Source organism: Cupriavidus sp. GW821-FHT07C08 (assembly GCF_059419025.1).
Genome location: NZ_JBWKQZ010000018.1, coordinates 56,607 through 109,805 on the forward strand (window position 1 = coordinate 56,607; position 53,199 = coordinate 109,805).

General features: G+C 67.6%; 60 protein-coding genes and 1 pseudogene (2 of these 61 running past the window's edge). 26 read left to right on the forward strand and 35 right to left on the reverse strand.

The features are described from left to right. The 13 genes from AC07UK_RS21895 to AC07UK_RS21955 form a co-directional block, all read right to left on the reverse strand. Positions 1 to 534 carry the 5' portion of a DsbE family thiol:disulfide interchange protein gene (locus tag AC07UK_RS21895; protein ID WP_494686431.1) on the reverse strand. 9 nt of this gene lie to the left of the window's left edge, so the window shows 534 of its 543 coding nt (coding positions 1–534); the start codon lies at positions 532 to 534; the stop codon falls past the left edge of the window. Further along, on the reverse strand, positions 531 to 2,549 hold the full coding sequence (locus AC07UK_RS21900) for a heme lyase CcmF/NrfE family subunit (protein ID WP_494686432.1): 2,019 nt from the start codon (positions 2,547 to 2,549) through the stop codon (positions 531 to 533). The genes AC07UK_RS21895 and AC07UK_RS21900 overlap by 4 nt, the downstream gene beginning before the upstream one ends. Then, positions 2,546 to 3,019 (reverse strand): cytochrome c maturation protein CcmE, encoded by a 474-nt coding sequence (gene ccmE, locus AC07UK_RS21905; protein ID WP_436223833.1) that lies wholly within the window; start codon positions 3,017 to 3,019, stop codon positions 2,546 to 2,548. Before ccmE ends, AC07UK_RS21900 begins: the two co-directional genes overlap by 4 nt. Continuing rightward, positions 3,016 to 3,159: a heme exporter protein CcmD gene (gene ccmD / locus AC07UK_RS21910; protein WP_436223832.1), complete on the reverse strand. Its 144-nt coding sequence runs from the start codon at positions 3,157 to 3,159 to the stop codon at positions 3,016 to 3,018. The genes ccmE and ccmD overlap by 4 nt, the downstream gene beginning before the upstream one ends. Further along, complete coding sequence (locus tag AC07UK_RS21915) at positions 3,156 to 3,947, reverse strand: heme ABC transporter permease (RefSeq protein ID WP_436223831.1); 792 nt, start codon at positions 3,945 to 3,947, stop codon at positions 3,156 to 3,158. Before AC07UK_RS21915 ends, ccmD begins: the two co-directional genes overlap by 4 nt. After that, a complete protein-coding gene (gene ccmB / locus AC07UK_RS21920; protein WP_035819421.1) occupies positions 3,944 to 4,621 on the reverse strand; it encodes a heme exporter protein CcmB in 678 nt (225 codons plus the stop codon). The genes AC07UK_RS21915 and ccmB overlap by 4 nt, the downstream gene beginning before the upstream one ends. After that, complete coding sequence (ccmA, locus tag AC07UK_RS21925; RefSeq protein ID WP_494686433.1) at positions 4,618 to 5,298, reverse strand: cytochrome c biogenesis heme-transporting ATPase CcmA; 681 nt, start codon at positions 5,296 to 5,298, stop codon at positions 4,618 to 4,620. Before ccmA ends, ccmB begins: the two co-directional genes overlap by 4 nt. A 3-nt stretch (positions 5,299 to 5,301) precedes the next feature. Then, positions 5,302 to 5,889, reverse strand: a complete 588-nt coding sequence (locus AC07UK_RS21930) for a cytochrome c3 family protein (protein ID WP_189374239.1) — start codon at positions 5,887 to 5,889, stop codon at positions 5,302 to 5,304. A 12-nt stretch (positions 5,890 to 5,901) separates the two neighbouring features. Beyond that, a complete protein-coding gene (locus AC07UK_RS21935) occupies positions 5,902 to 6,390 on the reverse strand; it encodes a nitrate reductase cytochrome c-type subunit (protein ID WP_436223829.1) in 489 nt (162 codons plus the stop codon). A 24-nt stretch (positions 6,391 to 6,414) separates the two neighbouring features. Next, a complete protein-coding gene (gene napA / locus AC07UK_RS21940; RefSeq protein WP_436223828.1) occupies positions 6,415 to 8,910 on the reverse strand; it encodes a periplasmic nitrate reductase subunit alpha in 2,496 nt (831 codons plus the stop codon). Then, complete coding sequence (locus AC07UK_RS21945; protein WP_436223827.1) at positions 8,907 to 9,245, reverse strand: chaperone NapD; 339 nt, start codon at positions 9,243 to 9,245, stop codon at positions 8,907 to 8,909. The genes napA and AC07UK_RS21945 overlap by 4 nt, the downstream gene beginning before the upstream one ends. Before the next feature lie 108 nt (positions 9,246 to 9,353). After that, positions 9,354 to 9,521, reverse strand: a complete 168-nt coding sequence (napE, locus tag AC07UK_RS21950) for a periplasmic nitrate reductase, NapE protein (RefSeq protein ID WP_013952465.1) — start codon at positions 9,519 to 9,521, stop codon at positions 9,354 to 9,356. 94 nt (positions 9,522 to 9,615) lie between these two features. Continuing rightward, positions 9,616 to 9,792: a response regulator transcription factor gene (locus AC07UK_RS21955; RefSeq protein WP_436223826.1), complete on the reverse strand. Its 177-nt coding sequence runs from the start codon at positions 9,790 to 9,792 to the stop codon at positions 9,616 to 9,618. Here AC07UK_RS21955 and AC07UK_RS21960 point away from each other — a divergent pair. Beyond that, the gene (locus tag AC07UK_RS21960; RefSeq protein ID WP_494686434.1) at positions 9,791 to 10,666 is read left to right on the forward strand and encodes a tripartite tricarboxylate transporter substrate-binding protein; all 876 of its coding nucleotides are present in this window, start codon (positions 9,791 to 9,793) and stop codon (positions 10,664 to 10,666) included. The two genes, AC07UK_RS21955 and AC07UK_RS21960, sit on opposite strands and share 2 nt — an antisense overlap. 62 nt (positions 10,667 to 10,728) lie before the next feature. On the opposite strand, the gene AC07UK_RS21965 is transcribed toward AC07UK_RS21960, so the two are convergent. The 6 genes from AC07UK_RS21965 to AC07UK_RS21990 all read right to left on the reverse strand — a co-directional run bounded on the left by AC07UK_RS21965 (position 10,729) and on the right by AC07UK_RS21990 (position 15,454). Next, entirely contained in the window at positions 10,729 to 11,076 is a 348-nt protein-coding gene (locus tag AC07UK_RS21965; protein WP_436223824.1) for a hypothetical protein, read from the reverse strand. A gap of 170 nt (positions 11,077 to 11,246) precedes the next feature. After that, entirely contained in the window at positions 11,247 to 12,464 is a 1,218-nt protein-coding gene (serA, locus tag AC07UK_RS21970; RefSeq protein ID WP_436223823.1) for a phosphoglycerate dehydrogenase, read from the reverse strand. Between the two features lie 110 nt (positions 12,465 to 12,574). Continuing rightward, positions 12,575 to 13,108, reverse strand: a complete 534-nt coding sequence (locus AC07UK_RS21975; protein WP_436223822.1) for a hypothetical protein — start codon at positions 13,106 to 13,108, stop codon at positions 12,575 to 12,577. A 128-nt stretch (positions 13,109 to 13,236) separates the two neighbouring features. Continuing rightward, positions 13,237 to 13,431 carry a hypothetical protein gene (locus tag AC07UK_RS21980; protein ID WP_436223821.1) on the reverse strand — a complete coding sequence of 65 codons (195 nt, stop codon included), beginning with the start codon at positions 13,429 to 13,431 and terminating at the stop codon, positions 13,237 to 13,239. Between the two features lie 108 nt (positions 13,432 to 13,539). Beyond that, positions 13,540 to 14,199, reverse strand: coding sequence for a Vgb family protein (locus tag AC07UK_RS21985; RefSeq protein ID WP_494686435.1), 660 nt, complete (start codon positions 14,197 to 14,199; stop codon positions 13,540 to 13,542). A 34-nt stretch (positions 14,200 to 14,233) separates the two neighbouring features. Beyond that, the gene (locus AC07UK_RS21990; protein ID WP_494686436.1) at positions 14,234 to 15,454 is read right to left on the reverse strand and encodes a helix-turn-helix domain-containing protein; all 1,221 of its coding nucleotides are present in this window, start codon (positions 15,452 to 15,454) and stop codon (positions 14,234 to 14,236) included. A gap of 98 nt (positions 15,455 to 15,552) precedes the next feature. Between AC07UK_RS21990 and AC07UK_RS21995 the strand changes: the two genes are divergently transcribed. Both AC07UK_RS21995 and AC07UK_RS22000 read left to right on the forward strand, forming a co-directional pair. Then, positions 15,553 to 16,329: a DUF899 domain-containing protein gene (locus AC07UK_RS21995; protein ID WP_436223818.1), complete on the forward strand. Its 777-nt coding sequence runs from the start codon at positions 15,553 to 15,555 to the stop codon at positions 16,327 to 16,329. A gap of 8 nt (positions 16,330 to 16,337) precedes the next feature. Further along, positions 16,338 to 17,174 (forward strand): DUF2182 domain-containing protein, encoded by an 837-nt coding sequence (locus AC07UK_RS22000; protein ID WP_494686437.1) that lies wholly within the window; start codon positions 16,338 to 16,340, stop codon positions 17,172 to 17,174. A gap of 132 nt (positions 17,175 to 17,306) precedes the next feature. On the opposite strand, the gene AC07UK_RS22005 is transcribed toward AC07UK_RS22000, so the two are convergent. Then, entirely contained in the window at positions 17,307 to 18,179 is an 873-nt protein-coding gene (locus AC07UK_RS22005; protein WP_494686438.1) for a Na/Pi cotransporter family protein, read from the reverse strand. On the opposite strand from AC07UK_RS22005, the gene AC07UK_RS22010 reads away from it, so the two are divergent. After that, positions 18,160 to 18,723: a LysR substrate-binding domain-containing protein gene (locus AC07UK_RS22010; RefSeq protein WP_436223815.1), complete on the forward strand. Its 564-nt coding sequence runs from the start codon at positions 18,160 to 18,162 to the stop codon at positions 18,721 to 18,723. The genes AC07UK_RS22005 and AC07UK_RS22010 overlap by 20 nt on opposite strands. Positions 18,724 to 18,797: 74 nt before the next feature. Here AC07UK_RS22010 and AC07UK_RS22015 read toward each other — a convergent pair whose 3' ends face one another. Continuing rightward, a complete protein-coding gene (locus AC07UK_RS22015; RefSeq protein WP_114134451.1) occupies positions 18,798 to 19,193 on the reverse strand; it encodes a hypothetical protein in 396 nt (131 codons plus the stop codon). Positions 19,194 to 19,349: 156 nt separating this feature from the next. Then, complete coding sequence (locus tag AC07UK_RS22020; protein WP_436223814.1) at positions 19,350 to 20,057, reverse strand: Crp/Fnr family transcriptional regulator; 708 nt, start codon at positions 20,055 to 20,057, stop codon at positions 19,350 to 19,352. Between the two features lie 110 nt (positions 20,058 to 20,167). Between AC07UK_RS22020 and AC07UK_RS22025 the strand changes: the two genes are divergently transcribed. The 3 genes from AC07UK_RS22025 to AC07UK_RS22035 all read left to right on the forward strand — a co-directional run bounded on the left by AC07UK_RS22025 (position 20,168) and on the right by AC07UK_RS22035 (position 22,867). Then, positions 20,168 to 20,938, forward strand: coding sequence for a class II aldolase/adducin family protein (locus tag AC07UK_RS22025; protein ID WP_494686439.1), 771 nt, complete (start codon positions 20,168 to 20,170; stop codon positions 20,936 to 20,938). A gap of 2 nt (positions 20,939 to 20,940) precedes the next feature. Then, positions 20,941 to 21,870, forward strand: coding sequence for a 2-hydroxyacid dehydrogenase (locus AC07UK_RS22030; RefSeq protein ID WP_436223813.1), 930 nt, complete (start codon positions 20,941 to 20,943; stop codon positions 21,868 to 21,870). A 163-nt stretch (positions 21,871 to 22,033) separates the two neighbouring features. Beyond that, the gene (locus tag AC07UK_RS22035) at positions 22,034 to 22,867 is read left to right on the forward strand and encodes a universal stress protein (RefSeq protein WP_436223812.1); all 834 of its coding nucleotides are present in this window, start codon (positions 22,034 to 22,036) and stop codon (positions 22,865 to 22,867) included. A 73-nt stretch (positions 22,868 to 22,940) separates the two neighbouring features. On the opposite strand, the gene AC07UK_RS22040 is transcribed toward AC07UK_RS22035, so the two are convergent. From AC07UK_RS22040 to AC07UK_RS22050, 3 genes are all read right to left on the reverse strand, one after another. After that, positions 22,941 to 23,963 carry a Bug family tripartite tricarboxylate transporter substrate binding protein gene (locus AC07UK_RS22040; protein ID WP_436223811.1) on the reverse strand — a complete coding sequence of 341 codons (1,023 nt, stop codon included), beginning with the start codon at positions 23,961 to 23,963 and terminating at the stop codon, positions 22,941 to 22,943. Between the two features lie 9 nt (positions 23,964 to 23,972). Next, a complete protein-coding gene (locus tag AC07UK_RS22045; protein WP_436223810.1) occupies positions 23,973 to 25,226 on the reverse strand; it encodes an alkyl sulfatase dimerization domain-containing protein in 1,254 nt (417 codons plus the stop codon). A gap of 222 nt (positions 25,227 to 25,448) precedes the next feature. Then, on the reverse strand, positions 25,449 to 26,381 hold the full coding sequence (locus AC07UK_RS22050) for a LysR family transcriptional regulator (RefSeq protein WP_436223809.1): 933 nt from the start codon (positions 26,379 to 26,381) through the stop codon (positions 25,449 to 25,451). Between the two features lie 199 nt (positions 26,382 to 26,580). Between AC07UK_RS22050 and AC07UK_RS22055 the strand changes: the two genes are divergently transcribed. The 6 genes from AC07UK_RS22055 to AC07UK_RS22080 all read left to right on the forward strand — a co-directional run bounded on the left by AC07UK_RS22055 (position 26,581) and on the right by AC07UK_RS22080 (position 33,125). After that, entirely contained in the window at positions 26,581 to 27,804 is a 1,224-nt protein-coding gene (locus AC07UK_RS22055; RefSeq protein ID WP_436223808.1) for a CaiB/BaiF CoA transferase family protein, read from the forward strand. After that, entirely contained in the window at positions 27,801 to 28,490 is a 690-nt protein-coding gene (locus tag AC07UK_RS22060) for an enoyl-CoA hydratase/isomerase family protein (RefSeq protein WP_494686440.1), read from the forward strand. Before AC07UK_RS22055 ends, AC07UK_RS22060 begins: the two co-directional genes overlap by 4 nt. Before the next feature lie 14 nt (positions 28,491 to 28,504). Next, positions 28,505 to 29,728, forward strand: a complete 1,224-nt coding sequence (locus AC07UK_RS22065) for an acyl-CoA dehydrogenase family protein (protein WP_436223806.1) — start codon at positions 28,505 to 28,507, stop codon at positions 29,726 to 29,728. A gap of 55 nt (positions 29,729 to 29,783) precedes the next feature. Beyond that, positions 29,784 to 30,929, forward strand: a complete 1,146-nt coding sequence (locus AC07UK_RS22070; RefSeq protein WP_436223805.1) for an acyl-CoA dehydrogenase family protein — start codon at positions 29,784 to 29,786, stop codon at positions 30,927 to 30,929. A 106-nt stretch (positions 30,930 to 31,035) separates the two neighbouring features. Next, positions 31,036 to 32,043 carry a Bug family tripartite tricarboxylate transporter substrate binding protein gene (locus AC07UK_RS22075; RefSeq protein WP_436223804.1) on the forward strand — a complete coding sequence of 336 codons (1,008 nt, stop codon included), beginning with the start codon at positions 31,036 to 31,038 and terminating at the stop codon, positions 32,041 to 32,043. 56 nt (positions 32,044 to 32,099) lie between these two features. Next, positions 32,100 to 33,125 (forward strand): porin, encoded by a 1,026-nt coding sequence (locus tag AC07UK_RS22080; protein WP_494686459.1) that lies wholly within the window; start codon positions 32,100 to 32,102, stop codon positions 33,123 to 33,125. Positions 33,126 to 33,269: 144 nt separating this feature from the next. On the opposite strand, the gene AC07UK_RS22085 is transcribed toward AC07UK_RS22080, so the two are convergent. From AC07UK_RS22085 to sorA, 4 genes are all read right to left on the reverse strand, one after another. Beyond that, on the reverse strand, positions 33,270 to 33,755 hold the full coding sequence (locus tag AC07UK_RS22085; protein ID WP_494686441.1) for an SRPBCC family protein: 486 nt from the start codon (positions 33,753 to 33,755) through the stop codon (positions 33,270 to 33,272). Further along, positions 33,745 to 34,131 carry an ArsR/SmtB family transcription factor gene (locus AC07UK_RS22090; protein ID WP_013952497.1) on the reverse strand — a complete coding sequence of 129 codons (387 nt, stop codon included), beginning with the start codon at positions 34,129 to 34,131 and terminating at the stop codon, positions 33,745 to 33,747. Before AC07UK_RS22090 ends, AC07UK_RS22085 begins: the two co-directional genes overlap by 11 nt. Positions 34,132 to 34,229: 98 nt before the next feature. Beyond that, entirely contained in the window at positions 34,230 to 34,889 is a 660-nt protein-coding gene (locus AC07UK_RS22095; RefSeq protein ID WP_494686442.1) for a c-type cytochrome, read from the reverse strand. 10 nt (positions 34,890 to 34,899) lie between these two features. Continuing rightward, on the reverse strand, positions 34,900 to 36,171 hold the full coding sequence (gene sorA, locus AC07UK_RS22100; RefSeq protein WP_494686443.1) for a SorA family sulfite dehydrogenase catalytic subunit: 1,272 nt from the start codon (positions 36,169 to 36,171) through the stop codon (positions 34,900 to 34,902). 301 nt (positions 36,172 to 36,472) lie between these two features. On the opposite strand from sorA, the gene AC07UK_RS22105 reads away from it, so the two are divergent. The 3 genes from AC07UK_RS22105 to AC07UK_RS22115 are packed head-to-tail and all read left to right on the forward strand — an operon-like array spanning position 36,473 to position 40,000. Continuing rightward, a complete protein-coding gene (locus tag AC07UK_RS22105; RefSeq protein WP_494686444.1) occupies positions 36,473 to 37,822 on the forward strand; it encodes a uracil-xanthine permease family protein in 1,350 nt (449 codons plus the stop codon). Positions 37,823 to 37,841: 19 nt separating this feature from the next. Continuing rightward, positions 37,842 to 39,290 carry an amidohydrolase family protein gene (locus AC07UK_RS22110; protein WP_494686445.1) on the forward strand — a complete coding sequence of 483 codons (1,449 nt, stop codon included), beginning with the start codon at positions 37,842 to 37,844 and terminating at the stop codon, positions 39,288 to 39,290. A gap of 2 nt (positions 39,291 to 39,292) precedes the next feature. Then, positions 39,293 to 40,000 carry a sulfite exporter TauE/SafE family protein gene (locus tag AC07UK_RS22115; RefSeq protein ID WP_494686446.1) on the forward strand — a complete coding sequence of 236 codons (708 nt, stop codon included), beginning with the start codon at positions 39,293 to 39,295 and terminating at the stop codon, positions 39,998 to 40,000. Here the strand turns inward: AC07UK_RS22115 and AC07UK_RS22120 are convergent. Next, the gene (locus tag AC07UK_RS22120; RefSeq protein ID WP_494686447.1) at positions 39,997 to 41,034 is read right to left on the reverse strand and encodes a LacI family DNA-binding transcriptional regulator; all 1,038 of its coding nucleotides are present in this window, start codon (positions 41,032 to 41,034) and stop codon (positions 39,997 to 39,999) included. The two genes, AC07UK_RS22115 and AC07UK_RS22120, sit on opposite strands and share 4 nt — an antisense overlap. Before the next feature lie 59 nt (positions 41,035 to 41,093). After that, positions 41,094 to 41,246, reverse strand: a complete 153-nt coding sequence (locus tag AC07UK_RS22125) for a hypothetical protein (RefSeq protein ID WP_494686448.1) — start codon at positions 41,244 to 41,246, stop codon at positions 41,094 to 41,096. Between the two features lie 107 nt (positions 41,247 to 41,353). Here AC07UK_RS22125 and AC07UK_RS22130 point away from each other — a divergent pair, with 107 nt between their 5' ends. Then, on the forward strand, positions 41,354 to 41,602 hold the full coding sequence (locus tag AC07UK_RS22130) for a GNAT family N-acetyltransferase (RefSeq protein ID WP_436223795.1): 249 nt from the start codon (positions 41,354 to 41,356) through the stop codon (positions 41,600 to 41,602). A 244-nt stretch (positions 41,603 to 41,846) separates the two neighbouring features. Here the strand turns inward: AC07UK_RS22130 and AC07UK_RS22135 are convergent, their stop codons facing one another. Both AC07UK_RS22135 and AC07UK_RS22140 read right to left on the reverse strand, forming a co-directional pair. Beyond that, positions 41,847 to 42,167 (reverse strand): 4Fe-4S binding protein, encoded by a 321-nt coding sequence (locus AC07UK_RS22135; protein WP_436223794.1) that lies wholly within the window; start codon positions 42,165 to 42,167, stop codon positions 41,847 to 41,849. A gap of 60 nt (positions 42,168 to 42,227) precedes the next feature. After that, positions 42,228 to 42,644, reverse strand: a complete 417-nt coding sequence (locus AC07UK_RS22140) for a cupin domain-containing protein (protein ID WP_494686449.1) — start codon at positions 42,642 to 42,644, stop codon at positions 42,228 to 42,230. 254 nt (positions 42,645 to 42,898) lie between these two features. Between AC07UK_RS22140 and AC07UK_RS22145 the strand changes: the two genes are divergently transcribed. The 4 genes and pseudogenes from AC07UK_RS22145 to AC07UK_RS22160 all read left to right on the forward strand — a co-directional run. Continuing rightward, a complete protein-coding gene (locus tag AC07UK_RS22145) occupies positions 42,899 to 44,239 on the forward strand; it encodes an MFS transporter (protein ID WP_494686450.1) in 1,341 nt (446 codons plus the stop codon). 159 nt (positions 44,240 to 44,398) lie between these two features. Further along, positions 44,399 to 45,097, forward strand: coding sequence for a helix-turn-helix domain-containing protein (locus AC07UK_RS22150; RefSeq protein WP_114134425.1), 699 nt, complete (start codon positions 44,399 to 44,401; stop codon positions 45,095 to 45,097). A gap of 79 nt (positions 45,098 to 45,176) precedes the next feature. After that, entirely contained in the window at positions 45,177 to 45,830 is a 654-nt protein-coding gene (locus tag AC07UK_RS22155; RefSeq protein WP_494686451.1) for a DJ-1/PfpI family protein, read from the forward strand. A 96-nt stretch (positions 45,831 to 45,926) separates the two neighbouring features. Beyond that, positions 45,927 to 46,274: pseudogene (locus AC07UK_RS22160) on the forward strand (GTP-binding protein); the annotation flags it as partial. A gap of 18 nt (positions 46,275 to 46,292) precedes the next feature. Here AC07UK_RS22160 and AC07UK_RS22165 read toward each other — a convergent pair. Continuing rightward, positions 46,293 to 47,204, reverse strand: a complete 912-nt coding sequence (locus AC07UK_RS22165) for a YihY/virulence factor BrkB family protein (RefSeq protein ID WP_114134423.1) — start codon at positions 47,202 to 47,204, stop codon at positions 46,293 to 46,295. 200 nt (positions 47,205 to 47,404) lie between these two features. Between AC07UK_RS22165 and AC07UK_RS22170 the strand changes: the two genes are divergently transcribed. Both AC07UK_RS22170 and AC07UK_RS22175 read left to right on the forward strand, forming a co-directional pair. Next, entirely contained in the window at positions 47,405 to 48,754 is a 1,350-nt protein-coding gene (locus tag AC07UK_RS22170) for a serine hydrolase domain-containing protein (protein ID WP_494686452.1), read from the forward strand. Between the two features lie 165 nt (positions 48,755 to 48,919). Then, positions 48,920 to 50,032: a porin gene (locus AC07UK_RS22175; RefSeq protein WP_494686453.1), complete on the forward strand. Its 1,113-nt coding sequence runs from the start codon at positions 48,920 to 48,922 to the stop codon at positions 50,030 to 50,032. A gap of 7 nt (positions 50,033 to 50,039) precedes the next feature. On the opposite strand, the gene AC07UK_RS22180 is transcribed toward AC07UK_RS22175, so the two are convergent. Beyond that, positions 50,040 to 50,960, reverse strand: coding sequence for a LysR family transcriptional regulator (locus tag AC07UK_RS22180; RefSeq protein WP_436223788.1), 921 nt, complete (start codon positions 50,958 to 50,960; stop codon positions 50,040 to 50,042). A gap of 152 nt (positions 50,961 to 51,112) precedes the next feature. On the opposite strand from AC07UK_RS22180, the gene gtdA reads away from it, so the two are divergent. From gtdA to maiA, 3 genes are all read left to right on the forward strand, one after another. Beyond that, complete coding sequence (gene gtdA, locus AC07UK_RS22185; RefSeq protein ID WP_436223787.1) at positions 51,113 to 52,159, forward strand: gentisate 1,2-dioxygenase; 1,047 nt, start codon at positions 51,113 to 51,115, stop codon at positions 52,157 to 52,159. Between the two features lie 94 nt (positions 52,160 to 52,253). Beyond that, entirely contained in the window at positions 52,254 to 52,952 is a 699-nt protein-coding gene (locus tag AC07UK_RS22190) for a fumarylacetoacetate hydrolase family protein (RefSeq protein WP_316154253.1), read from the forward strand. A 36-nt stretch (positions 52,953 to 52,988) separates the two neighbouring features. After that, on the forward strand, positions 52,989 to 53,199 hold the start of the coding sequence (gene maiA, locus AC07UK_RS22195) for a maleylacetoacetate isomerase (RefSeq protein WP_494686454.1). The gene runs 431 nt beyond the window's last position; 211 of the gene's 642 nt are visible here — the first part of the coding sequence; its start codon is at positions 52,989 to 52,991; its stop codon lies off the right edge, out of view.

Sequence of the window (53,199 nt, forward strand, 5' to 3'; positions counted from 1 at the left end):
GCTGTCTCCCTGTCGTTCCAGCTGCTCGATCAGCGGGATCAGCTTGCGCTCCAGCACCTCGCGCGTGACCGGGCCCACCTGGCGGTAGCGCACCACGCCGTGCTGGTCGATGACAAAGGTCTCGGGCACGCCGTAGACGCCGTAGTCGATGCCGACGCGGCCGTCGTCATCGACCAGCGATGCCGCATAGGGATTGCCCAGCCGCTGCAGCCAGTCGCGCGCGGCGCCGGTCTCGTCCTTGTAGTTGAGGCCATACAGCGGCACCGGCGAGCGCGCGGCAAAATCCACCAGCAGCGGATGCTCGGTGCGGCAGGCCGCGCACCACGACGCCCACACATTCAGCAGCCAGACCTTGCCGCGCATGTCGGCGCTGGCCAGCGTGCGGCCTTCGGGTTCGAGCAGCGGCAGGCGGAACGCCGGCGCGGCCTTGCCGACCAGCGGCGAGGGCAGTTCGCGCGGGTCGTGGCGCAGCCCGGCGGCCAGCGCGACGGCAAGGGCGAGGAAGGCAGCCAGCGGCAGCAGGAATCGCGTCATGCGGGCGTCTCCTCATGGGCGGAGGCCAATGCCGGCACTGCGGGCACATCCGGCGCGGCTGGCGCGGTGGCAGGATTGGCGGCACGGCGGCGCAGCCGGTAACGCTTGTCGCAGACGGCCAGCAGCCCGCCCAGCGCCATCAGCACGCAGCCGGCCCAAATCCAGTCGACAAAGGGCTTGACGTGGATGCGCACGGCCCAGGCGCTGCCATCAACGTTCTCGCCCAGCGCCACGTAGAGGTCGCGCGCCACGCCGCTGTCGATCGCGGCCTCGGTGGTGGGCATGTCCTGGCTGCGGTAGATGCGGCGCTCGGGATGGAGCTCCGCAACCCGCCGGCCATCGTGCGAAGCCACCAGCGTGCCGCGCAGCGCGTCGTAGTTGGGCCCGCCGGCCTGGGTCACGCCCGCAAAGCGGAAGTCATAGCCGCCCACGCTGACACTGTCGCCGGCGCGCATCGGCAGCTCGCGCAGGCTTTCCTGGCCGGATACCAGCGTCACGCCGGCGATAAAGACGCCCACGCCGGCGTGGGCGAGCAGCATGCCCCAGTAGCTGGGCGTGAACTGGCGCAGCGCGGCCAGGCGGCGCCCCTGTTGTTGGCGCAGCCGTGCCGCCAGGCTGGCCACGGCGCTCAGCACGCACCAGGCCGCCAGCAGCAGCCCCAGCCCGCTCAGCGCCGACGCATTGCGCAGCACCAGCAGCAGCGCCAGCCCGATGGCCGCGCTGGCCACGGCGGCCCAGCGCAGCCGCCGCGCCATGTCGGGCAGGCTGCCGTGGCGCCAGCGCGCCAGCGGCGCGGCGCCCATCAACAGCACCGCGGGGGCCATCAAGGGCACGAAGACCTGCTCGAAGTAGGCCGGGCCGACCGAGATCTTGCCCAGCCCCAGCACATCGACCAGCAGCGGGTAGAGCGTACCCAGCAGCACCGTGGCGGCGGCCACCGCCAGCAGCACATTGTTGGCCAGCAGCATCGACTCGCGCGAGACCGCCGCGAACGCCACGCGCCGCGCCAGCCGCGGCGCGCGCCACGCATACAGCGCCAGTGCCAGCCCGGTAACCAGCCCCAGCAGCGCCAGGATGAAAATGCCGCGCTTCGGGTCCACGGCGAAGGCGTGGACGGAGGTCAGCACGCCGGAACGGACCAGGAAGGTGCCCAGCAGGCTCAGCGAGAAGGTGAAGATGGCGAGCAGCACGGTCCAGGCGCGGAAGGCGCCGCGCTTCTCGGTGACCGCCAGCGAATGCATCAGCGCGGTGCCGGCCAGCCACGGCATGAACGAGGCGTTCTCGACCGGGTCCCAGAACCACCAGCCGCCCCAGCCCAGCTCGTAGTAGGCCCAGGCGCTGCCCAGCATGATGCCCAGCGTCAGGAAGGCCCACGCCACCGTGGTCCACGGCCGCGACCAGCGTGCCCAGGCGGCATCGACGCGCCCGGCCAGCAGCGCCGCCACGGCAAAGGCAAAGGTCACCGAGAAGCCGACGTAGCCCATGTAGAGCAGGGGCGGGTGGAACACCATGCCCGGGTCCTGCAGCAACGGGTTGAGGTCGCGGCCTTCCATCGCGGGCGGCAGCAGCCGCACGAAGGGGTTGGAGGCGAACAGCAGGAATGCCAGGAAGCCGGCGCTGATCGCGCCCATCACGGCCAGCACGCGGGCCACGGCGGCCAGCGGCAGCTGCCGGCTGCACGCGGACACGGCCAGCGACCACAGGCCCAGCATCAGCGTCCACAGCAGCATCGAGCCCTCGTGCCCGCCCCAGACCGCGGCGATGCGGTACGCCAGCGGCAGCGCGCTGTTGGCGTTGGCGGCGACATAGCGCACGCTGAAGTCGTTGCTGACGAAGGACCAGGTCAGCGCGGCGAAGGACAGCGCCACCAGCAGGCACTGCACGCGCGCGGCGGGGCGCGCCAGCGCCATCCACGCCAGCTGGCCGCGCGCGGCCCCGGCAAGCGGCACCACGGCCTGCACCAGCGCGACCAGCAGCGCCACGATCAGCGCGAAATGGCCGAGTTCCGCGATCACTGGCGCACTCCCTGTGCCGGCGCGGCTTCGGCCATGCGGCGGTTCACCTGCGCGGCCTGCCTGAGCGCGTCGGCGGCTTCCGGCGGCATGTAGTTTTCATCGTGCTTGGCCAGCACCTCGCTGGCGATGAAGGTGCCGTCCGCCTGCAGCTGGCCGCGCGCCACCACGCCCTTGCCTTCGCGGAACAGGTCGGGCAGCAGGCCGCGGTACAGCACCGGCACCTGGCGCGCCGTGTCGGTGACGACGAAGCGCACCGTCATGCCGTCTCCCTCGCGCCGGATCGAGCCGGGTGCCACCAGCCCGCCCAGCCGGAAGCTGCGTGCCACCGGCGCCTCCTGCGCGGTGACCTGGCTGGGACTGAAGAAGAACACCAGGTTGGAGCGGAAGGCATTGAGCACCAGCGCCGCCGCGATGCCGCAGCAGGCCAGCGCCGCGGCGAGCAGCCCGAAGCGGCGCTGGCGCGGCGTCATTGGGCGGCTTCCTGGCGCGTGGCGCGGCAGCGGCGGGCCAGCAGCACCAGCTCCAGCGCCAGCAGCAGCGCGCTCACGCCGAAGGCGCCGGCGATGAAGATGCCGTGATGCCCGTAGGGCAGCAGCGAGGACAGCGTCATGAGGTCTCTCCGGGAACCATGGCGGGGCCGTGCGGCACCTCGCCGCGCTCGCGCAGGATGCAGCGCACGCGCACCAGCGCCACCGCCACCGTGTACATCCAGCACGCCATCGTCATCAGCAGCATGCCAGCCAGCATGGTGGCCGCCATCGACGGCGCCGCGGTCAGGCTGACCGATGCGCCCTGGTGCAGCGTGTTCCACCACTGCACCGAGAAATAGATCACCGGGATATTGACCACCCCCACCAGCGCCAGCACCGCGCAGGCGCGCTCGGCCCGGCGCGGCTCGTCGATGGCCGCTTCCAGCGCGATAAAGCCCAGGTACAGGAACAGCAGGATCAGCTCGGAGGTGAGCCGCGCATCCCAGACCCACCAGGTGCCCCAGGTGGGCTGGCCCCACAGCGCGCCGGTCCACAGCGCCAGCGCGGTAAAGAGCGCGCCGGTGGGCGCCAGCGCCGAGGCCATCATCGACGACAGCCGTGTGCGCAGCACCAGTGCCAGCGCGCAGTAGCCGGCCATGACCAGGTAGATGAACATCGACATCCACGCCGCCGGCACGTGGATGAAGATGATGCGGTAGACCTCGCCCTGCTGCGCATCGGTGGGGGCCACGCCAAAGCCGAGCCACAGTCCCGCCACCGCGAACAGCGCCGCCGCGGCAAAGAACCATGGGGCCATGCGCCCGGCCAGCGGATAGAAGCGCACCGGCGCCGCATAGGCCAGCCAGCCGCCGCGGACCGGGGGCCGCGGCGCGGCAGCGGGGTGGACGGATGGCAGCGGCTGGCTCATGCCGGCGTCTCCATGGCAATGCGCAGCCCGGCGGCGGTGGCCAGCGGGCACAGGAACAGCGACAGCGCCAGGCAGGCGCCCAGCAGCGAGAACTGCGGCATCACGTCCAGCCCGGCATCGGCAGCGGCCGCGGCGCTGGCGCCGAACACCAGCACCGGCACGCACAGCGGGAGCACCAGGATGCACAGCAGCACCGCGCCGCCGCGCACGCCCAGCGTCAGCGCCGCGCCGACCGCGCCGATCAGGCTCAGCGCCGGCGTGCCCACCAGCAGCGACGCCGCCAGCAGCAGCGATGCGCCCAGGGGCAGCCCGTACTGCTGCGCCAGCAGCGGTGTCAGCAACAGCAGCGGCAGGCCGCTGGTGAGCCAGTGCGCGGCGATCTTGGCCAGCACCAGCAGCGCCAGCGGATGCGGCGACAGCAGCAGCTGGTCCAGGCTGCCATCGGCGTGTTCCTGCGCGAACAGCCGCGACAGCGACAGCATCGACGCCAGCAGTGCCGTCACCCACAGGATGCCGGGAGCCAGCGCGCGCAGCTGCTGCGGCTCGGGGCCGATCGCCAGCGGGAACAGGCTGGCGGCGATGACAAAGAACACCACGCCGCCGAGCAGGCTGCCGCGCCGCCGCCAGGACAGCGAGACATCGTGCGCGACGATGGCGGCGAGCGTGCGCATCATGCCGGCGCCCCCAGGTGCAGCACCGCGCCGCCAGCGGGCAGCAGCTGGTGCGTGGCGATCACGGCCATGCCGCCGGCGGCGAGGTGCGCGCCGAGCTGGGCGTCGAAGCGTGCGCAGGCGTCGGCATCCAGCGCGGTCACTGGTTCATCCAGCAGCCACAAGGCGCGCTGCGCCAGCGACAGGCGCGCCAGTGCGACGCGCCGCCGCTGCCCTTGCGAGAGCGTGCGCACCGGCGCGTTTGCGACTCGCTCCAGCCCTTGCGCGGCGAGGGCGCGCGCGACGCCATCGGCACTGTCGTCCGATCCAGCGAGCCGCGCGGCAAAGCGCAGGTTTTCCGCCGGGCTCAGGTCAGGGTCGATGCCGTTGGTGTGGCCGACATACGCCAGCGCCTGGTGATAGTCAGGGTCGGCGGCGCGCACCGGGCGGCCGCGCCAGTGCAGCGTGCCGGCATCGGCCATGGCCAGCCCGCACAGCACGCGCAGCAGGCTGGTCTTGCCGCTGCCGTTGGGGCCGAGCACTTGCAACAGGCCGCCGGGGGCGAGGTCGAGGTCGATGCCGCGCAACACCGGGCGTCCGGCGCGCGAGATGGCCAGCCCGCTCGCGCTCAGCACGGGGGCGGCGCAACGTGGGGATTCAGGCGGAAGCTCGGATGGCGGCGCGGGCGAGCGGACTGGCACGCGTCATTTCTCCTCGGCCTTGGAGATGTCGGGAAGATGGTGCGCGATGCCCTTGTGGCAGTCGATGCAGGTCTTTTCCTTGTTGGCCAGGTAGGTGGAATGCATGGCCTGCGCGCGCGGGCTCTGCCGCGTGAAGTCCATCGACTGGTAGTCGTGGCAGTTGCGGCATTCCAGTGAATCGTTGGCCTTGAAGCGCGCCCACTCGTGCTGCGCCAGCGTGAGCCGGTGTGCCTGGAACTTTTCGCGGGTGTCGACGGTGCCGAAGATCTTGGCCCAGACCTCCTTGGACGCCTGCATCTTGCGCGCCATCTTGGTGGTCCAGTTGTGCGGCACGTGGCAGTCCGAGCATTTGGCGCGCACGCCGCTGCGGTTGGTGAAGTGGATGGTGCCCTGCAGCTCCTGGTAGACGTTGTCGCGCATCTCGTGGCAGCCGGTGCAGAACTGCTCGGTGTTGGTCAGCTCCAGCGCGGTGTTGAACGCGCCCCAGAACACCACGCCGGCGACAAAGCCGCCGAGCGTCAGGAAGCCCAGGCTGAAATACGCGCTGGGCCGGTTGATGGTTCGCCAGTAACGCTTGATCAGGTCGAGCATGGCGCGCATCCGCTATTTGGACGAGCCCTTGACGCCGGGCTTGCGCTTGAGCAGCTGCTCGACGTCAATGAAGGTGTTGCCCACCAGCGGCTTGGCGTCGGCCTGCGGCACATGGCATTGCGTGCAGAAGTAGCGGCGCGGCGAGACATCGGCCAGCACGTTGTTGTCGCGGTCCATGTAGTGCGTGATGCTGACCGGAATCGCCTGGGTTTCCTCGGTGCGCGTGCGCGCGTGGCAGAACATGCAGCGGTTGAAGTCCTTGTCGACCTGGTAGCCGTCGATCTTGTGCGGGATCGTCGGCGGCTGCATGGTGTAGTTGCGGGTGCGGCGGATGTCCTTGTTCTCGGTCGGGTACAAGATGGGTGCCTTGGCCTCGTTGCCGATGGCGGTGGGCCCGCGCATTGCGTCGACCAGGCCCTGGGCGTGCGCCGGCATTGCCAGCACGGCCAGCAGCAGCGCACACAGGGCCAGCAGGGGCCTCCAGGATCGGCTTGGTTTCATGGCGTCTCCCTGTTCGATTCCGGGCTAGACCTTGACGATCTTGACCGCGCACTTCTTGAAGTCCGTCTGCAGCGAGATCGGGCAGGTGGCATCCAGCGTCACCTTGTTGATCAGCTGGCTGGCATCGAACCACGGCACGAACACCAGCCCGCGCGGCGGCGCGTCACGCCCGCGGGTCTCCACGCGCGAGCGCATGCGCCCGCGCCGCGACACCACTTCCACCTCGACGCCGCGGCGCAGCCCCATTGCCTTGGCGTCTTCCGGATGCATGAACACCACCGCGTTGGGGAAGGCGCGGTACAGCTCCGGCACGCGCCGCGTCATCGAGCCGGAATGCCAGTGCTCCAGCACACGGCCGGTGGCCAGCCAGAACGGGTATTCCTTGTCGGGCGATTCGGCTGCCGGCTCGTAGGGCAGGGCGAAGATCACCGCCTTGCCGTCGGGGTTGCCGTAGAACTGGTAGCCGGTGCCGGCCTTGACGTAAGGGTCGCTGCCCTCGCGGTAGCGCCAGCGGGTCTCCTTGCCGTTGACCACCGGCCAGCGCAGCCCGCGCGCCTCATGGTAGGCGTCGAACGGGGCCAGGTCGTGGCCGTGGCCGCGGCCGAAGCTGGCGTACTCTTCAAACAGGCCTTTCTGCACATAGAAGCCGAAGGCCTTGGCCTCGGCGTTGTGGTACTCGGCGTTGACTTCCTTGAGCGGGAACTTGTCGACCTGGCCATTGCGGTAGAGCACGTCGAACAGGGTCTTGCCGCGGTACTCCGGCTTCTTCGCGATCAGCTCGGCGGGCCAGACGTCCTCGACCTTGAAGCGCTTGGAGAACTCCATCAGCTGCCACAGGTCCGAGCGCGCGTCGCCCGGCGCATCGACCAGCTGGTGCCAGAACTGCGTGCGGCGCTCGGCATTGCCGTAGGCGCCTTCCTTTTCCACCCACATCGCGCTGGGCAGGATCAGGTCGGCGGCCAGCGCGGTCACGGTGGGGTAGGCGTCTGACACCACCACGAAGTTCTGCGGGTTGCGGTAACCCGGCAGGCCTTCTTCCATCAGGTTGGCGGCGGCCTGCATATTGTTGTTCACCTGCACCCAGTAGGCATTGAGCTTGCCGTCCTTGAGCATGCGGTTCTGCAGCACGGCGTGGTAGCCCGGCTTGTCGGGGATGGTGCCCGCCGGCAGCTTCCAGATGCGCTCGGCCTCTTCGCGATGCTTGGGGTTGGTCACCACCATGTCGGCCGGCAGCCGGTGCGAGAAGGTGCCCACCTCGCGCGCGGTGCCGCACGCCGACGGCTGCCCCGTCAGCGAGAACGGGCTGTTGCCCGGCGTGGCGATCTTGCCGGTCAGCAGGTGCAGGTTGTAGACCATGTTGTTGGCCCAGCTGCCGCGCGTATGCTGGTTGAAGCCCATGGTCCACAGCGACATCACCTTGACGTTGGGATCGGCATACAGTTCTGCCAGCTGGTCCAGCTTGGCCTTGGGCACGCCCGACAGCTTGCTGACGTAGTCGGCGTCGTACTTGGCCACGAAGCGCGCGAAGTCATCGAAGGTGATCGGGCGCGAGGCACCGGGATCGGCAGCGTTCTTGGCCGCCTTCTGCAGCGGATGTTCCGGGCGCAGGCCATAGCCGATGTCGGTCACGCCTTCCTTGAAGACCGTATGCTTGTTGACGAAGTCCTTGTTGACCTTGTTGTTCTTGATGATGTAGTGGGCGATGTAGTTCATCATCGCCAGGTCCGTCTGCGGCTTGAAGATGACCGGGATGTCGGCCAGGTCGAAGGAACGGTGCGTGAAGGTGGACAGCACCGCCACGCGCGTCTTGGGGTAGCTCAGGCGCCGGTCGGTGATGCGGGTCCACAGGATCGGGTGCATCTCGGCCATGTTCGAGCCCCACAGCACGAAGGCATCGGCGGCCTCGAAATCGTCGTAGCAGCCCATCGGCTCGTCCATGCCGAAGGTACGCATGAAGCCCTGCACGGCCGATGCCATGCAGTGGCGCGCGTTGGGGTCGATATTGTTGGAGCGGAAGCCCGCCTTGTAGAGCTTGGACGCGGCGTAGCCTTCCCACACCGTCCATTGTCCCGAGCCGAACATGCCCACCGCGGTCGGTCCTTTCTCCTTCAGCACGCGCTTGAACTGGCGTTCCATCTCGTCGAAGGCGCGTTCCCACGTGACGGGCGCGAATTCGCCGTTCTTGTCGTACTTGCCGTTCTTCATGCGCAAGAGCGGCTTGGTCAGCCGGTCCTGCCCGTACATGATCTTCGACAGGAAATAGCCCTTGACGCAGTTCAGACCCTTGTTGACCTCGGCCAGCGGATCGCCCTGAGTGGCGACTACCTTGTTGTCCTTGACCGCCACGGTCACGCCGCAGCCGGTGCCGCAGAAGCGGCAGGGCGCCTTGGACCACTTCAGCTTGGTCATGTCGCTGTCAGTGACAAAGTTGGCGGCCCCGGCCGGCAGCGTCACGCCGGCGACCGATGCGGTCGCGGCGACAGCGGTCTGCTTGATGAAATCACGACGAGAGATGGTCATGTGCCTGCCTCCTCGTTCATTGCCGGGTTCATCGCTTCGTGCATTGCCTCGGCGTCTTCGTTGTGCTGGTAGACGAGCGCGGCCGACAGCACGCCCTCGAGCTGGTGCAGGTATGTCAGGTGCGCGGCAATGGCGCGCGAGGTGGGGGCTTCAATGGTGACCACGAGCTTGCCGGCATCGCTGGCGGCGTGGACTTCGGCGCCGGTAATGGCTTCGATCGCGGCGCGCACCTGCGCCAGGCTGTCGGGAATGGCATGCACGACGATGCCGGCGATATGCCACTCTTCGCTCGCGGGCAGCGGCTGGATGGGGATGGCACGTCTTGCTGCGGGCATGCGCAAGCTCCGGTTCGATGCCGTTTCAGTCTGTGCTGCAGCTTGTTTTTATTTGTCAAATGCCGCCCCGGTCGCGGCAGTATTGCGTACCGGGCCTTGTCGGGCCGCTCAATGCGACGGCGGACCGCTGATCAGTTGGGTCATCCAGACAATGAACCCATAGCCCGCCACGATGATGACCGAGAGTACCGGCACCATCACGGCGGTCAGGAAAAGGAAGCTGCGCAGTTCTTCTTGCTTGCGCTGCGGATCGTGGGCTTCACCGGTTTCCATCATGGCTTGAAGTAATCGGCAAAAGTGATCAGGCAAGACACCTGATGCGTTACACCATTAAAGGAAGCAGGAGCCAAGGTGTCAAGACTGCACTCGCTTATCCGTGCCCACGGCTCACGGGATCAGGCCGCGCGCGCGGTCCCACTGCCACCGCTTCTGTGCGGCTTTGCGCGCCCAGCTTGGCATGGATGCGGCGCAGGTGCGACTTGACGGTCAGCTCGGACAGGAACAGCTTCTGCGCGATCACCCGATTGCGGTAGCCAGCGGACAGCATGCGCAGCACTTCCAGTTCGCGTCCGGTCAGTGGGGCGGGCTGGTGCGCCGGTTCCGCGGGCGCTTCTGCGGCCGGCCCTGGTCGGGCCTGGCCCGGTGAGCCGCGCGAGCAGGCTGGCGACAAAAGGCTCGGCCACGCCAAGCGCTGCTGCCTGTGCCAGATGGGCGCCTGCCCAGGCCCGCAGCAGCACGGCAACGCGTTCGCCTTCTCCCCGCTCCTGTACAGCAAGGCGAGCTACAACGCGGTGCGTGATTTCGCGCCGATCTCGGAGCTGGCGACATCCAACCTGGCGCTGGTGGTCCAGCCCGACGTGCCGGCGGCGAACGTGAAGCAACTGACCGACTACATCCACAAGCTGGGCAAGCCGCTGCCGTACGGCACCTTTGGGCTGGGTTGCAGCGGGCATCTGCAGATGGAGATCTTCGGCCGCAACGCCCGGGTCGAGCTGACCCACGTGCCCTACAAGGGCGAGGGCCCGCTGGTCAACGACCTGCTTGGCGGGCAACTGCCAGCCGGCGTCGTGGCCGCGGTCACCGCGCGCCAGCATGCGCGCACCGGCATGCTCAAGGTGGTCGCCGTGGCCGGGCAGTCGCGCTCGCCGCTGCTGCCGGAGGTGCCGACCTTCCAGGAGGCGGGCGTGCCCGGGCTGGAGCGCCAGGGCTGGCTGGGCCTGTTCGCGCCGGCGGCGACGCCGCGCGCCGTGGTCGACAAGGTGTCTGCCGACGTCAACCGCGTGCTGGCCAACCCCGAGCTGCACACGCGGCTGGTCGATCTCGGCATTATCGTCAAGGGAAGCTCCCCCGCGGCCTTTGCCGATGTGGTGAAGGTGGATTGGGCTGAAGCGATCCGGGCGTCCAATATCCGCCTGGACTGAGGCGGCGCTGGCAGGGGATGGCGGCAGGCAGGGCCGGCTTGTGCGGGCGCCTGCCGTGCCGTTTACTGGTAGGTCACTACCACCACGTACGCGTCCGGCGTGCCGTGTTGCCCGGCACGGGCGGGCTCGACGTCCAGCCTTGCCACGCCGATGCGGGCTTGCCCGGACATCCGGGCAGGCGACATCGGCAACGGGGCCGAGACGATCTGCCCCGACGGCTGCTGGCAGCTTGCCTGCAACAGTCCGGCGGACGGACTGAAGCCGCAGGACGGGTACGAGATTCCCCCAAGGAACGTAATGGTGCCGGTATGCGCGGCAGCGGGGCCGGCGCCCGCGGCTGCCAGAAGACCTGCTACGACCAGCCGGCCGGCAATGCCGGCGGCCTTCCTGCTGAGTTCGACCGTTTTCATGACTACCCCTCTTATTGTCAGTGGCGCTGAGGCAGGCCACTACTGAGAACCGGCACCGTGCAGGCCCACGGATCCGCGCGTGGGCCCAACTTCATCTTAGCGACGATTTCAGAACATTCTTAAGGGTTATGACACTTTTGTGACAATTGACCTTGGGGACGGCCGCTGTCCTATCGCAGGATCAGCCGCGAGCGGGCAAAGCCTGCGTGAGTGCGCAGCGCCTGCATCAACTGGTCTGACGGCACGCGGTCGAGGTCGGTGACCACATAGCCGGTGTGGCCGCGCGTCTGCAGGTGCTGGCCGGTGATATTCACGCTCTCCTGCGCCAGCAGCGTGTTCAGTGCCGCCAGGGCGCCCGGCGCGTTGCCGTGCACGTTGAGCAGCCGCGCCGGCGCGTGCAGCGGGCCGGGGTCGACCTCGGGGAAATTGACGGCGCCGATGGTGCCGCCGGTGGCCAGGAAGTGCGCCAGCTTGGCCGCCACTTCGGTGCCGATATTCTCCTGCGCCTCTTCGGTGCTGCCGCCCACGTGCGGGGTCAGCAGTACGTTGGGCAGGTTCTGCAGTTCGCTGACGAAGGGGTCGTTGTTGGTCTTCGGCTCCTCCGGGAACACGTCGATGGCCGCACCGCCCAGGCGCTTCTCGCGCAGCGCCGCGGCCAGCGCGGCGATGTCCACCACGCTGCCGCGCGAGGCATTGATCAGGATCGCGCCCGGCTTGCAGGCCGCCAGGATGCGCGCATCGATCATATTGCGCGTGCGCGGCGTGGCTGGCACATGCAGGGTCACCACTTCGGCCTGCGACACCGCTTCTTCCAGCGAGCCCGCAGCGCGCGCGGAGCCGTGCGAGAGCCGCGCCAGCACGTCGTAATAGACCACGCGCATGCCCATCGATTCGGCCAGCACGCCCACCTGCGAGCCGATATTGCCGTAGCCGACGATGGCAATGGTCTTGCCGCGCGCCTCGAACGCGCCGGCTGCGCCCTTGGCCCATTTGCCGGCGTGTGCCAGGGTGTTCTTCTCCGGGATCCGGCGCAGCAGCATCACCGCTTCGGCCACCACCAGCTCGGCCACCGAGCGGGTGTTGGAGAAGGGCGCGTTGAACACCGGTATGCCGGCGGTGGTGGCGGCTTCCAGGTCCACCTGCGAGGTGCCGATGCAGAAGCAGCCAACCGAGAGCAGCCCGGGCGCGCTGCGGATGTCGTCGGCGCGCAGGTGGGTGGCAGAGCGGATGCCGACCACGTCGTGGCTGGCCAGCACCTGGCGCAGTTCGGCACCGGCCAGGGCGCCGGTGCGGCGCTCGACCTGCAGGCCGGCTTCAGCCAGCCGGGCGTTGGCGCTCTGGTGGATGTTCTCGAGCAGGATCGCAGTGGTCACGTTCGTTTTCCGCATGGAGGGTTGGCGGCGGTTGCCGCATCGCCACCATTCTGCGCGCAAAAAGGCCCGTGGGCCGGGGAGCCCCTGCTGCCGGCAATGGCACCGGCTGCCTCGCCGGCCTCACTTCAGCGCGAGTGGCGCGAGTCGCCGCCGAGCGGGTCGACGATGATCATGGTCTGGCGCAGCACGCCGGCGTCATCGAAGTAGCAACTGAAATGCGCGGTCTGCAAGCCAGTCTTGTACATGCGCCAGGACCAGGCTTCACGCTTCATCAGGGGGTAGTACTGGATGGGCTCGCGCGGCAGGCCGAAGCGCTCCTGCACGTCCTTCTTGGTCCAGGTCCCGACCTGGGCGCGGTAGATCTCCGTCTCGGTCAGCATCTGGCGATAGTCGGTGAGCTTGCCGCCGGCGTCGAAATCAGCGGCATAGACCTCATGGCCGAGGGGCTGGCGCGACCAGATCCAGCGGGTGGTGCCGTCGGCGAGGCGGTAGGTCTCGGTGGGGGATCCGAATGTACTGCGTACGGCACTTTCAGGGCTGCCGATCATTTGCTTGCCGGTCTGTTCCGGCTGCAAGGTCGCACAGGCCCCGAGCGAGCCGAGCACGAAAGCGGCAACGCACAGTTTGCCGAGATACCGGGATGGCGTGCGGGATGGCATGGCGCTCTCCTGCGGACGAGATGCCCGCATCCCGCCATTCTCCGTCTGTCAGGCCGGCCCGTGCAACACCGGCTGGCGCCTGGCCGCGCCAGCCTGGACCGGCCGGTCAGTGCGGGGCCGGTGCTGGCTTAGCAGCGGCCTTTCTTGGCCTGGCCCGGCGGGCAGAAGGACTCGTTGCCGTACGCGTCGACGCGGCAGTTGCCCTTCTTTGCCTGCCCCGGCGGGCAGCCTTGGGGGCCGCCGCCGTAGTTGTCATAAGGGGCTACCACGCAGCCGCCCAGCAGTGCGCTGCAGGCGACCAGAAGGGCCAGAGCGGATTTCATCGCATTCTCCTTGTTGTGGGGGATTCCGTTTGCGACAGGAGAATAGATGGTGGCAGCGCCTTTGTCTGTAAGGAATAGTGAACGTTGTCCGCTCAGCGTGAATGCCGGCTACTTGCCCGCGGCGTCGGCGGGGCGCTTCCCGGGCCGGCGCACCGCGCGGATCTTGCCACTGTTGCCGCCGCCGCAGAAGAACTGGTCGCCGCCGTCGGACTCCAGCCCCGACACGCCCGCGCCGGCCGGCATGGTGACCGATTCCAGCACCGCGCCCGATTGCGGGTCGATGTGCCGCAGCTCGCTCTGGTCGCCTTCCCAGGTGCCGTGCCAGAGCTCGGCATCGACCCAGGTGACGCCGGTGACAAAGCGGTCGGACGTGATGGTGCGCAGGATCGCCCCCGTCTGCGGATCGACCTGGTGGATCTTCCGCTCCCGGTACTGGCCCACCCACAACGTGCCTTCGGCCCAGGCAAGCCCCGAGTCGCCGCCGCCGCCCGGCGCGGGGATCGTGGCCAGCACGCGGCCGCTGTGCGGATCGATCTTCTGGATGCGGTCTTCGGCAATCTGGTACAGGTGCTGGCCGTCGAAAGCCGTTCCGGCATGGGCGGCGACATCGAGCGAGCGCAGTGTCCTGCCGCTGACCGGGTCCAGGGCATTGAGCTTGTCTCCGCTGGCAAACCAGACCCGCTGGCCGTCATAGCTGACACCATGGACGTTCTCGACCCCGGGGAAGGGACCATACTCGCGAAGCACTTCGGCTTGTGATCGTTTCATGCTGTCATCCAGGTGGCTTGGGGATGGCTACATGCTAGTCAATCGGCAGCGGCGAGGGGAGTAACAAGGCCGTCGTGAATCCCGGCACCGGCGGCGTCATCCAGCGGCGCGCGCGCCCGTGGCCAAGGGACTGGATCTTGCCCGCGGCCGCCAGCGTTTCCAGTGCCCGTTGCACCGAGCGCTGGCTGGCACCCAGCGCCAGCGCGAGGGCAGAGCTGGACCATGACTCGCCGTCGGCCAGCAAGGCGAGCACCGCTGCGTGCTTCTCTTCCACCGGCCGCGCCAGCACCACCACCTCGCGCGCGCGGTCCGGCACCAGCGCGAAGCCGCGCCCGGTTGCGGTGACGCCGGCAAATGCGCCAAGCACCGCGCGCAGCCGCCCGATCTCGACACGCAGCCGCGCGCGGTGCGAAGCATCGGCATGCCTGGTGCGGAAGGCGTGCGCGATCAGCGTGTCCCGGGGCACGTCGGCGGGCCAGGCCTCGGCCAGCGCGCGCGCCAGCGTGAACAACACCGGCCGCCTGGCGAGCGAGACCGTGGTGCCAGCGCAGCGCACGGCATAGCGGCACGCATCCACGACCAGCGCTTTCGATGCCAGCAGCGCTTCGACTTCCTCGAGCAGCAGCGGCCGTTCCTCGCCGCGCGCGATGCGGCGTGCCGCGGGGCTGTGCAGCGCCAGGGCCGCGCTTTCTACCTCGGCGCGCAAGGATGGGATGCCGGTGCGCTGCGCCGCGCGTGCGGCCTGTGCCAGCGCGGCGCGCGCCGGCCGGGTCTGCACGCGCCGCATCGCGATGCCCGCCACGATCAGGGCATGGGCCGTGCGCAGCGCGGGGGGGAAGGGGGCGGGGTCAAGCCCGGCAAGCGCCTGCTCGGCTTCGTCGATGCGGCCGATCAGCAGCAGCCGCCGGATTGCCAGATAGCGCGCATGGGCGGCGTTGACCCAGTCGCCGTGCGCTTCAAGGGTGGCGCGCGCGCTGTCCAGCGTCTTTGCCGGCCAGCCCAGGTCGCGCGAGACAAAGGCGATCTCCGTTTCGGCCACCACGCACCTGGCGCGCGCTACGGCTTCGCGCGGACCGAAGGCGCGCGCCGCGCTGCGCAACAGTGCCCGGGCGCGGATGAAGTCGCCAAGCTGCGCCATGGCGATCCCGCGCAGCGCCAGCGCCGGCGGATCGTCGCGCAGGGCAACCCGGTTCAGCGCGCCAAGCGGATCACCCGCGGCGAGCGCGAGCGCCGCGGCGGCAATGCGTGAGTCCATCCGAATCCCGCCAGAAATCCCGCCACACTTGTCACTCCCACCGTTGGAAGCCGGCGCCTAATCTAGCACACGAACACCAACCAACGGAGGGATGCACGATGACCACACACAGCACCGGAACCCGTGAAGCATGGCTGGCCGCGCGGCGTGAACTGCTCGAGGCCGAGAAGGATCTCACCCGACGCAGCGATCAACTGGCACGGCAGCGCCAGGCATTGCCGTGGGTTCGGATCGACAAGCCCTACCGGTTCGAGACCGCCGCGGGCAGCGCCTCGCTGGCAGACTTGTTCCAGGGACGTTCGCAACTGCTGGTCTACCACTTCATGTTCGGCCCGGACTACCAGGCCGGGTGCCCGTCCTGCTCCGCGATTGCGGACGGGTTTGACGGCTTTGCCGTCCATCTGGCGCATCACGACGTCACGCTGGCCGCGGTGTCGCGGGCACCGTTGGCGAAATTGCTGGCGTACCAGCGGCGCATGGGCTGGACCTTCCCGTGGGCGTCTTCGCAGGGCAGCGACTTCAACACGGACTTCAACGTCTGGTTCAGCGAGGCACAACAACGCCAGGGCGATATCGACTACAACTACCGGCGCGAGGCGGCATTCGCCTGGCGCCCCGAGCTGGAGGCCGGCGGCGCAGCGGCCGAGGCCCGCTTCGCTGCCATGTGCGGCACCGATGCCGCGACGTACCAGCGCGACCGGCCCGGCATGAGCGCGTTCGCACTGGAAGATGGCGTTGTGTACCACACCTATTCCACCTATGCGCGCGGGCTGGATGGCCTGTGGGGCATGTACCAGTGGCTGGACCGCGCGCCGCGCGGACGCAACGAGGCCGGGGTCTGGTGGCGCCGGCACGATGAGTACGAGCAGGGCTGAGGCAGGCCGTGTCCAGCGTACTCACCGCGCACAGGCCGGCGCGCTTACGCAGCGCCGGCCCGCGCCTTGCCTTCTTTGTCATCCTGGCCGTGCTCTTCATCGCCGGCGTGGCGGCGACACTCGCCTGGCATTCGTCCATGCCCGCAATGGGCGCGATGCCGATGCCCGGCGGCTGGACCATGTCGATGCCGTGGATGCGGATGTGCGGCCAGACGTGGACCCGCACGGCAATGGCCTTCCTCGGCATGTGGGTCGCCATGATGGTGCCGATGATGCTGCCCTCGCTGGCACCGATGCTGTGGCGCTACCGCCAGGCGCTGGCGGCGGCAGGGCAGGTGCGCCCGGGCATGTCGACGGGATTGGCGGGCGCCGGCTACTTCTTCGTGTGGGGCATGGTGGGCCTCGCCGTTTTCCCGGTTGGCGCTGCGCTGGCAGCAATCGCCACGCAGGCGCAGGGCCTGGCGCGCGCGGCGCCGCTCGCTGCTGCGGTGGTCTTGATGATGGCAGGCGTGCTGCAGTTCACCGCGTGGAAAGCACGGCAGCTTGCCTGCTGCACCAACGCAGCGGGCCCCACGCGCGCACTGCCGGCGGATGCCGGCTCGGCGTGGTGCCATGGCCTGCGGCTGGGCCTGCACTGCATCCGGTGCTGTGCGGGCCTGACCACGGCATTGCTCGTCATGGGGGTGATGGACCTGAGCGTGATGGCAGCGGTGACGTTGGCGATGACGCTCGAACGATGGATGCCGGCGGGTGCGCGCGTGACCAGGCTTGCGGTACGGCTCACCGGGGCCGTCCTGGTCGGCGTGGGCGTGGCTACGCTGGTGCGGGCAAGTTGGGGCGGATGACGGGGTGGTACTAGCCCAGCGCGACCGCGAACAGCGCCGCAATCAGCGTGTACAGAACAACCACATGGGTAACAAATGAGTTCACTCACATGGGTGACACTTTGAGACTTAGATAGCGCTCGGCCCTGGCGGTCACGGACTAAGCAGGCGTTCCTGTGCGTGCGGCGCGCGGGGGTTGCCGGCGGGCAGGAACGAGGTGTCTTCAGGGAGGGCGCCGCGCAGGGCGCCGGGCATGCCTGCCGGCGCGGCGCACAGCAGCGCGTTCATCTGGGACAGCTCGCGCAGCGTGTCCAGGTGCAAGGCGCTGGTTTCCACGTTCGCGGTGCGGCGCTGCGCCACCCGGGCAATGTGGCGGGCGGTGAAGCGCCCGGCGCGTGCCTGGAAGTCGCCGGCGCACTCGACCAGCAATGCCGACGCTGCGCGGTCGTTGGCAACGAAGAGCGACATCCTGATACGCAGGTTGGCCACCAGCATGTCGCAAAGCTCGAGCAGTTCGGCGCTGCCCTCATCCGAGAAGCAGTAGTTGCGGCTCAGTTTGCGCTGGTCCAGGTCGATCAGGATGCGTTCGACGATATCGCCCACATACTCCAGGTTGATGTTCACCAGCATGATTTCATCCCAGCGGGCGGCATCCTCACCGTCGAGGCTGCCGGCGTCGACGTCGGTCAGGTACATCTTGACCGACGAATAGAGTGCGTCGATGCGGTCGTCCAGCGCCCGGCAGCGGGCGTTCATTGCGCGGTCGTTGCCCACGATCGAGAGCTTCATGCCGTTGAGCATCTCCTCGATCACGTCGCCGATGCGCACGACTTCGCGCGTGGCATTGCCCAGGGCGACGGAAGGATGCCGCAGGTCGCCCCGGCTCAGGTAGCGCGCGCCGCCGGGCGCTGCGTCGTCGTGCGCATCAGGCAGCCATCGGGTGCACAGGGACGCCACCGGGTTGACAAACCAGACCAGGGTTGCGGCCAGGGTCAGGTTGAATGCCATGTGGAAGTCGATGGCCATGGTGCCGGCACTGCTGCCCAGGCGTGTGTCTACCGCCTTCAGCAACGAGGCGGGATTCAACGGCACCTTTGACGTGGCGATACGGCGCACCCTCGAACGTGGCGAACAGTTCGAGTCAGTGCCGATCTTTTCGGAGTACCAGACGGTGATCGCCAGTCCGGCGATGCTGGAGCAGGTGCCGTTGCAAGGTGTAGAGGACCTGGTGGAGGGCGTCTTCCTCTATACGGAAACCCGGCCGGGCAGTTGGGAGTCGTGGCTGCAGCAGGCGGGACATGCCTCGCTGCTGGCTGTGCGCACGCTGCGCTTCGACCATTTCTTTGTCACGCTGCAGGCGGTGGTGGACAGCCTTGGCTTTGCCATCGGCACCTTTCCGACCCTGGAAACGGACCGCGCGGGCGGTCGCATTGCGACGCCGTTTGCCGCCATCCGCGCACCGGGCAATACCTATCATGCGCTGGTGCCGCTCGATGCCGACAAGCCGCTGCATCTGCGCGCGTTCCTGGAGTGGCTGCAGCAGCAGGGGGAGGCGGCCGTGCAGACCTGAAGCGGCGCGCGCCCGGGAAGCGGGGTGAGGGTGGCGCGCGGCCCGCGCGATGCGGGCCTTGCGCTGACGGGCGCTCAGGCCCCGTCGAGGAACGCGCTGCGCTGGCCCAGGCGCGTGCCGAGCGCATCGGGGGCCAGGCTCATGCTGGCGGGGTCCACGGCCGAGGCGGGGCTGCTTGCCATGGTCGGGTCGGCGGCTGCCGGTGCCATGCCCGGCTGGGCCGCCTGTACGGGCGCCTGGGCATAGCTGCCGCCTGCTGCGGGTGCCGCCTGGGCCGACGGCGCTGCCGACGGCATGGCTTGCACGGGCTGGGCGGATTGCACCGGCTGAGTGGATTGCATCGGCTGCATCGGCTGCGTCATCGGCATGGGCTGGCTCGGCTGCAGGGGCTGGGCCTGCTGGGCAAACAGCGGGTAGGACGCGATCATCGCGCCAGCCACGACCAGGGATTTCGCCAGATGTTGCTTCATTCGTGTACCTCCTAGAACGCCTACAGGCAAGGGAACAGTCACTGTAGCGCCGAGGCACCTGACATTCTGTTTGATTTTGCAACGGTCGTTAACCAGCCTTGCCATCGGGACCAGGGCAGGTTAATTACGCGCGCGGCCTGCAAACCTTGCGGGCCGTCAACGTCTGGCCAGTCGCTTGAGCGCCGCGGGGTCCAGCAGTTCGATCTGCCGGTACTCGCGGCGGATCAGGCCCGCGTCCTCCCACGCCTGCAGGTACTTGGCCACGGTCTGGCGCGAGCGGTTGACCATGTCGCCAAGGTCCTCCGCGCTGATGCGCACGACATGGTCGGTGCGGTCGGCCAGTTCCAGCAGGCGCGCTGCCATGCGCGCATCGATGGGTGCCTGCGCCGCGCTTTGCGCGTGGTCGAACGCTACGCGCAGGCGCGCGCAGATCTGCTGCACGATCAGCTGCATGCCCACCGGATGCGCGCCCAGGATGCGGTGGAAGTCGCGCTGGCTCAGCACCATCAATTCCGTGTTGCCGACGGCGAAGGCGTCGTGCGTGCGCGGCTTGCCGTCCAGCAGCGAGATCTCGCCGAACCAGCGGCCACGCCCGATTACCGAATACACCGACTCGCGCCCGCCCGTGCTGACGCGGCTCATGCGCACGCGGCCCGCCAGCACCATGCAGAAGTAGGTGGGCGGATCGCCGCGCGCGAAGATCATCTCGCCGTCGCCAAAGCGCAGGCGGCGTGCGGCGTTCGCCACGGCATCGAGCACGCCCGGCGGCGCATTGCGCAGCCAGCCGCTGGCCAGCACGCTGCGCGGCAGCGTGCGCACCGGTTCCACCGCTGCCCTCGATCCACGCTTCACATCACCCTTCACATCGCTCTCCTGCTGGAGCCGAGATTGTCTAATACTTAACAGACTTTGGCGCGGTGCGCCCGGACAATGCATCGATTCAATGACTCACATGCTCCCGGGGAGGTACGCATATGGCGCAAATCCAGCTTGTCGATTCAATCAGGGACCGTGTCTCCGACGCCGAATGGCAGATGCGCGTGGACCTGGCGGCCGCATACCGGCTGGTCGCCCACTTTGGCTGGGACGACCTGATCTTCACCCATATCTCGGCACGCGTGCCCGATGCGCCGGACCAGTTCCTGATCAACCCGTACGGGATGATGTTCGACGAGATCACGGCATCGAGCCTGGTCAAGGTCGACCACGAAGGGCAGCCCGTGCTGGAAACGCCGTATGACGTCAACCCGGCCGGCTTCGTCATCCACAGCGCCGTGCATGAGGCGCGCCCCGAAGTCGGTTGCGTGATGCACACGCATACCTCGCACGGCGTCGCCGTCTCGGCGCAGCAGGCGGGCCTGCTGCCGATCTCGCAGCAATCGATGTTCGCGCTGACCGGGCTGGCGTACCACGACTATGAAGGCGTGGCGCTGCGCGAGGACGAGAAGGCGAGGCTGGTGGCCGACCTGGGCCGCTGCAAGCAGATGATCCTGCGCAACCATGGCCTGCTGACGTGCGGGCGCACGGTATCCGATGCTTTCCTGACCATGTACACGCTCGAGTCCGCCTGCCGCATCCAGATCCTCGCGCAAAGCGGCGGCACGCCGCTGACCATGGTGCCCGAAGCCGCCAGCGCCAACATGGGCCAGCAGGCGCGCCAGGCCACCAAGGGCAAGGGCTCCGGCCTGGCCTGGCCTGGCCTGCTGCGCCGCCTTGACCGCATCAACCCTGACTACCGCAACTGACCATGGCCATCCTCGTCCACCTGCCGTCGTTCATGGCGGTTCCCATCACTGCCGCGCTGCGCGAAGCCGCGCCGGATATCACCGTGTGGAACGGCCGCGAGGCCGCCGTCGCGGAAGAGGTCGAAGCCATCATCGCCTGGGGCCTGAAGCCCGGCGTGCTGCCGGCCTACCCGAAGCTGCGGCTGGTCTGCGCGGCCACCGCGGGCGTCGACAAGCTGCTGGCCGCGCCGGACCTGCCGCCTGGCATGCCGGTCACGCGCATCGTCGATCCCGGCCAGCAGACCGGCATTGCCCACTACGTGCTGGCGATGGCGCTGCGCCATGCCCGCGCGCTCGGCCTGTACGCCGAACAGCAGCGCCGCGGCGAATGGAAGCGCCACCCGGGGCGCGATGTCTCACGCTGCCGCGTGGGTGTGCTGGGGCTGGGCGAGATCGGCAGCGAGGTGGCGCGCATGTTTGCCGCCATCGGCTACCCGGTCAGCGGCTGGAGCCGCAGCGCCAAGCATCTGCCCGGCGTGACCGACTTCACCGGCGACGACGGGCTGGATGCCATGCTGGCGCAGAGCGACATCCTGGTCTGCACGCTGCCGCTGACGCCGCGCACCGAGGGCATGCTGAACCGCCAAGCGCTGTCGCGGCTGCCCAAGGGGGCATTCCTGATCAACGTCGGGCGTGGCGAGCATGTGGTCGAGCCAGACCTGGTCGCACTGATCGACGATGGCCACCTTGCCGGCGCGGCGCTCGACGTGTTCGCCAAGGAGCCGCCCGCGGCGGACGATCCGGTCTGGAACCATCCCCGCATCGAGGCCACGCCGCATATCGCGGCCGACCCCTCGTACGAACTGGTGGCGCGGCAATGCATCGACAACCTGCGGCGCGCGCGCGACGGGCGTGAACCGCTGAACCAGGTGGACCGGCAAGCGGGGTATTGAACACCCTGTGGGCATGGCCGGTAACCTGCGATGTGATGCGCTTGCCTTCCATGCCCAGGGCCTGGAAACCTGAGGTTTCCACCGGCGCGATCGGCGAGTATCGGCATACATTGCCTGCCATGCGGCCTAGACTGAAAGCAAACGGTCCGGACGCGAGGGCATCATGGCGTACGACAACATCCTGGTCCATCTCGACGGCAACCGGCAGGCCATGCAGCGCTTGCAGATTGCGGCACGCCTTGCCACCGCCAGCCAGTGTCCGCTGATCGGCCTGCTGGCCGGGCGCGTGCCGGACCCCAGCTGGTTCTATCGCATGAACAATGCCCAGCGCTGCCTGGCCGAAGACCAGGAGCGGCGCCGGCTGCAGCGCGAGAACATGCGTTGTGCCTTCGAGGCCGCCATGCGCGAGCTGGCGGTTGCCTGCGACTGGCGCACCGTCGAGCGCGATCCGGTGACACTGGCGCTGCGCGAGGCGCGCGAGGCCGGCCTGATCGTCTCCGGCCAGTACGACGCCGACAACGCGGAAGGCCCGGTAGCGCGGCAGCTATTGGAGGCGCTGCTGCTGGAGAGCGGCCGGCCGGCGCTGGTGGTGCCCTGTGCCGGCAATTTCGCCACCGTGGGCACACGCGTGCTGGTGGCCTGGAACGGCAGCCGCGAGGCCGCGCGTGCCTTGCACGACGCGCTGCCGCTGATGGCCGGCGCGCGGGCGCGGGTGCTGAGCGCCCATGCCGCCAGGGAGCCGCGCGCCGATGCCACCCCGGTCAGCCACGCCGTGCACGTGCTGGAGCGTCAGGGTGTGGCAGTGGAGGTGGAGCACGGCCCGGGCGGTGGCGACCTGGCCATCGGCGAACTGATCCTGACGCGAGCTTCAGACTTTGGTGCCGACCTGATCGTGATGGGTGCCTACGGCCACGGCCGGTTGCGCGAGCTGGTGCTGGGCGGCGTGACCAGGCTGGTGCTGGAGTCGATGACGGTGCCGGTGCTGTTCTCGCACTGAAGCGCAGCGCCACGCTGCGCGGCATCAGGATGCCTGCGGCAAGCCGCGCCAGAGCAGCGTCCCCTGGTGGTCTTCAGTCGACCGTGATGTGGTTGGCTGTGATCACCTTGCCCCATACGCCCACGTCGTCGCGCACGGTCTGCGCGAACTGCTCGGCACTCCTGGCGGGCGCCATGCCCATGTTCAGCTGCAGGAAGCGCTCGCGCATCGGCGCGTCAGCCAGCAGGCGGGTCACTTCCGTATTGAGCCGCTGCACGATGGCAACGCTGGTGCCGGCCGGCGCGAACAGGCCATACCAGCTGTCGGTATCGAACGGATAGCCCTGCTCGGTCATGGTGGGGGTGTCCGGCGTCGCCGGCGCGCGGCGCGTGCCGCTGATGGCCAGCGCGCGCAGCTTGCCGGCGCGGATCAGCGGCAGCGACGACGAGGTATCGACAAAGGCCACCTTGACCACGCCGCCCTGCATGTCGGTCAGGATCTGCGCCACGCCCTTGTACGGCACGTGGCGCAGCTTCATGCCGGTCTGCATCTTGAGGGCTTCCATCGTCAGGTGGCCGCCCGAGCCGATGCCCCATGAGCCGTAGTCGTATGCATCCGGGCGCTTGAGCATGTGGGCGACGAACTCCTTGAGCGTGCGCGCCGGGAAGTCCGGCGTCACCACCAGGAAATTGCCGCCCGCGCCGACCTGCGCCACCGGCACGAGATCGCGCAGGCCGTCATAGGGCAGCTTGGGCTGCAGGGTCTGGTTGATCACCACCGTGGCGGCGTAGGTGAACAGCAGCGTGTAGCCGTCGGCGCTGGCCTTGGCCACGGTATCGTTGCCGATGATGCCGGTCGCCCCCGGCTTGTTGTCGACGACGATGGTCTGGCCCAGCGCCTTGCCGAGCGATGCGGCCAGCGTGCGCGCGAACAGGTCGGTGCCGCCGCCGGGCGGGGCCGGCACCACCAGCCGGATGGGCTTGGCGGGCCAGGCGTTGCTGGCGCATAGCGGGCCGGCCGCCGCGCCAAGACCGAGTGCGGCAAGCCCGCGCAACACGTCGCGCCGGCGCGTGTTGCCTGGCAGTGCCGTCGGAACCGGATGCATTGTTTGTGGCATGGCGTCTCCCTAGTGCATGCCGAAGTTGTCCGCCGCGTCGCTTTCCAGCGCGTCGGCGGCAGCGCCATACAGGCTGCGCGACACATAGCTGCGGATCTGGGTGGCGCGCTGGCGCAGCCAGGCGGCCTTGAGCTGGCGGGCCTCGCGCACGGTGGGCGTTTCATCCGGCGCCAGCGCCAGCACGTCGATCACGTGCAGCGCCAGCTGCGTGTCGCCGCGCGCGGCCAGGGCCTGGGCGTGGCGGAGCAGTGCGCCATGGTCGGCCACGGCCGCGGCGACCTCGGCGGCCGCCTGTTGAGGCGGTGCGGGATGCAGCGTGGTGGCATTGCGGTCCCACCAGCCGTTCTCCGAGCGATAGATGTCGCGCGCGATGTAGCTGGGGTCGCCATAGGTGGGACGCATCCAGGGCTGGTCGAACAGCTCCGCCGGCGGCTTCAGCGCGGCCAGCACCTGGCGTTCGTTGCAGCCAGCGTTCATCAGCCGCACCACCTCCGTGCGCAGCCAGCGCAAGGCCCTGGCGGTCTGGCACAGCACGCGCTGGCACTCGTCCTCGCCCTGCAGCGTGGCGCCGAACTCTCGCACCACGGTGCGCGGCTGCAGCCCGGCCAATCGTTCCAGCGTATCGGCCCAGCGCACGGTGTCGCGCATGGTGCGGAAGGGGGTGCCGATGTTCGGGATCGAATCAATGACCGCGGGGCCGCCGTACAGCAGGCGCCGGCCCGGCAGCCAGACCGCCACGGCGTCGTCGGTCTCGGACGGCGCCCACAGGATTTCCGCGCGGCGCTCGCCCCGGCCCAGCGTCAGGCCGTCGGCGAAGGTCTCGGTGGGTTCGATGTGGACCAGCTTTCCCGCCAGCGCGCCGGCCGGCTGGCGGAACTGGATCTCCGCCATGCGCTCCTGCATGCGCTGGGTCTCGCGGTAGCGCGCCTGCCGCGCCAGCACGTTGACGTGAGCCAGTACGCGTGGCGCGGGCTCGCCGCGCGCGGCGGCGTGGTCCAGCCATTGCTGCAGGCCGGCGTTGTAGCCCATATGGCCGTGGCTGTAGCAGATGGCCAGCACCGGCAGCCCGGTCTGCGTGCGCAGCGCCTCGATCATGCCGCGCGTGACGCGCCCGCCGGGGCCGCTGTCGACCACCAGCAGGCCGCCGCCCACGTCGGCGACAAAGCTCTGCCCTTGTCCGTGCAGCAACCACACGCCGTCGCCAGCGCTGTCGATTCCTGTGCCAGTGACCAGTGCCGCCGGCCGGTCCTCAATGTCCTGCATGCTTGCCTCCTCTGCGAACCAGGTCGCGTCCAGCGCAACTGTCAGGCAAGAAGGTGCACCCCGGGGATTGGGGAAAATCCCGCCGGGAGGCGGCGTACCGGCCGCAAACCAAGCGCCGGTGCGGCCCGGCGGGGGTTTTGGAATTTCAGGTGTAAACCGCTGGTTAGCACCGCGCGGGTGCAGGGAGTTCCCGGCCGGCGCGCGCTGCGGTAGCGGCTGCCTTCAGTCAAGTCGGCGCAGCGGACTGTCAGGCAGGTTGGACAGATAGTGGACTTCACGCCGCAGCAGGGTGGCGAACTGCGCCGCCACCGGCGTCATCGGCGAATCGGCGCGGTAGATCAGGCTGACGGTGTGGCTGGGCAGCTTGTCCTCGATGAGCAGCGGCACCAGGCCATTGGCGGCCAGCCGGCCGGCCACCATCTGGCGCGGCAGCATGCACAGCAGGTGGCGGTCCTGCATCAGGTGCTCGATCATGCCGATGGTGTCGCAGCGCACCGCCACGCGTGGCAACGGCAGATCGCGTTCACGGAAGGCATCGAGGATGGCGGCGCCCGGACCGTGCATGCGCTGGCCGGTCAGGATCCAGTCCGAGCCGATCAGCTCGCGCAGGCTGCGGGCGTTGCGCAGCGGATGCTCGCGGTGCGCCATCACCACCGAATCGTTGTTGTAGAGCGGCTCGCAGGTGAATTCGCGCTCGATGCCCTCGTTCGGGACCGGACTCACCGCCATGTCCATCACGCCCGAGCGCAGCTCGTCCAGGTGGGTGGGGTAGCCCCAGCTGTCAATGCACACCAGCACGTCTGGATGCTGCACGCGAAAGCGCTTGACCACGGGAGGCAGCACCACATGCGCCGGGCCGCGGGTGGTGCCGACGCGCACCACGCCGTTGCGCGCGCCCAGCATCTGCGCCATCTCCTCGGTGGCCTTGCGCGCCTCGGTGGCGATCAGCCGCGCGCGCCGCAGGAAGGCTTCGCCGAAGCGCGACAGCACCACGCCGCGGGTGGTGCGGGTCAGCAGCGGCACATGCAGCTCCTCTTCGAGCTGGCGGATGCTCTTGGTCAGTGCCGGTGCCGACACATCGCGCGCACGGGCCCCGGCGCGGATGCTGCCGTGCTCGGCTACGGCGATGAAGTCCTGGACTTGGCTCAGACGCATGGATTTGGCTCCACTCAAACGACGCACTGGGCGCACAGCATAGCGGCATTCAGCCGGGTTCGGGATAACCCCAGGGTGCTAACCGCTGGTTTGCACCGAAGCAGTTTTGGCATCTGCCGTGATGCGCCGTGCTATCGCATGATCGCTCCACATCGTCGCAAACCGCCGGCCGCGCCGGCATCTTCGAGGAGTGGATCGCATGGCGAACCGGCAAGACCTGCCGCTGGCAGGCATACGCGTGGCGGAGTTCGGGCAGTTCATCGCGGCGCCGGGCGCGGCCATGATGCTGGCCGACCTTGGCGCCGACGTGGTCAAGGTGGAGGCCTTGCGCGGCGACAGCGCGCGGCGCTTTGACGGCACCAGCCCGCAGAGCCCGATGTACCTGGCCTACAACCGCGGCAAGCGCGGCATCGCGCTGGACCTGCGCACGCCCGGCGGGCTGGACGCCGCACGGCGGCTGGCGCTGGCCAGCGACGTGGTGCTGCACAACACCCGCGCCGGCGTGATGGAAGCGCTGGGGCTGGACGCCGCCACGCTGCGCGCGGCGCGTCCTGACCTGATCCACGCCTCCATCAGCGGCTTCGGCACGCGCGGGCCGTCGCGCACGCGCCCCGGGCTGGATATTGCCGCGCAGGCCGAGAGCGGCATGATGTCCGTCACCGGCGAGGCCGGCGGGCAGCCACTGAAGGCCGGCTTCGCGCTGATCGACGCGGCCACCGCGCTGGCGACCGGCAACGCCATCCTGGCGGCGCTGTTCCGGCGCGAGCGTACCGGCGCCGGCGAGACTATCGAGACCTCGCTGTTGTCAGTCGGCGTGCAGATGCAGGCCCAGCTGTGGGCCGAGTACGAGTGCTCCGGCGCGCTGCCGGTGCGCAGCGGCAACAGCCAGCCCAAGGCCGCGCCGGCCGCGGATGTGATCGCGGTGGCCGACGGGCATATCGTGCTGTCGGCCTATCTCGACGAGCACTGGACGCGCCTGTGCGAGGCCATCGGCCAGCCGGCGCTGGCGCAGGACGCGCGCTTTGCCTGCAACGCGCTGCGCGTGCAGAACCGCCCGGCGCTGCTGGCCATCCTGCACGACGCCATGCGTCACCTGAGCGGCGACGCCGCCCGTGCGCTGCTCGAGCGCCACCAGGTGGTGGTGGGCGTGGTGCGTGACTATCACCAGGTCAAAGCGAGTGCGGACGTTTGCGCCAGCGGCATCCTGCGGCCAGTCGATGACGGCGAGGGCGGCCAGTTGGACCTGCCCGGACTGCCGTTCACCATGGCCAGCCTGCCTGCAGGCGCTACGCCCGCGGTGCCGCGGCTCGGCCAGCATACGGCCGAGGTGCTGGCCGGGCTCGGCTTCAGCGCCGCAGAGATTCACACCATGGCCCGCGCCGGCGCGATCGGCGTGGAACAAGCCCAGCAGGAGCCCGCATGAACACCCCCCAATCCCCCGTACTGCTGCAGCGCCATGCCGGCTGGGCCGAGGTGGTGCTGAACCGCCCGGCCCGTCGCAACGCCATCGATATGTCGCTGGCGCGCGCGCTGGGCGACGCCATCGAAACCCTGGCCGCCGACGACAGCGTGCGCGCCGTGCTGCTGCGCGGCGCCGACGGCGCCTTCTGTTCCGGCCTGGACCTGCAGGCACTGCAGGCGGAGCCCGGCGGGCTGGCCGTGTTTGCGCCGGTCTGGGAGCGCGTCCACCTGGGCCTGCTGCAAAGCCGCAAGGCATGGATCGTGGCGCTGGAGCGCCATGCCATCAACGGCGGCGCGGCGCTGGCGCTGGCCGGCGACCTGCTGGTGTGCGGCGCCGGGGCCTTCCTGCAGATCGGCGAGATCCGCCTGGGAATGGCCGCGCCGCGCAATGCCGATTGGCTTGCGCTGCGCCATTCCGAGGCTGTGGCTGCGCGCCTGTGCCTGCTTGGCGACCGCGTGCCCGCGCCGGAGCTGCTGCGCCTGGGCATTGCCACCGAACTGGCCGAAGACGCCGAGGTGCTGGACCGCGCGCGCGGCCTGGCCGCCACCATCGGCGGCTTTCCGGTCGATGGCGTGGCCGCGATCAAGGGCGGCATGCGCGCCGCGACGATGCACATGGCATCTGCTGCGCGCGACAAGAATTCCTGAGGACCGATATTTCCATGACAGATTCCATCACCACCGACGACGACGCGTCGCTGCAGGATTTCCGCCGCGAGGTACGCGAGTTCGTCGCCCGGTCGCTGCCCCATGCCGTGCGCGAGAAAGTCCGCCTCGGACTGGAAGTCAGCAAGCAAGAGCTGGTCGACTGGCAGCACCGGCTGGCCGAACGCGGCTGGCTGGCGCCGCACTGGCCGCCTGAATGGCAGGGCTGCAACTGGAGCGCCGAGCGCCGTGCCGTATTCCAGGAAGAACTGGTGCTGGCGCACGCGCCCGAGAGCGGCGGCATCACCTTCGAGATGATCGGCCCGATCCTGATCCGCTACGGCACGCCGGCGCAGCAGCAGTACTTCCTGCCGCGCATCCTGAACCAGGAGCACTGGTGGTGCCAGGGCTATTCCGAACCGAACTCCGGCTCCGACCTGGCTTCGCTGAAGACGCGCGCGGTGCGCAAGACGCGGCCCGACGGCACCGAGGTCTACGTGGTCAGCGGCAGCAAGATCTGGACGTCCTACGCGCAGTACGCGGACTGGATCTTCTGCCTGGTGCGCACCGATACCGAGGCGCGCGCGCAGCAGGGCATCAGCTTCCTGCTGATCGACATGCGCAGCCCCGGCGTCAGCGTGCGGCCGCTGGTGGGCATCCATGGATGGCACCTGTTCAACCAGGTGTTCCTCGACGAGGTGGAAGTGCCGGTGGAGAACCTGGTCGGCGAAGAGAACGCTGGCTGGACCATCGCCAAGTCCCTGCTCGAACATGAGCGGCTGAACCTGGCGCGCGTGGCGGAGAACCGCCGCCGCCTGGCCAAGGTGCGCGCCATCGGCGAAGAGCTGGAGGAGGGCGGCCAGCCGCTGTCGCAGCGCCCTTGGTTTGCACGCCGGATGCGCGCGCTGGAGGTGCGGCTCGAAGCGCTGGCGGCAACCGTGCTGCGTTTTCGCAAGCGGGCGCGCGCCGGCGAAACGCTGGGGCCGGAGACCGGCATGCTCAAGCTGCTGGGCAGCCGGCTGATCCAGGACATCGAGAACCTGGCGGTCGATGCGCTGGGGCCGGACACGCTGGCCTATGACCGCGCCGCGCACTTCGAGCCCGCCGTGCCGCAAGCGGGCCAGTCGGCGTACGCCGCGGCGGCATCGGCGCGCCGCTTCGTCACCCGCGGCTACACCATCGCCGGCGGCTCCAGCGAGATCCAGCACGAGCTGCTGGCCAAGCAGGTGCTGGGCCTGTAATGCCCCCAATCGTGCCCGCAACAGCGCCCGCAACCCAGGACAAGGAACAAAACACATGAGCGATTCAACAGACGATCGCCGCATGCTGAAGGAAAGCGTGCGGCGCTATGTCGAGCGCGGCTACGGCTTCGAGCAGCGCCGCGCGGCGCTGGCCGAGCCCGACGGCTTCTCGCGCAAGCACTGGCAGGCGTTTGCCGAAATGGGCTGGCTGGCCGTGGGTCTGCCCGAAGCCTGCGGCGGCCTGGGCGACAGCGCGGACCAGGCCCTGCTCGCCGAGGAACTGGGCCGCGCCCAGCCCGCCGAGCCCTGGCTGGCCAATGCCGCGCTTTGCGCGCCGCTGCTGGCCGCCTGCGGCGATCCCGCCCACGCCGCGATCGCGGCGGCGATGGCCGAGGGTGGCGCCATGCTGGCGCTGGCCGCATGGGAAGCGCAGGGACGCTATGACGCCTTCGATATCGGCACCACCGCGCAACAGCATGACCCGGGGCAATGGACGCTGGACGGCCGCAAGACCCTGGTGCTGGGCGGCGGCAGCGCCGCCGTGCTGCTGGTGCTGGCGCGTACCGGCGGCCAGCGCCGCGACCGCAGCGGCCTGACGCTGTTCGCGGTGCCGGCCGACACGCGCGGCATCAGCGTCGATGCGCTGCCGACCTACGACGGCCGCCAGACCGCCAGCGTGACGCTGCGCCGCGCGACCGTGCCGGACAGCGCGCGCATCGGCCCGGTGGACGGCGCCTGGCCGCTGGTGGAAGCCGCCATCGACCAGGCCACCGTGATGGCCTGCGCCGAAGCCGTGGGCACCATGTCGCGCGCGTTCGACCTGACCCGCGACTACCTGGTGACGCGCGAGCAGTTCGGCCGCCCGCTGACGGCCAACCAGGTGATCCGGCACCGGCTGGTGGACCTCTATGTCAGCGTCGAACAGGCACGCGCCATCACCGAGCTGGCGGCCAACGCCCTGCATGGCGATGCGGTGGCGCGCATGCGTGCGGTATCGCATGCCAAGGCCTTTGTCTCGGACGCCGGGCGTGCGCTCGGCGAAGACGTGGTGCAGCTGCACGGTGCGGTGGGCATGACCGACGAGATGGAAATCGGCCACTGCTACAAGCGCCTGGCCGCCCACGCCAACTTGTTCGGCGATGCCGACTGGCACTACGAACGGCTGGCGGCACTCGATCACGCGGCGCAGGCGCAAGCCTGAGCCGGTTCAGCCAGGGCGCCCGGGCCGCTGCCCGGTGCGCCCACCCATGACAGGCCGGCAACGCACCGGCATGCGCGGCCAATGCACCGCAACGGAGACAGCAAATATGAGCAGCCAGCACACTGGCGCCCGCAGGGCCTGTGCCACGCGCACAGCGGCCCTGGCCGCGGCGCTGGCCCTGGCGGGCGCGGTCAGCGCGCACGCCGAGGCCCCGTACCCCAGCAAGCCCATCCGCATGGTGCTGCCCTCGGGCGCAGGCACCGTCACCGACCAGACTGCACGGCTGGTGGCCGAGCGCCTGACCGCTGCGCTCAAGCAGCCGGTGGTGGTCGACAACCGCCCCGGCGCCAACGGCATCATCGCCAACGAGACCGTGGCGCGCGCCGCGCCTGACGGCTACACGCTGCTGTTCACCTACGCCGCGACCATGACGGTGAACCCGTGGACCACGCCGTCGCTGCCCTATGACCCGATCAAGGACTTCACCCCCATCGCACGCCCCAGCCAGCCCGGCGGCAACCTGCTGGCGGTCAGCGCCAATGTGCCGGTGCACAACCTGCAGGAGCTGATTGCCTACGCCAGGGCCAGCAAGACGGAACTGGCGTACTGCTCATGGGGCGTGGGCTCGGGCGGCCACCTGGCCATGGAATACCTGAAGGCCAAGACCGGCATCCACCTGCGCCATATCCCCTACAAGACCGCCACCCAGTGCAGCAACGACCTGGCCGCGGGCCACGTCACCATCGGCATTACCGACGCCATCTCGTCGGTCCCGCACCTGAAGTCCGGCCGCATCCGGGGCATTGCGGTCTCCGGTCCGGAGCGCCTGCTGACGGCGCCGGACGTGCCGACCATGTCGCAGCAGGGTGTGCCCTTCCAGCAAGCCAGCTGGGTCGCGATCTTCGGCCCCAAGGGCCTGCCCGCGCCGATCGTCAACCGGCTGAACGCCGAGGTGAACCGCATCCTGCAGACGCCGGGCGACCGCGAGAAATTCACCGCCATGAACCTGCAGCCGGCCGCGCCGTCGAGCCCGGCCGACCTGGGCAAGCTGGTCAGCGCCGACCTGGCCGCGTGGGGCGAGGTGGTGAAGGTGGCGGGGCTGCAGGCGAAGTAAGGCTGGACCACAACAACAAGAAACGGGAGACAGGCAGCGTGAAGGTAAGACAGTGGATGGTGATGGGCGCGGCGCTGGCCGCGGGCAATGCCCTGGCCGGCACGATGCAGCTGTTCGGCGTGGTCGATGCATCGATCGAATACGCCAGGGGCTCGGAAAGCGTGGTGCGCATGCGCGAAGGCCAGCAGGCTGCGTCGCGCTGGGGCATCCGCGGCATCGAGGACCTGGGCGGCGGGCTCAAGGCCAACTTCCTGGTCGAGTCGGGCTTCAATATCGACAACGGCACGGAGTTCTTCGGCAACAACCGGCTGTTCGGGCGGCAGGCCTATCTGGGCCTGTCGGGCAACTGGGGCGAGTTCCGACTGGGGCGGCAGTACACGCCGTCGTTCTATGCGCTGCTGCGGCTGGATCCGTTCCTGCTCAATGGCGCGGTGTCGCCATTCAACCTGCTGAGCGCGACCGCATCGCAGGGCACCGGGCACGTGGCCTACGGCGCCCGCTTCGACAACGCGGTGCAGTACTTCTCGCCCAATTGGGGCGGCTTTTCCTTTGGCGCCGCGGTGGCGCCCGGCGAGGTGCCGGGGTCGGCGCGCTCAGGGCTGAACTTCGGCATGAATGCGACCTACGAGGCCGGCAACGTGTACGCGTTCTATGCCTACCAGGGGATGTATACGGGCGCCAACGTGCCGGTGGAGCCGACGCTGACTTCCAACCATTTCGTCGGCGGCTCCTATCGCTTCAAGCCGGTCGAGATCGGCCTGCTGTACAGCGCCGCCAGCAGCGACCGGCCCGAGACCCGCTCGGCACGCCACTACGGCGTGACCTTCAGCTGGAACGTGACGCAGCGCGACACCTTCAAGGCCGCCGCACTCAAGCGCCAGATCCTGGGCGGCGGCCAGCGGCCGCTGGCGGTGACGCTGGGGTGGGACCATGACCTGAGCAAGCGCACCACGGCCTATGTGCGGGCGGTGCTGGTGCATAACAGCCCCGGCGGCAGCGTGAGCAACAACAGCATCGTGATCGATCCGGGTAGCGGGGATGATGCGAAGTCGGTGAGCGTGGGGTTGCGGCATCGGTTCTGAAAACGCCAAGCCGCCCACTCTACTGAGAGATCCGAACCAGGCTGCCACCTCTCGCATACGCTCCCTTCTCCCGCAAGCGGGAGAAGGGAGCGAACCCGCAGCGTGCCGAAGGCATCGCCAAAGCCGGCCTTACTTGAAGCCGCCTTACTTCAACTGCTGCGCAAACTCATCCAGCTGCGTAATGCAGGTGTCCCAGCCTTCATAGAACCCCAGCTCCTCATGCTGCTTGCGCGTGGCCTCATCCGGATGCATCACGCGCGCAATGTAGCGGGTGCCGTCACCCTCGTCAGCCATGGTGATGACCGCGGTCATCGACAGCCACGGCTTGTTGGGCCGATAGCCGGCCACCAGGGCCGAGGTGGAGACGATCTTCTCCATCGGCACGATCTCGAGGAAGCATCCCGGGTTGTCGCTGACGCCGCCGTCCGGGCCTTTCATGAGCGTATGGAAGGCACCGCCGGGGCGCATGTCGAAGGCCAGGACCTCGGTGGTCCAGGGTTTGGGGCACCACCATTCCTTGAGCAGCTTGGGATCGCTCCATGCACGCCAGACCTTGGCACGCGGGGCCTTGAGCAGGCGCGAGATGACCAGGTCCTGGCTTTCAGGGCTGGCGTCGTTTTCATTCGGCATCTGACTGTTCCTCCTGATGAAGGGCTTCGACAAAGGCGGCCAGGCGGTCGGTACGGGCCTCCCACATGGCGCGCTGGTCGGCCAGCCATTGCTGCGCGTCTGACAGCGGTTGCGGTACCAGTTCGCAAGTGCGCACGCGCCCCGTCTTGCGCGAGCGGATCAGGCCGCTGCGCTCCAGCACCTGCAGGTGCTTCATGAACGAGGGCAGCGCCATCGTGAACGGTGCCGCCAGTGCCGAGACCGTTTCCGGCCCGCGGCCGAGCACGCTGACGATGGCACGGCGGGTCGGGTCCGCCAGCGCGTAGAACACGTCGGAAAGCGGGGAAATATCGACAGCCTGGGACACGTCAGCAAACTCGGCACAATGGTTAGCCATATGGCTAAGTATAGGGAGGCAACGGGGAACTGCAAGCGCAAAATGCAAGGCGCCCCGGGATCAGCCGGGGCGCCTTGCGATCGAGGAAGCGGGGGAGACTATTGCTGCCGCACGTATGCCGCCAACGCCTTGACTTCGTCCGCCTTCAATCCGGCAAACGGCGGCATCGGCACCGAACCCCATTTGCCGCTGCTGCCGCCGCGGATGCTGGCTTCCAGCCTGGCCTGTGCCTGCGCATCGTCCTTATAGCGGGTGGCTACTTCGTGATAAGCCGGGCCGACCACCTTCTGCGTCACGCTGTGGCAGCTCAGGCAGGCGTTCTTCGCCAGCAGGCCCTGCACGTCCACCGCGGCGGCAGGCGCTGAGGCGGCTGCGGGTGCGGCTGGCGCGGGCTTGCCCGCCTTCTGCGCGATGGCCACGATCTCCGGATCCTTGATCTTGGCGGAGCCGTAGGCCACCGCGAGATAGGCGCCGAGCTGCTCGACCTCGCCATCGTCGATCGGCGCACCATAGGCCTGCTGCATTTTCTTCATTTCGCCGGTCCACTGCGTCAGGCTCAGGCCGGGCGGCTGGTAGGCGACGTAGTCGGCCGAATGGCAGATCGCGCATTTCTGCATGGCGATGCCGTAGCCGGGCAGCTTGGCGGGTTTGAGCTTGACGTTCTCCGCCGGCAGCTTGATGTCCTGGGGTGCCGCGGACGCGCTGCCCGCGCCCAGCAGGGCGAGCGCGAGCAGCATGGGGGTGATGGATCGATGCATGGCGCGCTCCTCAGGCAATGGTGACCGGCGTGGATTCAATGACGTTGCGGCGATAGCCGGCCGGGTTCCAGTTGGCCTTGGCAGGCTGCACCTCGCCCTGGACGCTGGTGGCGCGCACCATCAAGACCGCTGGGCCTTTGCGCGCGAACTTCACCGGCAGTTGCCAGGGGCGGAACGAGAAGCGGCCCAGGTCCTGGCCCAGCGTGGCGGCCTGCCAGCTTTGCCCGCCGTCGACCGATACCTCCACGGTGCGGATGCCGGAGCCGCCGTCGAAGGCGATGCCTTTCAGTTCGACCGTGCGCCCTGCTGGCAGCACGCCGCCGGCGCCCACGCTGGTGATGAAGCTGCGCACCGCCAGCGTCGAGATCGGTCGCGTCTTGCTGGCGGGGGTGCCCGGCGCCACGCATTGGCAGTCGTTATCCGGTACGCGATAGCCCTTGGTCATGAAGAACGCATCATGGCCTTCGAACGGGTGGTCCAGCACCTCGATCTCGGACAGGTGCTTGATCCAGTAGGTGCCGAAGTAGCCCGGCACCACCAGCTTGATGGGATAGCCGTTGAGCAGCGGCAGGTCTTCGCCGTTCATGCCCCAGGCCAGCAACGGCTCGCCGTTCATCGCATGGGCGATATCGAGCGACTTGCGGAAGTCCGGCGTGCTGGGCAGCACCGGCGTATCCAGCCCGTTGAACGTGACCACCTTGGCGCCGGCCTTGATGCCCGCGTGCTCCAGCACCTTGCGTAGCGGCACGCCGGTCCAGCGCGCATTGCCCATTGCACCGTTGGCAAGTTGGGCACCGAAGACGCGCGGCTCGGAGAAACCGCGGCTGTTGCCTGAACACTGGTTCACGGCGACGATGTCCACCGGGTCGGCCAGCCGCTTCAGTTCATCGAGCGACAGCTTCAGCGGCTTGTCGACGTGCCCGCCAACGGTCAGGCGGAAGGTGGCGAGATCCACCGACAGCGGAATATTGGCCAGGTGGTAGCGCACGAAGAAGGCGTCGTTGGCGGTGATCGGCCCCTCGTTGAACGCGGAGAAGGGCGTCTCAAGGTGTGGCGGACGGGTGCTGACGCGCACCAGCGGGCGCTTGCCCGGATAGCGCACCAGCGGGCGGGGGCCGTCGGCCAGCGTGACGCCGTCGCTGATGCGCGCGGCCTGGGCGGCCAGCGCGCCGAGCGGGGTGGCGCCGAGGGCGAGCAGGCCCGCGCCCTGGACGATGCGGCGCCGGGCAGGCACCGGCTGGGCGGGGTCGGCAGATTCCGCCGGACTTTTCTTGTCTCGCATGGGGGCGTCTCCTTCAGGGGCGTGTTGTGTCGCGCAAGGCGCTATGGCGGGTACTTTGAGGCCGAGGCATCAACTTGTGAAACGCGTTTTGCTGCTAGCACTTATCGATCTGATCGATATAGGGGAAGACCACAGGCGCTCCGCCGAGAAACCGCTTGCATCGCGAATTGCGTTTCTCTACACTTACAAAAACGTTTTTGTTAGCGGAAATCGATAATATCCAAGGCGAATTGCGCACAGACGCAGCAGGTGGCTTGCGCGCCACCGGCACAACGCCCACACACCAAACGAGGAGCAAAGCATGTCCCACCCCGCCCCCGCGCCGGTGGATGAACGGCTGCCATGGCGGCGCCTGTTTGTCTTCGGGCTTCAACACGTACTGGTCATGGCCGCGTCGCCGATCGCGTCCGTCTTCCTGATGAGCAAGGCGCTGAACTTCCCGCCAGCGCTGGCGGTGCAGCTGCTGAGCGCCACCTTCGTGATCTGCGGCCTCGGCACGCTGTTGCAGTCGCTGGGCAAGCGGGGCATCGGTGCGCGGCTGCCGTTCGTGATGCTGCCCGGCGGCGCCCCGATCGTGCTGTTTATCCTGATCGCGCAGCAGACCGACGTGCAGACCGCTGCCGGCGCGGTGATCCTGACCGGCGTCTTCTACTTCTGCGTGCTGCCAGTGTTCCGGCGCTGCCTGCGCTATTTCCCGCCGGTGGTGGTGGGGACCATGCTGCTGCTGGTGGCGATCAACCTGGCGCAGGTATCCGGCAAGCTGGTTGCCGGCCACCCGGCCGCGGGCAGCACGGTGGACCCGCTCAACCTGCTGCTGGCGTTCGCCACCATTGCCTGCACCGTGGCGGCATCGCGCCTGCTGTCGGGCATGCTGGCGCAGCTGGCGATCCTGCTGGGGCTGCTGGGCGGTGCGCTGGTGGCCGGGCTGGCCGGCGCGTTCCAGCCTGGCCATGTGTCGATGTCGCCGGTGTTCGCGTTGCCCACGCCGTTCCCGTTCGGGTGGCCGCATTTCGATGTGATGGCCGCAATCCCGCTGATGGTGTTCGCCGTGATCTCGATGGTGGAGGCCACCGGCCAGACGCTGGCGATCAGCGATGCCGTGGGCCGGCCGGTTGACCAGCAGCGCGACGTGCCGCGCACCATCCGCGCCGATGCGCTGACTTCGCTGCTGGGCGGGATGTTCGGCACCTCGCTGATCATCACCAGCGGCGAGAACATCGGCATCGTGCGTGCCACCGGCGTGCGCTCGCGCTTTGTCACGGCGATGTCGGGCGCGATCCTGGTGGCGTTCGGGCTGCTGGTGCCGGTGTCGTCGCTGATCAGCGCGATCCCCGAGGCCGTAGTCGGCGGCACCGGGCTGGTGGTGTTCTGCATCGTCGGCACCATGGGCATCGACATGCTGCGCAAGGTGGATCTGCGCGACCACGCCAATATGTACGTGGTGGCCGTGGCGCTGGCCGTGGGCCTGCTGCCGATCCTGGTGCCCGGCATCTATGGCGGCCTGCCGGCCAACGTGCGCATCCTGGTGGGCAATGGCGTGGCCATGGGTGCCATGACCGCGGCGCTGCTCAACTTCCTGTTTTTCCATACGGGCCTGCGGGCCGCGGCAGCGGGCCCGGTCGCCCGCGACGATGCCGCCGCCACGCATTGACCCTGCTTCCTGAATTGCAATGACTGATCGTTCTGACTCGACGCCGGCCTGGCCCGGCGATACCAACCCGGCCCTGGTGCCGGACAGCTTCAGGCAGCCGCGCATCCTGCTGCCGGAATGGACCTTGCTGCGCCAGGGCGCGGTACGCGGCCACGCGGTGGTGGTGGAGGGTGGCCGCTTCACGGCAGTGGGCACGGCCGCGGAAGTTGCTGCGCGCTTCGCCGAGCTGGAGACCCTGCCGCTGCCGCGCATGCTGCTGATGCCCGGCATGATCGACACGCATCACCACCTGACGCAGTCGTTCGGCAAGTCGCTGGTGTTCGGCGAGCCGTCGGAGATCTTCCGGCGCGTGTGGGTGCCGCTGGAAGGCAGCCTGAAAGCGGAGCACCTGTACCTGTCGTCCAAGCTGGCAGCGCTGGAAGCGCTGCGCGGCGGCTTCACCACCGTGGTCGATGCCGGCACGCGCAGCGACGCCGGGCTGGACGCGGTCGCGCGCGCGGTCACCGATGCCGGCGTGCGCTGCGTGCTGGGCCTGATCTGCAACGACAAGCCCGGCGCGGAAACGCTCGACGCCGCGCCGATCCTGCGCCGCGCCGCCGCCCACCTGGACAAGTACGCCGGCGATCCGCTGGTGGCCCCGTCGCTGGCGACATCGATTCCCGAGGTGGCCTCCGACGCGATGCTGCACCACGTCTACCAGTTGTGCGCCGAGTCCGGCCGCATCTTCCAGACCCACGCCAACGAGCACCTGGTGGCGGTGGAGCGCTCGCTCAATGCCTGCGGGCGCCGTCCGATCGAACATCTCGCGGCAGTCGGCGCACTGGGCCCTGCGGCGCTGCTGGCGCATGCCACGCTGGTGACGCCGAATGAGATCCGCTTGCTGGTCGACACCGGCACCGCGGTGGCCTACAACCCCGTGGCCAGCGCCTGGAAGGGCAACGCCGTGGCGCCGGCCGAGACCATGGCTACCTTCGGCGTGCGCCTGGGCCTGGGCACCGACGGCACCCGCAGCGACGGCTTCCGCCTGCTGGACTATGCCGAGGCCGCCCAGCGCTTCGCCTTCGGCATCGGCGTGGGCGATTCTTCCTGCGGCGCGGGCTGGCGCTGGGTCGACATGGCCACGCACGACGCGGCCGATGTGGCGGGCCTGGGTGCGCTCACCGGCGAGATCGCCGCGGGCAAGCGCGCCGACTTCCTGCTGGTCGACCTGGACGTGCCTGAGCTGACGCCGTCCTGGGACCTGACCTGGGAACTGGTGCGCCTGGCCAACCGCGACCAGATCCGCGCGGTCTTTGTCGATGGCAGCCTGCGCCTGTGGCAGGGCTGGCCCACGGACTGGGACGCACGCGCGCTGATGCGGGCGATCCACGCCATGGCCGAGGACACCATCGCCAATGCCCCGATCCGCAAGCTGCACGACGCCGCGGACGTGCACCGAATCCGCCATGGCGGCACGGAGGCATCCTGACCATGGACATGACGTTGTTCAGCGTCGGCGTGGCGGTCTTTACCGGCGCGCTGATCCAGGGTGCGACCGGCATGGGCTTCGCGCTGATCGTGGTGCCGGTGCTGGCGCTGGCCGCGCCGGCAATGCTGCCCGGCGCGCTGCTGCTGGCGATGCTGCCGCTCAACGCCTACGTCGCCTGGCGCGAACGCCATGCCATCGACCTGCGCGGCGCAGGGTGGATCAGCGCCGGGCGGCTGGCCGGCACCTTCGGCGGGCTGTGGGTGCTGGTGGCGATGCCGATGGCATGGCTCAACGCGCTGGTCGGCGGCAGCACCATTGCCGCAGCGGTGGTGTCATTGCTGGCGCCGGCCTTTACGCCGGGGCGGCTGACCTTTGCCTCGACCGGCCTGATCACCGGCGTGACCGAGACCGCAACCGGTGTCGGCGGCCCGCCGCTGGCGCTGGCCTACCAGCATGCGCCGGTCGCGACGCTGCGCGCCACCGTGGCGCTGTGCTTCCTGGTCGGTGAATCGATCTCGCTGGTGGTGCTGGCGCTGAGCGACCGGCTCGGCATGGAGCAGGTGCTCTATGCTGTCGGGCTGCTGCCGGTGCTGATCGTCGGCATGGTGGCCAGCCACCTGGTGCACAAGCGCATCAACCAGCGCATGCTGCGCATCGGCGTGCTGGTGTTTGCGTTGGTCTCCGGTGCGGTGGTGCTGCTGCGCGGCTAGCTGTCTGGCGTGGACGATGCCCGCACCACCAGTTCCGGCGCGGGCCCGGTGATCACGTCGCGGCTGCGGTCGCCGGAAAGATGTGCGAACAGCAGCTCCACCGCCAGCGATGCCACGCGCTCCAGGTGCAGGTTGACCGCGGTGATCGGCGGCTGCGCGCTGCGGGCGCGGATGCCGTCATAGCGCGTCACCACCAGCACATCGTCGGGCACGCGCTTGCCCAGCCCTTGCAGGTGGGCCATGGCGCCCACCGCAAACGCATCCACCGGCGCGCACAGCGCATCGAGCGCCGGCATCTGCGCCAGCAATTGCGCGCAGGCCTCGGCGCCCGCGGCTTCGCCGTGTTCCTCGGCTGCCTTGACGATATGGCAGGGCAAGCCCAGCGCCTGCGTGAACTCGCGGTAAGCGCGTTCGGTTTCCACATACGACTGGCGCGGCGCGGCGCCGATCATCAGGCCGATCTGCCGGCGCCCGTGCCCGTGCAAATGCGCCAGCAGCAGCCGGGCGGTATCGGCCGATTGCAGGTCGATGCAAGGCACCGGCGTGTCGGTCAGCGGCTCGCGCCCGATCGACACGATGCTGACGCCGCGCTCGCGCAGCCGCGCGATATGCGGGTCGCCCGCGATCGGCTCGATCACGATCGCTCCGTCGATATCCAATGTATCGAGCAGGCCCCCGGCGCCTTCCAGCGGCGGCACCAGCACCACGCCCAGGCCGCGCCCCATTGCTGCCTCGGCGGCAATCGCCGCCACCTCCATCATGAAGCCGAGCCGCGACGTGCCGCCCGCCACCGCGAATGGCATCGACGACAACAGCGCGATGCAGTTGGCTCGGCCCGACTGCAGCCGCTGCGCGCGCACGCTGGGGCGGTAGCCCAGCTCGGCGGCAACGCGCTTGACGCGCGCACGCGTGGCCGGGTCCAGCACGCCGCGGTCGTTCAGCGCGTGCGACACCGTGGTCAGCGACACGCCGGCGGCGCGGGCGACGTCGTGGATGGTGATGCGGCGAGGGCGGTCTGGCGTGGATTCGGTCATGCGGGACACGGGCGATGGTTCAGGGCGGAGCATACAACAGCGCGCGGCAAGGGGCAGGTTCAGCGGCGCGCGTTGGCACCGTCAGCTTCGGACGACAGCTCCTTCCAGTGTTCGCGCGTGAACCCGTAGAGCACCTCCAGCGCCGGCGACAGCGAACGCGCCGCCATGCGTGCAATGCCATAGCGGCCGCAGCGGCGTGGATCGGGCGGCATCGGCACTTCGGCCATCCTTCGCCGCGCTCGGACTCGACCCCAAAGTTTGCCGGCTCCGGCACATCTTGGGCATAACTTCCCGCTGCGTTGGCGCAGAGCAGACGTCGATGCATGGCTGGCTGAGGAGGTTTGTCGCGCCTTGGGTCACCTTCGCGATCCATACTGTTGCGGTGCTACCGGCATTTCGCGGACGCCATTTTGCCACCTACATAGCCAGCGCATTACTGATGAGGGCACGTGTCGGCGGCTGCTTAAGTGCGACGGTGCTGACAAACGAGCATTTCGGCTTCTTCGCTCGCCATGGCTTCAGCTTGACCCCAGTCGACAGTCTCGTTCGTGAGACACAATTGTCCTGAAGTTTGCTGCGTAGGTTCGGGGCTCGTTCTCACTACATGGCGCGCCATCTGAACTGACCAGAGCCTGGTCGAACCATAGGGAATCCAGGTGCAAGGACTTCCCGTTTGGCCGCGCATACTTCCACGCGCATCCTCACCGTCCGAAAATATTAAGACACTATGACTTTCCGTGAGGCAGAGGCTGGCCCCCTATGCGGAGTTCTCCATGGTTGCTGTGATCAGGGTGGGGACCTTATACCAGGGTTCACTTTAAGAAGTGGGCCTTATCGTTGCGCGAGGCCCAGGCTGCAGCCTCGGGCAGAGGGCCTTCGCCAATCTTTACAACTGGCCATGTATAGGCTAAGCGGCGATTGATTTCGATGAACGCTCGTTCATCTTCTTTGAGGTCGTACTCGCTCTTGATCGCCGTAACCGGACAGACCATCTCGCATATCGAGCAGTTTATGCAGACTTCAGGATCAATTGCCATGAAGTTCGGTCCCTGATGAAACGCCTCTACGGGGCAGACCTCTACACACTCCCCGTAGCGGCAGTTGATACAAGGCTCGGTAACTACGTACGCCATGATCTGCTCCTTCAAAGAGCTGCGGAGAGTCCGCAGCTCTTTTACTAATCCGCCCGGTTGTCAGGAAGTCTTGCGAAAACCCGCGGTCCCAAAAAAGACGTTCGGCTTACGGTAGACGGCGAGGAGCAGGCAGCCCTCGTCGGAGTGGGTTTCGTGCAACGAACCAGGTTGGCGCCACACGAACTGGCCAGCGCGACAAATGCCGTCGTGATCGTAGAACGAGCCTTCGAGCACGTAGCTTTGCTCGATTTCGGGGTGTTTATGGAAGGGAAGTACTGCACCAGGTTCCCATTTCAGGAGAACCGTCATCTCACCTGCTTCGTCGTTGCGGTACAGCACCTTCATGGAGATTTTCTCGAACTGAGAAGGCTCCCATTCGATGGTGTTCGGGTCCACGTATACAGACCCTCCGGGAGTGGGGTCCAGCTTGCCTTTCAGGCGCTCAGCGAAGTGTTTGTTTTCAGAGAAGTCGGTCATGGTTCGTCTCCTGTGTGACCTAAAGGATATGCACGGTGCAGTGGAAGATGCGATGCCGCACGGACGGCAATGTAGTTCCATGTTTCCCAAAGGTCAACAAAAACAGCGTCTCTATCTCGTAAAGCGACTATAACATCCCTTAAGTTTCCTAGTTTACCCTCTTTGTCTTGAAAAAGTTTCCTGTTGGTGTACTATCCAGCCGCAGTTCTATGAAACAAGCCCGCAGGACGGGAAATAGGAAACAGGAGACATTCATGGACGCTTTTTCGGACCCTGATCGATTGGCGGGGGTATCTCAAGCCGCGCATCAAGCGGGTGCTAGTAACAGCATGAGCAAGGTGGTGTTGGCCAGTGTCATCGGCACGATGGTTGAGTGGTATGACTTCTTGCTCTACGGAACCGCCGCGGCGCTTGTATTCAACAAGCTCTTCTTTCCTTCGCTGGATCCCCTGATGGGCACGCTTGCTTCGCTCGGGTCATTCGCGGTGGGCTTCATTGCTCGTCCATTGGGGGGCGTAGTCTTCGGCCACTTCGGCGATAAGATTGGTCGCAAAACCATGCTCATGACCACAATGTTCCTTATGGGTGGAGGAACGTTTGCGATCGGTTTGCTGCCGACGTACGCACAAATTGGCGTTTGGGCGCCAACTCTCCTGATCCTTTTGCGCGTGATTCAAGGGATTGGCATTGGCGGTGAGTGGGGTGGTGCGGCGCTTATGGTCATCGAGCACTCGCCGCGTAACAAGCGTGGGTTCTTCGGGAGCCTGGTTCAGATGGGCTTTCCACTTGGAATGCTCGCCTCGACTGGCATATTTGCCTACCTGAGCCGCATGCCCGATGCCGATTTTCTTTCCTGGGGCTGGCGTATCCCGTTCTTGCTCAGTTCGGTTCTTGTCCTTCTTGGCTTCTACATCCGACTAAAGGTCACGGAATCCCCTGTTTTCGAGGCTGCGGCAGCAGACAGCGAACAGCCGCCCAAGATCCCTCTTCTGGAGGTGCTGGAAAAGCATAGGCGCAACCTACTGATCAGCATTGGGCTGAAGGTTTGCGAGGTCGCCTGGGTCTATATCCTCACGGTATTTGTGGTGGTGTACGGCACTACGGTGTTGCACATTCCAAAGGCCACTATTCTGGATGGTGTGTTACTTGGCGCTGCGCTGGAGTTGATTACTATCCCGTTGTTCGGGTGGCTCTCGGACCGTTGGGGTCGCCGGACGCTGTACTTCCTGGGCTCTCTTTTTACCATCGCGGCCGCATACCCCTTGTTCCTCGGGATCCAGACTGCTAATCCAACCATCATCGCGCTGACTATTGCGATTTGCATGAACCTTGGGCATGGCTCGATGTATGGGCCGCAAGCTGCCTTACTGCCGGAGCTCTTCGGAACGAGAGTTCGATACAGCGGGTCGTCGCTGGGATGCCAGGTGGCGGCGGGGATTGGCGGCGGCCTTGCACCCATGCTTGCAACGGCATTGCTGGCGCAGCAAGGGCATTTCGTTGGCGTGGCCATCATGATCGCCGTCTTGGGTGTCGTCACCTTCATTGCGACTGTTTGCAGCCCGGAAACTTATCGAGACAACCTCTATGAATCGTAGGCAGTGATTCGTGGAGTCTCCGCGGTCAGGTGCGCACATATGGGCACGATAAGCTACATTTTTGGGTGATACGTCGGCTAGAAGCGCTTACAATCTTCTTCGCGGGAAACTTTCGAAGTTTCCCAATCCCTACCTTATAGGCGAACGGAAATTGCAAGCATGGCGGCAAAATCTCTGGAGCGACACCGCAGCCCCCTGCAGTCTGAGGGAGCACCTCGACAGGATCATGATTCCACTTCTTCCCCCTCGGAAGATGAGGAAGCCGTTTGCCAACGGTTGCGGCATGCCCGGATTGAGCAGGGGCTGACGCTGGAAGCGCTGGCGGAACAGTCCGGATTCACGAAGGGGTATTTGTCGAAAATTGAGAATGGAAAAAAGGCTCCCCCAATTGCATCGTTAGCGCGCATCGCGCGCGCGATGGGATTGGAATTGAGTTACTTCTTTCTGGATCCCGAACAACCCGGATCAGCATCAAACGATGACGTTGATTCACCAGTCTCAGTTGTCCATCACTGGGAGAGGAAGCCCGTAGTCCGGGGAGGGAGTGCCTACGGGTACGACTATGTGAGTCTTGCGCATAAGAAGCACGCCAAGTACATGGACCCGTTTATGTTTACCTTCCCTTCTGAAATCAACCTTGATTACTTTTTCGAGCATCCGGGCGAAGAGTTTGTCTTTTTGCTTTCGGGAAAAGTGGAGTTTGAGTTCAAGGTAAGAGGCAAGCTTCTGCGCTACGAGCTCGAAGCGGGCGACAGCTTGTATTTCGAATCAAGCACACCCCATCGCGGGCGAGCTTTGGAGGGCGACGCCCAAGCGATCGTTGTAGTAACAGAACCGACGAGCGTTGGAAGCGTATAAGTACGCGTCCCGCGCGTCAGTTGACCAGCGGACACGGGCGGATCCGTGTTCGAAAATTTCCTTGGAAGGAGGCAACAAGATGCGCGTGGCAGTCGTTTTGTACAACCACATCGAACCTATTGAGCTCGCCGTCATCGGCACGCTGTCGATGGCAAAGCGCGTGACGGACAGGCTCTCGTACTTCACCGTGTCCGAGAAGGGCGGGATGGTGGAGCTTCAGAACGGACTCAGGGTTGAGGCCGACTATTCCTTTGCAAATGCCCCGGCGGCTGATGTCGTGATCATTACCGGTGGTCCTGGGTGGCGAGTGCAGGTGAAGAACGAATCGATGCTGGCCTTTATCCGTCAACGTCATGCCAATAGTGAGACTGTCGCGAGCGTTTGCACGGGCGCATTGATTGTAGGAGCCACCGGGCTGCTTGCCGGCAAGGCCGCCACGACGAAAGCTCCTGTTACAGGGCCCGAAGAGTGTCCCTTGGAGACGCTCGCCAGACAGTGTCCTGACACAGAAGTCGTCGAGGCTGTTGTCGTGGATGAGGGGGAGATTGTCACGGGCGGCGGGGTGACACTCGGAATCGACCTCACTCTCTATCTGCTGGAAAGATTCTTGGGCGCAGACGTGTGCTATGAGACGGCCCGAATCATGGAGTATGACGCCGCCATGGACGTCAATCAAAACCGCAGGCCTATTCTGCGATGCCACGATAGTTCTACTTCGGTGACGACGGAATAGGCCGACAGGCACATCGCCGTAGTGTGATTCTGCGCGGCGGCCCCGGCTTTCGCCCCTCCTGGCAGGGATGCTGAGTTCCGGTCGGGCACGGCATGGCCCGACCTGCTGGTGATCGAGGCCAGCGGTGTCTCGGACCCGCAGCGCATTGCGCAGGTCGGCTTGCTGGATCGGGCCTTTGCGCTCAGTGCCGTGGTGGTGGCCGTGGACGTGACCGAGGTCGGCCACAGCCTGCACGATCCGCTGGTGGGCGACATGGTGCGGCAGCAGATCGCGGGGGCCTCGGTGGTGGTGCTGACCAAGGCAGACCTTGCCGATGCGGATGCGCTGGCAATGGCTGCCGCCACGGTCGACGGCATCGCGCCGCGTGCCGCGGTGCTGGCCGCATGCAAGGGCGAGGTTCCGTTGTCGGCCTTTATCGACGCCGCCCTGCCGGAACCACATGGCGATGTCGGATGGTGCCGCTCAGGTGTGGAATTCTTCCGGTTCCGCTTGCGCTGGCCTGCCTTCCCAGCCGCCACGCTCGAACTCCGCGATCACCTGCGCCCCCAGCAGCAGCAAGGTCGCCGCAATCTCCAGGCTCAGCAGCACCACGATCGCCGTGGTCAGCGAACCATAGACCCGGCTCACTTGCGACAACGTGGTGAAGTACCACGCCAGCACATGGCGGGAGATTTCCCACAGCACGGCCGCGATCAACGCGCCGCTCAGCGCATGCCGCAGCGACAGCCTGCCAACCGGCATCACCATGTAGATCGAAGTCAGCATCAGCACCTCGCCAATGAAGCCGAGCAGGTAGAGCAGGCCGGTCGAGAGCCGGCCCAGCGACCAGTCGCGGCCCAGCACTTCCACATGCCGTTCGCCGATGGCCAGCAGGCCGCCTGACACCACCGTGACCAGCAGCAGGCCCACGCTCAGTACCGCAATGTAGCAATAGGGCAGTAGCGCCGAGACCAGGAAATGCCGGCGCCGGATCGCCACGCGGTGCTCGAAGATCACCGACATGGCATTCTCCAGCACGGTGAAGGCGAGCGAACTGAAAAACAGCATGGTGCCCAGCAGCACCCAGCCGATCGTGCCGCGATTGCGCAGGAAGGCGGCAAGCTCGGAGATCAGGGCCCTGGACTGCCCCGGCACCACCCACTCCAGGTAGCGCGCTAGCGTGGACAACAGCAGGTCTGGTCCGATCACGTGCGACAGGGCAATGATCATCAGGATCAGCAGCGGCACGATCGACAGCAGCGCGTAGTAGGCCACCGCGCCGGCCAGCAGCAGGCCCTGGTTGGCGCGGAACTGCCTGAGCGTGTGCCAGGCAAAGCGCCCCGGATGGCGGAGCAGGTCGCGGACGCGGGCGTCGGGAAGCTGCATGGCAGACATCGGAGAGGAAGGGTTTCGCCATTATGCGGCTTCGGTGCCTGACATTCCACCGGGTTATGGCTCTATTCCGAACGCATCATTGTGGTCAGGATCCGCGTCCGCCAAGATGGCGCCCGCGGCCTGCACCATGCAGGCTTGTACCTCATGCATACAAGGCGGCGCACCGTGCGTGCAAGCGCCTGGACAGGAATGGAGACAGCATGCAAACAGTGACGCGCAGGACGGGATTCGGACGCAGCCGGGCGTGGTTGGCCGTGGCGCTGCTGGTGGCGCCGATGAGCGTTGCGCTGGCGCAGGGCACCGGCCAGCCTTTGGCCGTTGCCGAGGACGAGGTCATGCAAGGCTTTCCGCCGCCGCACGACAAGCAAGTCAGCCGCGGCAGCGGGCTGCGTCCGCCGTATATGCGCTGGGCGTTCCGGCATGCGCGCGAGATGTCGCCAACGGCGGGCATCCGGCATGCCAGCCAGCCGCTGGGCCTGGCCGGCCAGCCCGGTACGGAACTGGATGGCACCACGTTTGCCGTGGCGGGCAAAACTGTCCGACTGGCCGACTACCTGCGCGACACCCATACCGACGGCTTTATCGTGCTGCACCAGGGCAAGGTCGTCTATGAGCGCTACCTCGCTGGCTTTGGTCCTTACCAGCCGCATATCTGGGCCTCGATGACCAAGTCCGTCACCGGGCTGCTGGCCGCCATGCTGGCCGAAGAGGGCAAGCTCGATCCGCAGGCCCGGCTGGCGCAGTATGTGCCGGAACTGGCCGGCAATCCGTTCGGCGAGGCCACGGTACAGCAGAACCTGGATATGGAGGTGCCGGTGGGCTACCCGGAGGGGCTGCCGCCGGACCTGGGGCTGTTCGGGGCGGTGGGGATCGTGCCGCGCAGGGCGGATGCGCCGGACACCATCTATGACTTCCTCAAGGTCGTCCACGCCACCGGCGGGCGCGACGATGGCGGCGTCTGGTACTACCAGAACGGCTCGCCGGAAGCGGTGGCATGGGCGCTGCGGCGCATCACCGGCAAGAGCTGGGCGCAGCTGGTGACTGAGCGGCTGTGGTCCCGCTTTGCCGACGATGATGCCTACACCCAGGTGGACCGCCAGGGCACGGAAATGGCCAGCGGCGGCATGAATTCCACGCTGCGCGACGCCGCCCGCTTTGCCGAGGCGGTGCGCCGGGCGGCCGCGGGCGACGCCTCGGGCGGGATCTCGCCGGCGGCGGTGCGCATTGCGCTGCAGCCGGCCGGCAACCAGGCCCGCTTTGCGCGCGGCAACACCATGCCGGGCCGCGACGGCTATGGCTACCGCAACTACTGGTTCCAGCGCAACGACGGCGACGGCAGCATCGAGGCCAGCGGGCGCTTCGGACAGAAGATCTATATCAACCCGGCCAGGGGGCTGACGGTGGTGAAGTTCTCCGCCAGCCCGGACGGCGCCGCGCGTGCGACCAGCGCGGCCGGGGTGCGCAAGCGCGACGATCCGGCCCGGGCGCTGGAATCCGCCGAGGCCATGGTGGCCGCGGCGCTCGCGATCCATCGCGCGGTCAGCCGCTGAGCCACGCCGGCAGGGGCCGGCAGATTCCCCCGATCTGCCTCTCACGCACGCCGCCAGGGCGTGCGCAGGACAGCTGCGCGCTTGCGGGCTGCGCAGTCCGCAATCCAGCCATCGGCACCTTCGCCGTGGCGACGACCAACCACAACGAAGCAGGATGGAGAGACCATGAAAATCAGGCTTGAGAAGCTGATGCTGCCGGCAGCACTGGCCATGCTGGCCTGCACGGCGCAGGCGAACGTGACGCTGTATGGCGTGGCCGATGCCAACATCGAGTACGTCAATCACCTGTCGACGATGCTGCCGACGCAGCCGGGCTTCCCCGGCCCGGGGCACAGCCGCGTGGCGCTGGGCTCCGGCGGCTTGTCCGGCTCACGCTGGGGGCTGCGCGGTACCGAGGACCTGGGCGGCAGCCTCAAGGCCGTATTTGTGCTGGAGAGCGGCTTCGGCATCGACGATGGCCGGCAGACGCAATCCGGCCGGTTGTTCGGTCGCCAGGCCTTTGTCGGCCTGCTGAGCGAGCGCGCCGGCCGGCTGACCTTCGGGCGCCAGTACACGTCGATCTTCGATGCATTCTCGAACTTCTCGCCAAGCGGTTATTCGACGCAGTACGAGCCGATCGCGGCCCAGCTTGGCCTGGACTTCCGCTCGGACAATAACGTGAAGTACACGGGCACGTTCGGCGCGGTTACTGCCATCGGCAACTATTCGTTCGGCAACAGCGTGTTCGGCGCAGGCGAGGTCGCGGGGCAATCGCGCCGTGATACGGGCTATGGCGCCGGCCTCAACTACTTTGCCGGCGGTTTCGGCGCGGCGCTGGCGTTCAACCGCTACAACCCGACGCTGGGCACTGGCGGGGCCATCGGCAATTTCCGCAAGGCCGGGGCCGCGGTCAGCTATCGCGCAGGCCCGGTCAAGCTGATGGGGGGCTATCGCTGGGGGCTCAACAAGGCGGCCAACGGCACGACCGTCGTGCGCGACGATTACTACTGGGCCGGCATCAACTACCGCGCCACCTCCAGTCTGGACCTGACGCTCGCGTACTACTACGACGACGTCAAGGCGCTTGCCGGCAGCAACGTGAAGAACCCCTGGCAGCTGAGCTTCATCGCCGACTACAGCCTGTCAAAGCGTACCGATGTCTATCTGACGACGGCCTATGTCCAGCATGCCGGCATCAACTTCGATACCTCGGCGGTGAGCTTTGCCAACGGGTATTTCCTCGGCAGCGGGCATCGCAGCATGACGGCCGTGGCGGTGGGGGTGCGGCATCGCTTCTGAGCAGCACCTAGTCCTGCGGCGCCCCCGCCGCCCGCCGCAGGCAATCCAGCATGGCCATGACCGCCGCGCGCGACTGCGCGTCGTCACGCCAGTACATCGACACCGAGCCGAACCCCGCCAGCCGCAGCGGCACGATGCGCAACGCGCCCAGCTCTTCCAGCCGGCGCGCGGTGCGGTGCGAGGCCAGGCCGATCATGTCGCTGTTGTTGAGTAGCGTGAGATTCAGCACGGTGGAATTGCTCTCCACGCAATCGGCCGGCAGGGCACGCTCGGCGCTGGCCAGCGCGCCTTCCAGCGCATTGCGGATCGGCGTGCCGCGCGGCCACACCACCCAGCGGTAGCGATACAGGTCGTCCCAGCCGATGCCGGCGCCCTGCAGCAGCGGATGGCGGGGCCGGGCGACGAAGTGGATCGGCTCCATGTAGAGCGATTCGGTGCGCATGTGGGCGTCCTGCAGTTCGGGGGCCGAGCGGCCCACTACGATATCCAGCTCGCTGTGTGCCAGCTGGCTCATCAGCCGGTCCATGGTCGTTTCCACCAGCCGCACGCTGGCGCGGGGCATCTGCTGCAGCAATTGCAGCGCTGCCAGCGGCACGGTATCCGCCGACGACGCGCCCGACGTACCCACCACCACAATCCCGCTGCCGCCGTCGCGCATGGCCTGCAGGTCGTCGCGCGCGGTATCCAGTTGGGCCTCGATCCGGCGTGCGTGCTCGATCAGCGACTCGCCGTAGGGCGTGGGCCGCAGCCCGCGCGCCTGGCGCTCGAACAGTGGCAGCCCGATATCGTCCTCCAGGTCCTTCAGCCATTTGGAAAGGCCCGGCTGGGTCGTGTTCAGCATGGCCGCCGACTGGCTCATATTGCCGGTCTCGGCCAGGCTCAGCAGCATCTGCAGGTTGCGCAGCCGCAATCTCTGGGTCCAGTCCATGGGGCTACCTATATAAAAAATCGTATCGATAAGATGAAAAGTTCATTTCAAATCTTATAGGGCGGCGCGTATAACAACAACAAGACGGTGCGAGCGATGACACGCACCCACAAAAGCGCTCCCAAAGCCCTGCATAAAGTTACGGAGACAGCATGTCCGAACACACCCCAGACCCGGCCCGCGTGGCCTATTACGAAGAAATCGGCCGCAGCCACATGACCCCGTTGTGGGAGTCGCTGCACGCGCTGGTGCCGCCGCAACCGCGGCCGCAGATCGTTCCCGCCATCTGGAAGTACGCGCAGATCCGCCCGCTGGTGATGCAGGCCGGCGGCGTCATCAGCGCCGAAGAAGCGGTGCGCCGCGTGCTGGTGCTGGAGAACCCGGGCATCCCGGGCAAGTCGAGCATCACCTCCACGCTGTACGCCGGCCTGCAGCTGATCCTGCCGGGCGAGATCGCCCCCAGCCACCGGCATACCCAATCGGCGCTGCGCTTTATCGTGGAAGGCAAGGGTGCCTGGACCGCGGTCAACGGCGAGCGCACCACCATGCACCCCGGCGACTTCATCATCACGCCGTCGTGGACCTGGCATGACCATGGCAACCCTGCCGTCGAAGACGGCGGCGAGCCGGTGGTGTGGCTGGACGGGCTGGATATCCCGCTGGTGCAGCAGTTCGATGCCGGCTTTGCCGAGAACTACCCGGAAGCCCAGCAGCCCGTGACCCGCGTCGAGGGCGACAGCTTTGCCCGCTTCGGGCACAACATGGTGCCGGTGCGGCACCGCGTGACCGATCCCACTTCACCGGTCTTCAGCTACCCGTACGAGCGCTCGCGCGAGGCGCTGGACCAGCTCTATCGCAACGGTGAGCTCGATGCCTGGGACGGCGTCAAGCTGCGCTATATCAACCCGGCCACCGGCGGCTGGCCGATGCCGACCATCGCCACCTTCATGCAGTACCTGCCGGCGGGCTTCCAGGGCAAGACCTACCGCAGTACCGACGCCACCGTCTACAGCGTGGTGGAAGGGCGCGGCACGGTGCGCATCGGCGACGACCAGTTCCAGTTCGAGCCGCGCGACATCTTCGTGGCCCCGTCGTGGGCGCCGGTGCAGCTGGGCGCGCTGGAAGACGCGGTGCTGTTCAGCTATTCCGACCGGCCCGTGCTGTCCGCGATGAACCTGCTGCGCGAAGCGCGCACCTGAGCCTCCCGCAACCCTGATCCGACCTGCCCCGGGCGGTGCCTGCGCGCACCGCCGGAGGCCCCCGCTTACCTGACGATTCCGGAAACTCCGAACCATGTCCTACGTCTTCACGCCCCCCGCCACCGTTTCCATCCCCGTTGCCGGCAGCGACGACCAGTTCGCCGTGCGCCGCGTCTACTGCGTGGGCCGCAACTACGCCGCCCATGCGCGCGAGATGGGCTTCGATCCCGACCGCGAGCCGCCGTTCTTCTTCTGCAAGCCGGCCGACGCGATCGTCCCGGTGCAGGCCGGCACCACGCTGGACCTGCCGTACCCGGCGCAGACGCAGAACTACCACTACGAGGCCGAACTGGTGGCCGTGATCGGCAAGGCTGGTTCGGATATCCCGGTCGAACAGGCACTCGAACACGTGTGGGGCTATGCCGTCGGCCTCGACATGACCCGCCGCGACCTGCAGATGAAGATGCGCGAGATGGGCCGCCCCTGGGAAATCGGCAAGGCCTTCGATGCCTCGGCGCCGGTGGCGCCGATCCACCGTGCCAGCGAGATCGGGCACCCGCAGCAGGCCGGCATCTGGCTGACCGTCAACGGTGAAACGAAGCAGCGCAGCGACGTGTCGCACCTGATCTGGTCGGTGGCCGAGACCGTGGCCTACCTGTCGCAGTTCTTCCGCCTGGAGCCGGGCGATGTGATCTTCACCGGCACGCCGGAAGGCGTTGGCGCGGTCAAGGCCGGCGAGACCATGGTCACGGGCGTGGATGGCCTCGGCGAACTGACCGTGCGCGTGATCTGACCCCCCGTGAATCGCAGCACACAGGCATTACCGATCATGCAGCTCTATAGTTTCTTCAACAGCTCGACGTCCTACCGGGTGCGCATTGCGCTGGCGCTCAAAGGCCTGCCGTACGACTACCTGCCGGTCAATATCCGCACCGGCCAGCACCGCGCGCCGGAGTATGTCGAGAGCATCAACCCGTCCGCGACCGTGCCCGCGCTGGTGGATGGCAGTTTTACGCTTGGGCAGTCGTTCGCGATCATCG

Bases quoted from the DNA above. Each gene is read 5' to 3' on its own strand.
- ccmD (WP_436223832.1), bottom strand. From the start codon at position 3,159: ATGACGCTGTCCTCGCTGCTGCCCTACGGGCATCACGGCATCTTCATC.
- ccmE (WP_436223833.1), bottom strand. From the start codon at position 3,019: ATGACGCCGCGCCAGCGCCGCTTCGGGCTGCTCGCCGCGGCGCTGGCC.
- AC07UK_RS22065 (WP_436223806.1), top strand. From the start codon at position 28,505: ATGACAGATTCCATCACCACCGACGACGACGCGTCGCTGCAGGATTTC.
- AC07UK_RS22115 (WP_494686446.1), top strand. From the start codon at position 39,293: ATGGACATGACGTTGTTCAGCGTCGGCGTGGCGGTCTTTACCGGCGCG.
- AC07UK_RS21935 (WP_436223829.1), bottom strand. From the start codon at position 6,390: ATGAAACCAAGCCGATCCTGGAGGCCCCTGCTGGCCCTGTGTGCGCTG.
- AC07UK_RS22135 (WP_436223794.1), bottom strand. From the start codon at position 42,167: ATGGCGTACGTAGTTACCGAGCCTTGTATCAACTGCCGCTACGGGGAG.
- AC07UK_RS21965 (WP_436223824.1), bottom strand. From the start codon at position 11,076: ATGAAAACGGTCGAACTCAGCAGGAAGGCCGCCGGCATTGCCGGCCGG.
- AC07UK_RS21955 (WP_436223826.1), bottom strand. From the start codon at position 9,792: ATGCTGTCCGCTGGCTACCGCAATCGGGTGATCGCGCAGAAGCTGTTC.
- AC07UK_RS21960 (WP_494686434.1), top strand. From the start codon at position 9,791: ATGCGCAGCACTTCCAGTTCGCGTCCGGTCAGTGGGGCGGGCTGGTGC.
- napA (WP_436223828.1), bottom strand. From the start codon at position 8,910: ATGACCATCTCTCGTCGTGATTTCATCAAGCAGACCGCTGTCGCCGCG.
- AC07UK_RS22105 (WP_494686444.1), top strand. From the start codon at position 36,473: ATGTCCCACCCCGCCCCCGCGCCGGTGGATGAACGGCTGCCATGGCGG.
- AC07UK_RS22150 (WP_114134425.1), top strand. From the start codon at position 44,399: ATGGCGGCAAAATCTCTGGAGCGACACCGCAGCCCCCTGCAGTCTGAG.
- AC07UK_RS22130 (WP_436223795.1), top strand. From the start codon at position 41,354: ATGCATGGCTGGCTGAGGAGGTTTGTCGCGCCTTGGGTCACCTTCGCG.
- AC07UK_RS21915 (WP_436223831.1), bottom strand. From the start codon at position 3,947: ATGAGCCAGCCGCTGCCATCCGTCCACCCCGCTGCCGCGCCGCGGCCC.
- AC07UK_RS22165 (WP_114134423.1), bottom strand. From the start codon at position 47,204: ATGTCTGCCATGCAGCTTCCCGACGCCCGCGTCCGCGACCTGCTCCGC.
- AC07UK_RS22060 (WP_494686440.1), top strand. From the start codon at position 27,801: ATGAACACCCCCCAATCCCCCGTACTGCTGCAGCGCCATGCCGGCTGG.
- AC07UK_RS22090 (WP_013952497.1), bottom strand. From the start codon at position 34,131: ATGGCTAACCATTGTGCCGAGTTTGCTGACGTGTCCCAGGCTGTCGAT.
- AC07UK_RS22125 (WP_494686448.1), bottom strand. From the start codon at position 41,246: ATGCCGCCCGATCCACGCCGCTGCGGCCGCTATGGCATTGCACGCATG.
- AC07UK_RS22095 (WP_494686442.1), bottom strand. From the start codon at position 34,889: ATGCATCGATCCATCACCCCCATGCTGCTCGCGCTCGCCCTGCTGGGC.
- AC07UK_RS22110 (WP_494686445.1), top strand. From the start codon at position 37,842: ATGACTGATCGTTCTGACTCGACGCCGGCCTGGCCCGGCGATACCAAC.
- AC07UK_RS21945 (WP_436223827.1), bottom strand. From the start codon at position 9,245: ATGCCCGCAGCAAGACGTGCCATCCCCATCCAGCCGCTGCCCGCGAGC.
- AC07UK_RS21980 (WP_436223821.1), bottom strand. From the start codon at position 13,431: ATGAAATCCGCTCTGGCCCTTCTGGTCGCCTGCAGCGCACTGCTGGGC.
- AC07UK_RS22155 (WP_494686451.1), top strand. From the start codon at position 45,177: ATGCGCGTGGCAGTCGTTTTGTACAACCACATCGAACCTATTGAGCTC.
- AC07UK_RS22140 (WP_494686449.1), bottom strand. From the start codon at position 42,644: ATGACCGACTTCTCTGAAAACAAACACTTCGCTGAGCGCCTGAAAGGC.
- AC07UK_RS22010 (WP_436223815.1), top strand. From the start codon at position 18,160: ATGTGGAAGTCGATGGCCATGGTGCCGGCACTGCTGCCCAGGCGTGTG.
- AC07UK_RS22145 (WP_494686450.1), top strand. From the start codon at position 42,899: ATGGACGCTTTTTCGGACCCTGATCGATTGGCGGGGGTATCTCAAGCC.
- AC07UK_RS21990 (WP_494686436.1), bottom strand. From the start codon at position 15,454: ATGGACTCACGCATTGCCGCCGCGGCGCTCGCGCTCGCCGCGGGTGAT.
- AC07UK_RS22070 (WP_436223805.1), top strand. From the start codon at position 29,784: ATGAGCGATTCAACAGACGATCGCCGCATGCTGAAGGAAAGCGTGCGG.
- AC07UK_RS21985 (WP_494686435.1), bottom strand. From the start codon at position 14,199: ATGAAACGATCACAAGCCGAAGTGCTTCGCGAGTATGGTCCCTTCCCC.
- AC07UK_RS21975 (WP_436223822.1), bottom strand. From the start codon at position 13,108: ATGCCATCCCGCACGCCATCCCGGTATCTCGGCAAACTGTGCGTTGCC.
- AC07UK_RS22015 (WP_114134451.1), bottom strand. From the start codon at position 19,193: ATGAAGCAACATCTGGCGAAATCCCTGGTCGTGGCTGGCGCGATGATC.
- AC07UK_RS22040 (WP_436223811.1), bottom strand. From the start codon at position 23,963: ATGCCACAAACAATGCATCCGGTTCCGACGGCACTGCCAGGCAACACG.
- serA (WP_436223823.1), bottom strand. From the start codon at position 12,464: ATGCGGAAAACGAACGTGACCACTGCGATCCTGCTCGAGAACATCCAC.
- AC07UK_RS22175 (WP_494686453.1), top strand. From the start codon at position 48,920: ATGAAAATCAGGCTTGAGAAGCTGATGCTGCCGGCAGCACTGGCCATG.
- AC07UK_RS22085 (WP_494686441.1), bottom strand. From the start codon at position 33,755: ATGCCGAATGAAAACGACGCCAGCCCTGAAAGCCAGGACCTGGTCATC.
- AC07UK_RS22005 (WP_494686438.1), bottom strand. From the start codon at position 18,179: ATGGCCATCGACTTCCACATGGCATTCAACCTGACCCTGGCCGCAACC.
- AC07UK_RS22180 (WP_436223788.1), bottom strand. From the start codon at position 50,960: ATGGACTGGACCCAGAGATTGCGGCTGCGCAACCTGCAGATGCTGCTG.
- AC07UK_RS22190 (WP_316154253.1), top strand. From the start codon at position 52,254: ATGTCCTACGTCTTCACGCCCCCCGCCACCGTTTCCATCCCCGTTGCC.
- AC07UK_RS22170 (WP_494686452.1), top strand. From the start codon at position 47,405: ATGCAAACAGTGACGCGCAGGACGGGATTCGGACGCAGCCGGGCGTGG.
- gtdA (WP_436223787.1), top strand. From the start codon at position 51,113: ATGTCCGAACACACCCCAGACCCGGCCCGCGTGGCCTATTACGAAGAA.
- AC07UK_RS22045 (WP_436223810.1), bottom strand. From the start codon at position 25,226: ATGCAGGACATTGAGGACCGGCCGGCGGCACTGGTCACTGGCACAGGA.
- AC07UK_RS22030 (WP_436223813.1), top strand. From the start codon at position 20,941: ATGGCCATCCTCGTCCACCTGCCGTCGTTCATGGCGGTTCCCATCACT.
- AC07UK_RS22075 (WP_436223804.1), top strand. From the start codon at position 31,036: ATGAGCAGCCAGCACACTGGCGCCCGCAGGGCCTGTGCCACGCGCACA.
- AC07UK_RS22050 (WP_436223809.1), bottom strand. From the start codon at position 26,381: ATGCGTCTGAGCCAAGTCCAGGACTTCATCGCCGTAGCCGAGCACGGC.
- AC07UK_RS22080 (WP_494686459.1), top strand. From the start codon at position 32,100: ATGGTGATGGGCGCGGCGCTGGCCGCGGGCAATGCCCTGGCCGGCACG.
- AC07UK_RS22025 (WP_494686439.1), top strand. From the start codon at position 20,168: ATGGCGCAAATCCAGCTTGTCGATTCAATCAGGGACCGTGTCTCCGAC.
- AC07UK_RS22055 (WP_436223808.1), top strand. From the start codon at position 26,581: ATGGCGAACCGGCAAGACCTGCCGCTGGCAGGCATACGCGTGGCGGAG.
- AC07UK_RS22035 (WP_436223812.1), top strand. From the start codon at position 22,034: ATGGCGTACGACAACATCCTGGTCCATCTCGACGGCAACCGGCAGGCC.
- sorA (WP_494686443.1), bottom strand. From the start codon at position 36,171: ATGCGAGACAAGAAAAGTCCGGCGGAATCTGCCGACCCCGCCCAGCCG.
- AC07UK_RS22120 (WP_494686447.1), bottom strand. From the start codon at position 41,034: ATGACCGAATCCACGCCAGACCGCCCTCGCCGCATCACCATCCACGAC.
- napE (WP_013952465.1), bottom strand. From the start codon at position 9,521: ATGATGGAAACCGGTGAAGCCCACGATCCGCAGCGCAAGCAAGAAGAA.
- AC07UK_RS21995 (WP_436223818.1), top strand. From the start codon at position 15,553: ATGACCACACACAGCACCGGAACCCGTGAAGCATGGCTGGCCGCGCGG.
- ccmB (WP_035819421.1), bottom strand. From the start codon at position 4,621: ATGATGCGCACGCTCGCCGCCATCGTCGCGCACGATGTCTCGCTGTCC.
- AC07UK_RS21930 (WP_189374239.1), bottom strand. From the start codon at position 5,889: ATGCTCGACCTGATCAAGCGTTACTGGCGAACCATCAACCGGCCCAGC.